Below are 57671 nucleotides of genomic sequence, written 5' to 3' on the forward strand. Positions count from 1 at the left end.
TCAGTAAGAGCCCTGAGAGAAGAACAGGTAGATAGGTTAGGAGTGGAAGTGTAGCGATACATGAAGCGGACTAATACTAATAGCTCGAGGACTTATCCGAAAAAAGTTATTGACAATAGAAGAGGATTCTTGTTAGAATATAGGTATTCAATTTTGAGTGGAGAGCCCTTATGTGAGAGTAGGGGGGAATGATAGTTAAGTGACGATAGCCTAGGAGATACACCTGTACCCATGCCGAACACAGTAGTTAAGCCCTAGAACGCCTGAAGTAGTTGGGGGTTGCCCCTTGTGAGATACGGTAGTCGCTTAGCTTTAATCCGCCATAGCTCAGTTGGTAGTAGCGCATGACTGTTAATCATGATGTCGTAGGTTCGAGTCCTACTGGCGGAGTTGTTAAAGGTAGGAGTTTTTCCTATCTTTTTTGCATTTTTGAGCAAATTATGGTAGGATGGGTATAGTAATAGAGCACCCTTAGCTCAACTGGATAGAGTACCTGACTACGAATCAGGCGGTTAGAGGTTCGACTCCTCTAGGGTGCATAATAATAGGAGTAGCAATAGGACAGAAATGTCCTGTTGCTTTTTTGAAGTTCTCTTTATAATAAGACTACCATGAAGAAAAGGAGAACAGAAATGACACTAGAGAGAGGAAAGGCATTTGAAAAGGTAAAACCAATTATTTTGAAATTGAAACGTCATTATTTTATACAGTTATGGGATAGAGACGATTGGCTGCAAGAAGGGCATCTGATCTTGGTCAAGTTGTTGGCGCAGTACCCGGAATTGTTAGAGGATGAGGAACGTTTGTATCGCTATTTCAAAACCAAATTTTCCTCTTACTTGAAAGATGTTTTGCGTCAGCAGGAAAGTCAGAAACGGCAGTTTCATAAGTTGGCATATGAAGAGATTGGTGATGTGGCCCATGCGATTCCTTCAGCTGGTTTGTGGTTGGATGATTATGTGGCTTATCGAGAGATGATAGAAGGTATAGAAATGGAGTTGGATGATGGGGAGCGGACCCAGTTTCAAGCGTTGGTGAGGGGAGAACGGTTTAAGGGGCGTCGGTCTTTGCTTAGGAAGATTCGTCCGTACTTTAAGGATTTTCTGGAGGGGTGATAGAGGAAATTGTGAACAGTCCTTTTTGGTTTTTGATGTTAGTATTGTTCGGTATATATTTGAATGGTCCAAGGTTTTATGTGTAACTTCTGTAATTCTTTTTGATAGGACTTAACTTGTGAGTTATGATGAAGTATCACACTTGAAAATAGTTGTTTCACTTAGGAACTGTAAGACCTACACAATGTGATGATTTTAATAATTTTTATGGTTGATGATGTTTTTTATTGGATAGTAGAATAGGTATTTTAGATGGTTTCTAGAAGTCATAGAGATTTAATATTTGTTTAATTCCCAATAGTTCTTGGGCATTGTTTAGGTTCTCAATTTTTATAAGTTTAGTAAAAATATCTCAGATTATAAGTCAAGATATTCTGCTCTAACGTTTAACCCAGTGCCTTTAAGTGATCTTGCAAGAGACTTTTCAATATCAAATAAAGCACATAGGGAAAAATCGTGTTTTGATAGTACCTCATAGCTATAATTCTCCAATGATTATGCTCCTGTGCGTCAAACATATTATCTGGCATAACTGCGTCCAGATAATCCCAATTTTAAGTCTTTGCTAATATGACCTAGGTCTGCTAAAATAGCAGAAATTAGACAATCTTCTATTAAGTCATGAATCACTTGACTATCATGCTCTAGAAGATAGAAAAGCCGTCTTTATATCTGATACTATCTATAGCAAACAGGGCTATATTAGACTGTTAAAGAAAATAAATGCCTTTTAAAGGTGTTTTTTTAGTATATACATACAAGTAGTACAATAGCGTTATAGAGCAAAAGGAAGCTTATAACGGCACTTTAAGACGTTTTAAACATTAGTATGGGGTGTGGGGATAGCAATAAAACATAATATGGACGATTTTAGACGTAATAAGACCATTTGAGGGGAGTGAAAAATATTTTTATACAAAAAAGATTGCAATTTTATAGTAACGTGAAAAGAGATGAGAATATGGCTGCTAGAGACCGTGGAAAACCTACATATAAAAAGATTATACGTAAGACTAAAGCTAAACAGCAATTAGCATGCCTTGAAAAAATGCAGTTAACTAAGTTTGAAATCATCAGAAAAAGCTTAGCTACTTTAGATAACAAAAGATAGCATATAGTCTCCAACATCGCCAATTCACAGATGAATTTTAATAACAAATTATTGACCGTCACAGTGCTGAAAAAAGCGAAGCGAGAATATTAAAAAATATGATTTACTCGCAGTGCTAGTTACTCTCAAAATATAAGAAAAAGCCCAAATAGACTATACTGTAAGTGACGAAACAAACAGGAGGTTAGTCAAAATGAACCACTTACAGTATACCCGCTAAATCACGTCACTTACAATGGAATATGCAACAATTATCAACCATTTGTCACAGGATATACCAAGGCTATTGCCCAACTACCTTAAAGCATCGCCACAATATCACCTTATCTAAGGTATCAGATGAATCAATTCTTGCTTTGCTAGTGTTTCAAGCTGAACTAGGAATCAAATCACAATGCCATTTTTATAGAATTTGCCGACTCTTTCCTTGCGGAAGGTTACTGGAAAGAAGCCGCTTTAACCGACATTCTAGACAATTAATTTGGCTAGTGCAACTGATTCGCCAAGCCATGAACAAAGCTGATATCTTCTGATACCACCGTCATCATGGCTAGTTTTCCTTTAGCGCTCTTCCACCCTGTCAGCAACCATAGAGCAACAATTTTTAAAGAGTCGTCAGATATTGGTTATAACACTTCTAAACACTCATGGTTTTATGACATCAAAGTTCATATGTTAGTCACTTTGTCGGGCTATATTCTGAACTATATTGTCACGCCAGCGTCTGTTCATGATATCAAGTCGATGAGTTGCTGGAAGGCTGTAAGCTTTAGCAGACTTGGGTTATCTTAGCGATGAATTCAAGGAGAAATTAGCACAGAAAGGCTATCATCTATGGACACCTCTTCGTCAAAACATGGTTGGCTCTGAACAACATAACCATTGGCAATTCTGGCGATGAGACAAACGATTGAGACACGGTTTTCTGAATTTTGGAGACTCTTTACCATTGAACAAACACTGGCTAGAGGACTGACTGGGTTGCAATTAAGGATTGAGCAATTCATCTTAGATTATAATTTAACCTATTTTGTGATTATTTAGGACCATGCTCCCATTTAATAAGTGAGACAAACAAGAAAGAACTACAGGAACATCTAAGGATGTTGATAGTCTCACGGATGAATCGCGTAAGCTGATTGCACTCAAAAAGTGTAAAACCAGACTTTTGGAAAGTTATCCCATAAAATCAATGACAGCAAATAACGGGAGTGAGTGTTCTTTATTAAGTGTGTTATAAGGTATAGATGTCTATTTTGCGAGTGCTTCTTCCTCACATGAAAATTTCAACAGCTTACTTAGAGAGTTTGTCACTAAAGAAAAATGACTAAAAGAACTGACCTTATCTGATCTGGATGCTCATTAATGCTATCAATCTGCTAAAAAATAGTTTGAACTAATTCAGATCAGGCTGCATGAAAACTATTGACTAAATCAGCTGAATGTTTTGTTGTACTTGGCTTTATAATTGGGGAGATAAAATTATTGATAGCCTACAAAAACATATTCATAAATGCGAAAACATATTTTTATTTAAAAGAATGTGATTGAAAAAAAAAGCAATACAGATAATAATATAAATGTGGAATTTATATCTTTATTTTCGTAAAATAAACACTCATGAGTATTTCAAATAAATTTAGAATATTTCCATAAAATAACTGAGGATAACAATTTTGGAAGGAATATGAGGAAAAAGTGTCGGTCGAAATTGTAAACGGTACCATTTTGGATATCGTAGAATCGGAACTTCCTACAAAAGCGATTATTTCAATATTATGTTGTTGTGCCCTTTTTATAAGATCAATTAGATATTTAGTTTCTCCTGAATTTGAAACAAGAACTATTACATTTGTATCATTTTCATCAATTCTAAAAGACTCTAAAAATGCATTAGAGGTAGCTCTAAATCCATGTATATTAAAATAGTCCGCCATATAATTAGAGATATTGTTAGACATTCCTAGACCGATAAAATTGAAAAAATTCTTTTTATTACTATCTAACAAATATTTAAAATCTGAACCATAAGTTTTTATAACATCATAATCATGTAATTTAAATGTTAGGTTTTTTGCACCATACATATAATAAATCAATTCACTATATCCAGAAAAACCAATTTTTTTACACATTGAAACTATAAATCCTGGAGAACTATACGTTTTTTGTGATAGTTGTCTAATGGTTGGAGATTTTAAACCTTTCAATCGATTTTCTTCTAAATAATTTAAAATGCTATATTCATTTGAAGACAGTTGAAATTTTTCCATAATTGCTTTTATATCCATAAATATATCCTCACATATTCTAGACAAGTTAAGGAGATTATATCATGAATAATAACTATATCAAAGACCCTTGGGGAAGGATAACTACGCGAAATAACTTTTCGGGTGATGAAATAATTTCTTCATTACAAAAAAGTATCCGACGTGGAAAAGAACGTGATGCTTGTGAATTTGCATATGAAATGTATATTACTTCACCAGAATTTGAAGAAAAACTTTGGAGACGTCTATTAGCGATATCTGTAGAAGATATTGGAATGGGAAATAGTCACGCAGCTGTTTTAATAAATTCACTCAATAATATGAGAAAAGAATTTTTATATGGTGAATCAGATAGAGCAATGTTTTTTATTCATGCAATTAGATATTTGTGTGCATCTGAAAAAGATAGGTCTTCTGATTTATTAAAAAATATTATTATTAAAAAATTTGCAATGGGTTATGTGCCAAATATACCTGATGTGGCATTAGATAAACATACTACAAGGGGACAAAATTTAGGCAGAGGATCCGAACATTTTTTAAACGAAGCGAGTAAGGTCTTTCCTCAAGCTATGGTTGATAATAACTATAAGCAAGAATATGCTGAAATTTTAAAACAATACAACCCAGATAATGTTGTGGAAACTGCATTTAAATTTAATGAGTGGCAAAGCTAATGGAAGAGGATAGAATATGTTAGATAAAAATATAATTGAACGTCTAAATGATAAATTAAGTCCGTTTGCATTTAAAATAGGTAATCAAAGGCATTTAAAATCAATATCCTCAGGAATGTTTTTCTCTTTGCCTTTTATGGTAATAGGTGCATTCTTTCTAATTATTGCTAATCCTCCTGTTAATTTGGATATCTATAATCCAAATACTGCTAATATATTTCTAAAAATATTAGCGAGTTGGAAGGAATGGGCTGTTACCAATTATGATGCTATAACTACTCCTTATATGTTAACATTCGGTTTGATTGGTTTAATAACTGTATTTGGAATTGCATATTCTTTGTCAAAAGAATATAAACTGGATGCCTCATCAAATGGTTTAATCGCTTTAGTGTGTTTTCTACTAGTTTGTACCAAGATTACAAAAGGTAGCATCAATTTAGAATATCTTGGGTCAAATGGACTTTTTATAGCAATATTAATTGGGTTATTAGAAGTTGAAGTTGCAAAAATATTTGAGGATAGAAATATAAAAATAAAGTTACCAGATTCAGTACCAACGATGGTTACGAATTTCATGAATTCTCTACTACCTCTTTTAGCAAATATTACTATTTTTTATACACTTAACTTAATTTTTGTTTCGACGTTACATAATAATTTTCCAAAAGTTATAATGGATATTTTAACCCCAGGCATTAGTATAGCAGGTAGTATTTGGGGATTTATAATAATAATTACAACAGGTCAAATATTGTGGTTATTTGGAATAAATGGAACTTCAATAATATTTCCTCTAGTATTCACTTTAGGAATCACTCAAACGGGTTTGAATGCGGGACAATTTGCAAATGGAAATGCAATGACACACGCAATGAACTTACAAATGTTTAGGATAGCTGTTTTAGGAGGAGCGGGAAATACTTTAGGGTTGGTAATATTAATGATAAACAGTAAAATACCTCAATATAAAACCATTGGGAAATTATCCCTTATTCCTGGTATTTGCTCTATAAATGAACCAATTATTTTTGGTTTACCAATTGTATTCAATCCAATTTTAGGAATTCCTTTTGTGATAACTCCAATTATATGTCTATTACTTACATATTATGCTGAAATTTTCCATATTATATCTAACGGATATATTGTGGATCCATCATTTACTCCATTCTTTGCTCAAGCATATTTGTCTAGTTTAGATTGGAGAAATGTTGTATTTACGCTATTTTTAGTAGTAATTAGCACAATAATTTACTATCCATTTTTTAAAGTTCAAGAAAAAAATCAACTAAGATTAGAAAAGCAAATGAAAGGTGAAAATTCATGAATAAGATAATGCTTGTTTGCTCTGCTGGTATGAGTACTAGTATGTTAGTCTCACGAATGTTAAAAGCTGCCAAAGAAGAAAATATTAATGTTGCTATTTTTGCAAAGCCTGCTGCAGAGGCTGATGAAATATTAGAATCTGAAAAAATTACTTTAGTTTTATTAGGTCCTCAAGTTAAATTTTTAGAAAATAAGTATAAAGATAATTATTTAAAAAAAGGAATTAAGATTGCAGTTATCAACATGCAAGATTATGGGATGATGGATGGCAAAAAAGTACTAAAGGATGCTATGTTGATGATTAAAGGAGAATAATTAAATGGATGAAAAACAACTTCAAGTAGTCATGTCTATTATTATAAAAGCAGGAGAGGTTAGAAGTAAATCTTTAGAAGCAGTGGAATATTCACTTTCTGGAGATTATAAAATGAGTGATAAATGTTTTCAAGAAGCACAACAACTATTATTAGAGGCGCATCATGCACAAACAGACTTGTTAAGTAAGGAAGCTAATAAGGAGAAAATTGATTTAAATTTACTTACTATTCACAGTCAAGATCATCTTATGACCAGTATAACTGTTAATGATTTAGCAAAGAAAATGGTTAAATTAAGTAAAAAATTACAAATTTAGAAAATAGTCTATAATATTTTTTTGAAAAAACAAATAAAAAATAATCACACTTATGCTGAAAGAACTGAACGATGGTTCTGGATTTCTACTGGTATTGCAGTTGTTTTTTCTGTCAAACAATAGCGAAGTGATCAGACGAGTATCCTTTTGTTAAAGGGTGCTTTTTTGCTACCTGAAAATAGAAAGTCACATCATGTTACAAACATTTCAAAAACTTAGAAATTCCTTAAAGTCATACAAGACACGTAACGACTTAATATGAACACAATTAGCAATTTTACTAGACGTCCCGGCAGACAGTGCTGAAATTAATGAGCATAAAAACGTTACCGAAACGTTAAGAGGTATTGCTAAAAGTTATTCTAAAGGACATTAGACAAAAAGGCTACCATTTGGCAAGGGCTATAATAGCTTTACGGTAAACTGTGGGGCAGTCTAGGTTATCTAAAAATTGTACAAGAAAAAACAGATAGAGTAAAGATATAAGAAACAGGCAATCAGGTATAAAAAGGGTGTTATATTAACTTAACTGCCAGAGTCTCTATTATACTCGAAAAAAGCTACTGTGGATTAATTTACTGTTTCTAGTTGTTAGATCATTTCAGAGAGGCTTCAACCACTGCTTTTTGTTTTCATTGGTAATGAATTGATAGCATTAACAGTTGCTCTTTCTTCAAGGTTATGCGATAGAAGATATGTGGATAGTAAATGGGTTCGGGAAGTGTTCTGATACTATGTTTTAAAGCATTTATTAAGTAAAAAAAGCATCACATGTTCACTTATGAACCATTTCAGGTGATCGTTTAAATGAGTTGAGTTTTGAATTTTTATACTGGTTAGGTTTAGATTAAGGGGAGCTGGCAAGTCTTTTGGGCTGAAGGAACTTTTCTGGATGTAGTGAAGTTGTTTAAATTAAGACTGTAAGACTTGCCGATTTTTTTATCTTATATTACTATTACAATAAAGTCTTGTTTATTGCTTTATGATTATTTGGAGGTTGGTGATGGCTGAATTTTGGGATGTTTACACTGTTGATAGGGAAAAGACGGGGCAAATGATGAAACGTGGTGATGAGTTTGAGGTTGGTGCTTATCATTTGGTAGTGCATATTTGCTTGTTTAATGATAAGGGAGAGATGTTAATCCAGCAACGTCAGAAGGATAAAGAGGGCTGGCCAAGTTTTTGGGATGTGACGGTTGGAGGTAGTGCTCTCGCAGGTGAAACGGCTCAAGAAGCAGCTATGCGAGAACTTGAGGAAGAATTGGGATTATCCTTGGATTTAACGGGTATGAGACCACATTTCACGATTAATTTTAATAAGGGGTTTGATGATACTTTTTTGGTGAGAAAGCCTGTTGATTTAGAGACTTTGATCCTTCAGAAAGAAGAGGTCCAAGCGGTGCGTTGGGCGAGTTGTGCTGAAATTTTGGCAATGATTGATGAGGGAAGTTTTATACCTTATTATAAAAGCATGATTACTTTGCTTTTTGATTGGTGTGTAGGTTATGGTGCCTATCAAAAAATATCTGAGAAATAACTTCTTTCAATTTTTGAGAGCAGCGGGTTTGGGTCATATTTAGTTAATTGTTATTGGAATCGTATTTAATCCATTTGACTTGCAAATGCTCACTTTTCCCCTATAATGGTACTATTAACTTGTGTGTTAAAAGGAGGGGGATAATGTCAATTTCTATTTTTTTGGAATTAATTGAAGTTAAGGCAAAGGCAGCTAGTGTCTTTCCTTTTCTTATTGGACTTTGTTTTAGTTATTATTACTATGGTTCAATGCGTCTATTTTTGGTGAGTTTATTTTTTGTTTCTATGCTTTTTTTCAATATGTTTGGAATAACTATAATGATTTCTGTCATGTTCATGATAGGAATTATCAGTGTGACACCAACATTATTGGCAGAGAGACTTTCTTTGAAAATGGTGAAGAGGAAGTCACCGCTATAAACAGCAATATCTTCCCAAATTGACTTTGGGCGGTTTGATGACCACACCTTAAAGGCGAATCATCTATGATGTCATCGTGAATCAGGGTTGCTAGGTGCAATATTTAAGAGAGGTGGCAATAGTGAGTAGTTTGCTTTGATTAGTGGTTTTGGGTTACCCAAATTCAGAGAAGAGGAAAAAGAGGGCTGGGTGCAGGTGTTTGCCATCGGCTGTGCTTAAATCAACAATATCTTTTTTGATAATAGGATTTTTGAATGATTACTCGTTTTTCTATCAGGGTACAGACTTGCTTGATCTTAGTTTGCACATGAGGATTTGCTCCAAAGTGCAGACATGATGATACTCCTTGGTGATGTTATTTTTTATTTTACTGTATTTAGAATGGTATTGCTAGGATAAGTGTTGAGAACGATAGTTTCTTATCCATTAGTAAGGAAATTTTAAAGTCAAACATTTTGATAGAAAAGGCATAGATAATTAGAAGAGATATTTGAAAATTGGAATAACTATAATTATTTGAATTTTTTAGAAGGTTTGTGTATATTGATAATGTATTGATATTAAAATAAGGAGTATTATGGTGACAATCATTGAGAGAGCTCCTGCAAAGATAAATCTAGGGTTAGATGTTCAGGGGAAGCGACCGGACGGGTATCATGAGTTGTCAATGGTCATGGTTAGTGTTGACCTTTGTGATTATGTGACAGTTGATCATCTAGACGAGGACAAGATTGATTTTTCGTCAAATTGTTCTAAGATGCCTGTGAATCAACAAAATGATGCCTATAAGGTAGCACAATTAATGAAAGAAAAATTTCAGATTAAAACAGGGGTTTCTATTTTTTTGGAGAAACGTATCCCGGTTTGTGCTGGTATGGGAGGTGGATCTAGTGATGCAGCTGCCACCATAAGGGCTTTGAATCAATTATGGCAACTGCGGCTCAGTCAAGAAGAAATGATTGAAATTGGGATGCAGATTGGTAGCGATGTTCCTTATTGTTTGTTTGCAGGATGTGCCCAAGTGACTGGTAAGGGAGAGGTGGTCAATCACATTGATGGTCATTTGTCGTCTTGGGTTGTTTTAGTTAAACCGGAGTTTGGAATTTCAACACGAACGGTTTTTCTAGATATTGACTGTGAAACGATTTCGCGGGTTCCTATTGATGATTTGGTTTGCGCTATTGAAGCGGGTGATTCTGCTGCTTTATTTGCTAAAATGGGAAATTCCTTGGAAGATATTTCCATTGCTAAGCGTCCTTTTATCCAAAAAATAAAGGATAAGATGCTAGAATCTGGTGCTGATGCGGCTTTGATGACAGGTAGTGGACCAACGGTTTTTGCCCTTTGCAAGACAGAAAAACAAGCAAATCGCGTAGTCAATAGTTTAAGAGGTTTTTGTAAAGAAGTTTATAAGGTGAGAACCCTTTGAATCTGTGATAGATTTGCGTCTTTGGGGGGCTTCGTGTTATAATTAACTGGTTAATGAAAGAGGGAAGTTATGGGGAGTTTAGAAAAGAAACTTGATCGTTTAGTTAATCAAATTTTGTTGAAAGCTGAAAATCAACATGAGTTATTATTTGGCGCGTGCCAAAGTGATGTAAAGTTGACCAATACACAAGAACACATTTTAATGTTGCTTTCGCAAGATCGTCTAACCAATACGGATCTAGCTAGAAAATTAAATATTAGTCAAGCAGCTGTCACTAAGGCGATTAAGAGTCTGGTTAAGCAAGAGATGTTGGCAGGGACAAAAGATACTGTCGATGCTAGAGTGACTTATTTTGAATTGACAGATTTAGCCAAACCGATTGCTAAAGAACATACTCATCATCATGACGAGACCTTGAACGTTTACAGCCGTTTATTGAAAAAATTCTCCGCAGAAGAGCAAATGGTTGTTGACAAATTTTTAACAGTTTTCGCGGAGGAATTAGAAGGGTAGTTAATGAGATATATTACAGTGGAAAACCTGTCCTTTCAATATGATAGTGAGCCTGTTTTAGAAGGAATCAATTATCATTTGAATAGTGGGGAGTTTGTCACAATGACCGGCGAGAACGGTGCTGCAAAGTCAACGTTGATTAAGGCGACCTTGGGCATTTTAAAACCAAAAGTTGGTCACGTTATTATCGCCAGACAGAATAGTGAAGGTAAAAAGTTAAGAATTGCTTACTTGCCACAACAAGTAGCTAGTTTTAATGCTGGTTTTCCATCGACAGTCTATGAATTTGTAAAATCGGGGAGATACCCACGACGTGGTTGGTTTAGAAAGCTGAATCAACACGACGAAGAGCATGTGCAAGCAAGTCTAGAGGCTGTTGGCATGTGGGAAAATCGTCATAAGGGAATTGGTAGTTTGTCAGGCGGTCAAAAACAGCGTGTTGTGATTGCACGGATGTTTGCTTCTGATCCTGATATTTTTGTGTTAGATGAACCGACAACGGGTATGGATAGTGGCACAACAGATACATTTTATGATTTGATGCATCATAGCGCTCATAAGCATGGAAAAGCTGTTCTGATGATTACACATGACCCTGAAGAGGTTAAAGATTATGCAGATCGTAATATTCATCTGATCCGGAATCAAAATCTTCCTTGGCGTTGTTTTAACATTCACGATGCTGAGTCAGATGATGAGATTGGAGGGCATAACCATGCTTGATATATTATCTTATGACTTTATGCAGCGTGCTGTGATGGCGGTGATTGCTATCAGTATTTTTGCCCCTATTTTAGGGATTTTCTTAATTTTACGCCGCCAAAGTTTGATGAGCGATACACTCAGTCACGTTTCTTTGGCTGGTGTTGCCTTTGGGGTGGTGCTTGGTATCTCTCCAACGCTTACGACTATTATTGTAGTTGTTTTGGCAGCTATTTTACTGGAATATCTTCGTGTGGTTTATAAACACTATATGGAAATTTCAACGGCCATTTTGATGTCACTGGGTTTGGCACTTTCTCTCATTATCATGAGCAAATCCAACACTTCATCAAATATGAGTTTGGAGCAGTACCTTTTTGGGTCAATTATTACGATTAGCGGGGAACAAGTGATTGCCTTGTTTGCGATTGCGATGATTATTTTGGTCTTAACCGGTCTCTTTATTCGACCCATGTATATTTTGACCTTTGATGAGGACACTGCTTTTGTAGATGGCTTGCCAGTTCGCCTTATGTCTGTCCTCTTTAATATTGTTACCGGAGTTGCGATTGCTTTAACGATTCCAGCAGCAGGGGCACTATTGGTTTCAACTATTATGGTCTTGCCAGCAAGTATCGCTATGCGATTAGGGAAAAATTTTAAAGCTGTTATCTTTATTGGGATTCTTATTGGGTTTATTGGCATGTTTTCTGGTATTTTCCTTTCTTATTATTGGGAAACACCAGCCAGTGCAACCATTACCATGATTTTTATCAGTATTTTCCTCGTGGTTAATCTGCTGTCATTGATTCGTAAAAAGTTGTAAAAATACGGGCTTAGAACAGATGTTCTGGGCTTTTATTGATTGGTAGGTTTGTCATTTTAGTCAGTTGCAATTAGGTAGATAGGGACTGAGTAAGTTGAGTAATATAGATCAGAAATTGTGATTCGTTCTGGCTTTTTATAAGCTTATGCCAGTTGTAAATGGCGGTCGGTCATGTCGCAAATATCAATATGGAATGGCAATAGGATAATAGTGAAAGTAGATTGCGATAGCTAAAGCAATTAGTGATACTCCAAGAGCAAGCCAGGAAAATATTTTCCTGTTTTTTCGATTGTAAAAAATGCTTAAAATACTTGTGACACTAGCGATTAAAGAAAGTTGAACGTATTCATAAGGGATGAAAATTAAAAAGCTATCTAATATGGAAACCATACTTAATATTAAGCTAATAGCTGGGAGTAATTTCTTTTCTGTCATCGTAAAATCCTTTCTTGAGTGACTCGTTGTAGATACGGTGCTTCAAAATGCTACCAATTCTTTTTATGTTAACTATTCTAATTATTTTAATACTTTTGCAATGATCGTTATTTTTAAGCTGAATTATAACATGTTTGTCTCAAGAAGAACAGAAAAAAACTATTTTAATCAATAAAGGCAAAAAAGTGTATGTTAAAAAAGTACGGTTTAACACTTCTTCCCTTTGGAGAGGTGCATTAGCAGTAATATATTAACAGAATATTTGGGAAATATAGCGACATTTAACGGTGCTTATTGATCTGCTTACTAACTGGAATAGATATTGTCTATTGATTGAAACTGGTATATACTAATGAAGCTAAGAATAAATAGGAGAGAGTTCAATGAAAAAGAGTTTTATTTTAGTGCTAATAGGGATGGTATTTTTAGGCGGTAGCTATAGCATACAAGCTGATAGTGCTTATGGCAGTTATAGCCCGTTAGGGAAGGGGTATTATGGTTATGATGATTATACCAATCCCCCAAAACCGACAGGTGATCAGTCCAAAATAGGTTTTAGAAATGATTGGAAAGATGCTAGAGATTTTGGTGTTAAACCTATTAGAAAGGGAGATACTAAAATTGAAGTGAAAACAAATCCGGGAGCGGTAGTGAGGGTTTATAAAAAAAATCAAAGTGGAAACTGGGAAACTATCAACGAGAGTATAAAAGGAACTCCAGAAAGAAGTGGGACAAGTGGGGTTGTAGAGGAAAAAAATATTGATCAAAAACCCAAGTATGCGGTTGCTAATGAATCTGGTTGTGTGGCTTTTCCTCTGAATACTGAAGCACAGTTAGGGGATAAATATAGGCTTACAGTAACCATAGACGGTTTTTATCTTGCAGAGGGGGAATGGACTGTCGGTGAATCATTGCCAAAAGATGAGGAAGAAAGGGATGAGGTGGAGATTCAGAAGTTTATTAAGGAATTGGAAAGAAAAGAGCAGGAATACGACGCTTTAAATTCATTTAAAAAATGGCAGCAAGAAAAGGAAAATAAACCATGGTACCGTGGCATTCAAGATGCTTTGTGGAATTTCACAGATTGGGTAAGCTCTCCTTAAAATAAGATAACTGCTCTCAATCCCAAAAGAATGATTATCTTTATTCTATCTAAATTGAGGTTGGCGAAACCAACCAAAAAATCTTTGTCCACAATGATGTAAAGAATCCTAAAAATCAATTTGAGGATGTTTGGGAAGCTCGTAGTTTTGTAACCGGTGGAGTATCATAGCTCCCTTCGCATAGCAGACTCCTACAGTGTGATTGCTATCTGTATACGTACAATACTACAGCAAACACTGTGCATCTCTCAGTGTCCCGAGACAAAAAGCAAGTGTTACAGTTGCAATAGCGAATAAAAATAATCTTTTTTCAGTTTCACTCTCCTAATGATTAAAATACTTAAGCAGTATAGCAAAATTAAGATTGGATGATTCGGTCATTTTTGGATTGATACTCATTAATGATTTGAACTGATTCTGTAACAACAATAAAACAGGCATCTCCCCATGTTTTGCTTGAGTTTAGTTGTTAAAAGCATGAGACGGTTAATCACTATCAGCAATTAAAAAGCACCTTGAGAAGGTGCCATTCGTTTTTTTAAAATTTCTGTCACAAGGTGTCACATTTTAGAGTTTTGTAAAGAAAAGCTGTTTAATGATTACCAAAGAGGAGAACAGCGTATTTTTTCTTACCGCGGCGAACGACGGTTAATTGGTTGTCGATTTTGTCGGTTTCAGATAAGGTGTAATCTAAATCTTGGATACGCTCACCATTGATATAAATAGCACCATTTTGGACATCTTCACGTGCTTGTCGTTTTGATGAGGAAATACCAGCAGTGACTAAAATGTCTATGATGTTTAGATTATCGTTTGTTTGAACGTGATAATTTGGTACGTTGCTCAAGCCTTGTTTTAATTCCTTGGCAGAAAGGTTCTTGATATTCCCGGCGAATAACTGTTCGGTGATGTTGAGGGCTTGCTTGTAAGCTTCTTCGCCATGTACAAGAGTAACAACTTCACGTGCTAAAGTTTTTTGGGCTAAACGTTCATGACGTGCGGTATCAAATTGTGCTTCAATCTCTGCAATCTTATCTAGGGACAAGAAGGTGAAAATCTTTAAGAAACGCACTGCATCCTCATCCATAACGTTTAACCAAAATTGGTACATTTCATATGGCGAGGTCTTGTCAGCGTCAAGCCAAATGGCATTTCCTTCTGATTTGCCGAATTTTTTTCCAGTTGAATCAGTAATTAATGGTACCGTCATGACATGACCAATCTTATCGGCTTTTCTGCGGAGTAATTCTGTTCCTGCTGTCATATTTCCCCATTGATCCGAACCACCAATTTGGAGAGTCACATTATGCTTGGTGTTTAATTCATAGAAGTCATAGCCTTGCATGATCTGGTAAGCAAATTCAGTGTAAGAAATGCCTGTTTCAATTCGTTTTTTAACGGAGTCTTTGCTCATCATGTAGTTGACAGTGAAGTATTTTCCGACATCGCGGAGAAAATCAATAAAGCTAATTTGTGAGAACCAGTCATAGTTGTTAACAAGTTCAGCCTTATTAGCCCCATTTTCAAAATCAAGGAAATTGGATAGCTGGTTCTTGATTTTATCACTCCATTTGATAACGGTTTCTTTTGTTTGAAGGCTACGTTCAGCATCTTTAAAAGATGGGTCACCCACTAAACCAGTTGCTCCTCCAACGAGAGCATAAGGTTTATGACCTGCTAATTGCAAACGGCGTGAAGTCAGAATTGCCACTAGGTGACCAAGGTGAAGGCTGTCAGCTGTTGGATCATAACCAGTGTAATAGGATACTTGCCCTTCTGTTAGTGCTTTGACAAGGGCTTTTTCATCGGTCGTTTGAAAGACCAAGCCACGCGCTTTGAGTTCTTCAAAAATATTCATAGGCTTTCTCCATTCTCCTCTATAGTTTTCGAATCATTATACCAAAAACTGTTATGGCTATGCAAGCTTTATCAAAGTTTGGTATAATGGACACTGAGGTATTTTATGTTGAAATGGAACAAAATTCAAAAAGGCAAAAATAATCAGGGGTTGGATCCCTTCGACTTGGGACCGGTTTTTTTGCGTACGCTAAAACTAATGTCTAACTTTTTTTACGTTGTCATCTTCCTTTTTGGGATGATGGGAGTTGGGATGGCTTTGGGCTATTTAGCTAGTCAAGTTGACTCGGTTAAGGTACCAAGTAAGGAAAGTTTAATCAAACAGGTTGAGTCATTAACTATGATTTCTCAAATGACCTACTCCGATAATAGTTTAATTTCAAGCCTTGATACCGATTTGCTTAGAAAGCCCATCGCGAATGATGCCATTTCAGAGAATGTCAAAAAAGCCATTGTGTCAACAGAAGATGAACATTTTCAAGAACATAAGGGAGTTGTTCCTAAAGCTATTTTTCGTGCAACCTTAGCTTCTGTTTTAGGTTTTGGAGAGTCAAGTGGTGGATCGACTCTAACTCAACAGCTAGTTAAGCAACAGGTTTTAGGTGATGATCCAACTTTCAGACGAAAATCTAAGGAAATCATTTATGCGCTTGCCTTGGAGCGATACATGACCAAAGATGATATTCTTTCAAATTACCTGAATGTCTCTCCCTTTGGTCGTAATAATAAGGGACAAAATATCGCTGGGATAGAAGAAGCTGCACGTGGTATCTTTGGAGTTTCTGCTAAGGATTTAACGATTCCTCAGGCGGCATTCTTGGCAGGGCTTCCACAGAGTCCAATCGTTTATTCTCCTTACCTATCAACTGGACAATTAAAGTCTGAGAAGGACTTGGCTTTTGGGATCAAGCGTCAGCAAAATGTCCTTTACAATATGTACCGAACAGGTGTGCTCACCAAAAAAGAATACGATGCTTATAAGGCATATCCCATCAGAAAAGATTTTATTCAACCCGAAAGTGTTACAGTAAATACGCACGATTATCTCTATTATACGGTTTTGGCAGATGCTAAAAAAGCCATGTATAGTTATCTGATTAAAAGGGATAAGGTATCTAGTCGTGACTTAAAAAATGATGAAACAAAAGCTGCTTATGAGGAAAGAGCTTTAACAGAACTCCAGCAAGGGGGTTACACCATTACAACAACTATCAATAAACCGATTTATAATGCGATGCAAAATGCGGCTGCTCAATTTGGTGGCTTATTAGACGATGGCACCGGTACTGTGCAAATGGGAAATGTGCTGACTGATAATGCAACAGGAGCTGTCTTGGGATTTGTTGGTGGAAGAGATTATAACCTTAATCAAAATAACCATGCTTTTAATACCGTACGTTCCCCAGGGTCTAGTATTAAACCTATCATTGCTTACGGACCTGCCATTGATCAAGGATTAATGGGAAGTGCTAGTGTTCTTTCAAATTATCCGACAACCTATTCTAGTGGACAAAAAATCATGCATGTTGATAGTGAGGGAACAGCGATGATGTCTTTGCAAGAAGCTCTCAATGTGTCTTGGAATATTCCTGCTTTTTGGACACAAAAATTGCTTCGTGAAAAAGGGGTTAATGTTGAAAACTATATGACTAAAATGGGTTATCGTATTGCTGATTATTCTATTGAAAGTCTACCACTTGGCGGAGGAATTGAAACATCTGTTGGGCAACAAACTAATGCTTATCAGATGATAGCTAACAATGGTCTCTATCAAAAACAGTACATTGTAGACAAAATTACTGCTAGCGACGGAACAGTAATCTATAAGCATGAAAGCAAACCTGTTCGTGTTTTTTCAGCACCAACGGCCACAATCATGCAAGAGTTATTAAGAGGTCCAATCACATCTGGGGCTACAACAACATTCAAAAGTCGTTTGGCGGCTATTAATCCGAGCTTAGCAAATGCGGATTGGATTGGAAAAACAGGGACGGCTGAAAATTATTCAGATGTTTGGCTCATGCTCGCCACACCAAAAGTAACTCTAGGTGGCTGGGCAGGGCATGATAACAATGCTTCGCTAGCACCGTTAACAGGCTATAATAACAATTCCAATTATCTAGCACATCTTGCCAACGCCATTAATCAAGCAGCTCCAAATATTTTTGGAACGGGTCAACGATTTGGACTTGATCCTGCTGTTGTTAAAGCCTCGGTTCTGAAATCGACCGGTTTACAGCCAGGTGCAGTTTCTATAAATGGGCAATCTTTCATGGTAAATGGTGAAATGACAACTAGTCTTTGGGCTCAAAAAGGACCAGGGACCATGACTTACAAATTTGCGATTGGCGGGACAGATGCAGATTATCAAAAAGCTTGGGCAGGTTTTGGAATCAAGAAAAATTAACTTGTCTTTAACGAAAAAATAGTGTACAATGTTTATTAACTATTTGTCGTCTAATCTAGTTGAAATATTGTCCAACTAGGGAGAACAGCAGTTAAATCACACTGATGAAGTCAGATTTAGCTGCTCTTTTTGTGCCTATTTTTAGGAGGGAAAGAATTCTTAATCCATATTTAAAGATTCTAAAAATTCACATCGAGGACAAATGATAACATAGTTGCAATTTGCTCAAAAAGCAAAGCTTAAAAAGAAGAAGGAGTTAAAAACTTGGCAGGACATGAAGTTCGATACGGGAAACACCGTACACGTCGTAGCTTTTCAAGAATCAAAGAAGTTCTTGATTTACCAAATTTGATTGAAATTCAAACTGACTCATTCCAAGATTTCCTAGATACAGGTTTGAAAGAAGTCTTTGAAGATGTACTTCCAATTTCAAACTTTACAGATACTATGGAACTTGAATTTGTTGGTTATGAATTCAAAGAGCCTAAATATACCCTTGAAGAAGCGCGTATCCATGATGCAAGTTACTCTGCACCAATTTTTGTAACATTCCGCTTGGTGAATAAAGAAACGGGTGAGATCAAAACACAAGAAGTCTTTTTTGGTGATTTTCCAATCATGACTGAAATGGGAACCTTCATTATCAACGGTGGGGAACGGATCATTGTTTCCCAGTTGGTTCGCTCTCCCGGAGTTTATTTCAATGATAAGGTTGATAAAAATGGTAAGGTAGGTTATGGATCAACTGTTATTCCTAACCGAGGTGCTTGGCTAGAGCTTGAAACGGATTCAAAGGATATTGCCTACACTCGTATTGACCGTACACGTAAAATTCCATTCACAACCCTGGTTCGTGCTCTTGGATTCTCAGGTGACGATGAAATTGTAGATATTTTTGGAGATAGTGATCTTGTTCGTAATACCATCGAAAAAGATATTCACAAAAATCCAAGCGATTCTCGTACAGACGAAGCGCTTAAAGAGATTTATGAGCGTTTAAGACCAGGTGAACCTAAAACGGCTGATAGTTCGCGTAGTCTTTTGGTTGCTCGTTTCTTTGATGCACGTCGCTACGACCTAGCTGCTGTAGGGCGCTACAAAGTTAATAAAAAATTAAACATCAAGACGCGTCTCTTAAACCAAATTATTGCCGAAAACCTTGTCGATGCTGAGACAGGCGAGATCTTGGTTGAAGCAGGAACTGAGATGACACGTAGTGTGATCGAATCTATTGAAGAACACCTTGACGGTGATTTGAATAAATTTGTGTACACGCCAAATGATTATGCAGTGCTTACAGAACCAGTTGTTCTTCAAAAATTCAAGGTTGTGTCTCCAATTGATCCTGATCGCGTGGTAACCATTGTTGGTAATGCGAATCCAGATGATAAAGTTCGTGCGTTGACACCGGCAGATATTTTAGCAGAGATGTCATACTTCCTTAACCTTTCAGAAGGTCTTGGAAAAGTTGATGATATTGATCACTTAGGTAATCGTCGTATTCGTGCTGTTGGTGAATTGCTTGCCAATCAATTCCGTATTGGTCTTGCGCGTATGGAACGTAATGTGCGTGAGCGGATGTCTGTTCAAGATAATGACGTCTTGACACCACAACAAATCATTAATATTCGTCCTGTAACAGCAGCTGTTAAAGAATTCTTTGGGTCATCACAGTTGTCACAGTTCATGGATCAACATAACCCATTGTCTGAGCTTTCTCACAAACGTCGTTTATCAGCCTTAGGACCTGGCGGTTTGACGCGTGACCGTGCTGGATATGAAGTTCGTGACGTGCATTATACTCACTACGGTCGCATGTGTCCGATTGAAACACCTGAAGGTCCAAATATCGGTTTGATTAACAACTTGTCTTCATTTGGGCATCTTAATAAATATGGTTTTATCCAGACACCATATCGTAGAGTTGATCGTGTAATTGGTAGAGTTACAAACGAGATTGTTTGGTTGACCGCTGATGAGGAAGACGAGTACACTGTTGCACAAGCAAATTCTAAACTGAATAAAGACGGCACATTTGCCGAAGAAATCGTTATGGGGCGTCATCAGGGGAATAACCAAGAATTCTCTTCAAGTATTGTTGATTTTGTTGATGTTTCTCCAAAGCAGGTAGTTGCTGTGGCGACAGCATGTATTCCTTTCTTAGAAAACGATGACTCCAACCGTGCTCTTATGGGTGCCAACATGCAACGCCAAGCCGTGCCATTGATTGATCCTAAAGCACCATTTGTTGGTACTGGTATGGAATACCAAGCTGCTCACGATTCTGGTGCCGCAGTTATTGCTAAGCACGATGGTAAAGTCGTCTTTTCAGATGCTGAAAAAGTTGAAGTACGTTGTAAAAATGGTTCGCTTGATGTTTACCACATCACAAAATTCCGCCGTTCAAACTCAGGAACTGCTTATAATCAACGAACTCTTGTTAAAGTGGGTGACCTTGTTGAAAAAGGGGACTTTATTGCTGATGGTCCATCTATGGAAAGCGGTGAAATGGCACTTGGACAAAACCCAGTCGTTGCCTACATGACTTGGGAAGGTTATAACTTCGAGGATGCTGTTATCATGAGTGAACGTCTTGTGAAAGAAGATGTTTATACTTCTGTTCACTTGGAAGAATTTGAATCAGAGACACGTGATACAAAGCTTGGACCTGAGGAAATTACGCGTGAGGTGCCAAACGTTGGTGAAGAAGCCCTCAAAGACCTTGATGGTATGGGAATTATCCGTATTGGTGCGGAGGTTAAGGAAGGCGATATTCTTGTTGGGAAAGTGACTCCTAAAGGGGAAAAAGATCTCTCTGCTGAAGAACGTCTTTTGCATGCTATTTTTGGCGATAAATCACGTGAAGTGCGTGATACCTCACTTCGTGTACCTCATGGTGGTGATGGTATCGTTCGTGATGTGAAAATCTTTACCCGTGCTAATGGAGATGAATTACAATCAGGCGTTAACATGCTTGTGCGAGTATATATTGCTCAAAAACGTAAAATCAAGGTCGGAGATAAAATGGCGGGTCGTCACGGGAACAAGGGTGTCGTTTCGCGTATTGTTCCTGTGGAAGACATGCCATACTTACCAGACGGAACTCCTGTTGACATTATGTTGAATCCTCTTGGGGTGCCCTCACGGATGAATATCGGTCAGGTTATGGAACTTCACTTGGGTATGGCTGCTCGTAACTTGGGCATCCATATTGCGACACCAGTCTTTGACGGGGCGAGTTCTGAAGATCTTTGGGAAACTGTTCGTGAAGCTGGCATGGACTCAGATGCCAAAACAGTTCTTTACGACGGTCGTACTGGTGAACCATTTGACAACCGTGTGTCGGTTGGTGTTATGTATATGATTAAACTCCACCACATGGTTGATGATAAACTCCATGCCCGTTCAGTAGGACCATATTCACTCGTTACTCAACAACCACTTGGTGGTAAAGCACAATTTGGTGGGCAACGTTTCGGTGAGATGGAGGTTTGGGCACTTGAGGCATATGGTGCATCAAATGTTCTCCAAGAAATCTTGACTTATAAGTCAGATGATGTCACTGGACGTTTGAAAGCTTATGAAGCGATTACCAAAGGGAAGCCAATTCCAAAACCAGGTGTTCCAGAATCCTTCCGCGTTCTTGTCAAAGAATTGCAATCACTTGGTCTTGACATGCGTGTCCTTGACGAAGATGACAATGAAGTCGAACTTCGTGACCTTGATGAGGGTGAGGACGATGATGTGATGCACGTTGACGATCTTGAAAAAGCGCGTGAAAAACAAGTTCAAGAAACTCAAGAGGTTTTTGAATTAACTGAAGAAAAATAAGTAATCAATTCTTATTAAATCATTATTTACTGGTTTAGGGCAGGGTGAACCTGCTCTAATATTAGTAAAGTCATCAAAGGCAGAAAGGTAAAACTAGTGGTTGACGTAAATCGTTTTAAAAGTATGCAAATCACATTAGCCTCGCCAAGTAAAGTCCGCTCATGGTCTTATGGTGAAGTTAAAAAACCTGAAACAATCAACTACCGTACATTAAAGCCAGAACGTGAAGGGCTTTTTGACGAAGTTATTTTTGGTCCGACAAAAGATTGGGAATGTGCGTGTGGGAAATACAAACGTATCCGTTATAAAGGTATCGTGTGTGACCGTTGTGGTGTTGAAGTCACTCGTGCTAAAGTTCGTCGTGAACGTATGGGTCACATTGAATTGAAAGCTCCGGTATCACATATCTGGTACTTCAAAGGCATTCCATCTCGTATGGGATTGACACTTGATATGAGCCCACGCTCTCTGGAAGAAGTCATTTATTTTGCGGCTTATGTGGTCATTGACCCAATGGATACACCGCTTGAACCAAAATCATTATTAACGGAACGCGAATACCGTGAAAAAATCCAAGAATATGGTTATGGCTCATTTGTTGCGAAAATGGGTGCTGAAGCGATTCAGGATCTCTTGAAACGCGTTGATTTGGTTGCTGAAATTGCTGAATTGAAAGAGGAATTGAAATCTGCTTCAGGGCAAAAACGGATTAAAGCAGTTCGTCGTTTGGACGTGCTAGATGCTTTTCATAAATCGGGTAATAAACCAGAATGGATGGTCCTAAATATCTTGCCAGTTATTCCACCGGATCTTCGTCCGATGGTTCAATTAGATGGTGGTCGTTTTGCAGCATCAGATTTGAATGACTTGTATCGTCGTGTGATTAATCGTAACAATCGCTTGGCTCGTTTGTTGGAACTAAATGCACCAGGCATCATCGTTCAAAACGAAAAACGGATGCTTCAAGAAGCGGTTGATGCACTGATTGATAATGGTCGTCGTGGTCGTCCCATTACTGGACCGGGTAGCCGTCCGTTGAAATCTTTGAGCCACATGCTTAAAGGGAAACAAGGACGTTTCCGCCAAAACTTGCTTGGTAAACGTGTTGATTTCTCAGGTCGTTCCGTTATCGCTGTTGGTCCAACCCTTAAAATGTACCAATGTGGTGTACCACGTGAAATGGCAATTGAACTCTTTAAACCATTTGTGATGCGTGAAATTGTTGCACGTGAGTTTGCTGGTAACGTGAAAGCCGCTAAACGTATGGTTGAACGTGGTGATGAACGTATCTGGGATATTCTAGAAGATGTGATCAAAGAACACCCAGTTCTCCTTAACCGTGCACCTACCCTTCACCGACTTGGTATTCAAGCTTTTGAGCCAGTTCTTATTGACGGTAAGGCTCTTCGCTTGCACCCGCTTGTGTGTGAAGCTTATAATGCCGATTTTGACGGGGACCAAATGGCCATCCACGTGCCACTTTCCGAAGAAGCACAAGCTGAAGCTCGTCTTTTGATGCTTGCGGCAGAACATATCCTTAACCCTAAAGATGGTAAACCTGTGGTTACCCCATCTCAGGATATGGTTTTGGGTAACTATTATCTCACTATGGAAGATGCTGGTCGTGAAGGTGAAGGCATGATCTTCAAGGATAAAGATGAAGCTGTGATGGCTTACCGTAATGGGTATGCTCACCTTCATAGCCGTGTTGGTATCGCTGTTGACAGCATGCCAAATAAACCTTGGAAAGATAGCCAAAAACATAAAATCATGGTGACAACTGTTGGTAAGATTTTGTTTAACGACATCATGCCAGAGGACCTTCCTTACCTCCAAGAGCCAAATAATGCAAATTTGACAGAAGGAACACCAGATAAATATTTCCTTGAACCTGGACAGAAAATCCAAGAGGTAATTGATCGTTTGGAGATTAACGTGCCCTTCAAGAAGAAAAATCTTGGGAGTATCATTGCTGAAACTTTCAAACGTTTCCGAACGACTGAAACCTCAGCCTTCCTTGACCGTCTGAAAGATCTTGGTTATTATCATTCAACTCTTGCGGGGTTGACAGTAGGTATCGCTGATATTCCAGTTATTGATAACAAGGCAGAAATCATTGATGCTGCTCACCATCGTGTTGAAGAAATTAACAAGGCTTTCCGTCGTGGTTTGATGACTGATGACGATCGTTATGTTGCCGTTACAACGACATGGCGTGAAGCTAAGGAAGCTCTTGAAAAACGTCTGATTGAAACACAAGATCCTAAGAACCCAATCGTTATGATGATGGACTCGGGAGCCCGTGGTAATATCTCTAACTTCTCACAGCTTGCCGGTATGCGTGGGTTGATGGCTGCTCCTAATGGACGTATCATGGAACTTCCTATCTTGTCAAACTTCCGTGAAGGTTTGAGCGTTTTGGAAATGTTCTTCTCAACCCACGGTGCACGTAAAGGGATGACCGATACGGCCCTTAAAACAGCTGACTCAGGTTATCTGACTCGTCGTTTGGTTGACGTTGCCCAAGATGTGATTATTCGTGAAGATGATTGTGGTACTGACCGTGGGCTTCTTATTCGTGCAATCACAGATGGAAAAGAAGTGACAGAAACACTTGAAGAACGTCTTCAAGGTCGTTATACTCGCAAATCAGTCAAACACCCTGAAACTGGTGAAGTCTTGATTGGTGCTGATCAATTAATCACTGAAGACATGGCTCGTAAGATTGTTGATGCAGGTGTTGAAGAAGTTACCATCCGTTCAGTATTTACCTGTGCGACTCGTCATGGTGTCTGCCGTCACTGTTATGGTATCAACCTTGCAACTGGTGATGCCGTTGAAGTTGGTGAAGCAGTTGGTACCATCGCTGCCCAATCTATCGGTGAACCTGGAACACAGCTTACCATGCGTACTTTCCACACGGGTGGTGTAGCCTCAAATACCGACATTACACAAGGTCTTCCTCGTATCCAAGAAATTTTTGAAGCGCGTAATCCTAAAGGAGAAGCGGTCATTACTGAGGTGAAAGGTAATGTTGTTGAGATCGAAGAAGATGCGTCAACACGTACTAAGAAAGTTTACGTTCAAGGGAAAACTGGTAAAGGTGAATATGTGGTGCCATTTACAGCACGTATGAAGGTTGAAGTTGGTGATGAAGTAAACCGTGGAGCTGCTCTTACAGAAGGGTCGATCCAACCTAAACATCTCCTTGAAGTTCGTGATACCTTGTCTGTAGAAACTTACTTGCTTGCAGAAGTGCAAAAGGTTTACCGTAGTCAAGGGGTAGAAATCGGAGATAAACACGTTGAGGTAATGGTTCGCCAAATGCTTCGTAAAGTCCGTGTGATGGATCCAGGAGATACGGATCTTCTTCCAGGAACGCTTCTTGATATTGCAGACTTTACAGATGCTAACAAAGATATTGTTATCTCTGGTGGGATTCCTGCGACATCACGTCCAGTCCTTATGGGTATCACTAAGGCTTCTCTTGAGACCAATTCATTCTTGTCAGCTGCATCCTTCCAAGAAACGACGCGTGTCCTTACAGATGCTGCGATCCGTGGTAAGAAAGACCATCTTCTTGGTCTTAAAGAAAATGTTATCATTGGTAAGATCATTCCAGCTGGTACTGGTATGGCACGTTACCGTAATATTGAACCACAAGCCATTAATGAAATTGAAGTCATTGACAATGCAGATGTGTCAGAAGAAATAGCTCCTGTCACTGAAGCAGAAATAACAATTTAAATACTAAAAGGAGCCTGTATGGCTCCCTTTTTTCATGAAAAAGGGACTGTAGTCTAACTAGTATGAGCAGATATTTTTCAAAATCCCTATTATTTAGCTATAATAGGCATAAGAGGAATAGGTGTTATGTATCAAGTGATAAAAATGTATGGCGATTGGGAGCCTTGGTGGTTTCTAGACGGGTGGCAAGATGACATTGTAGAAGAAAAACAATTCGATAATTGGCAGGAAGCTCTTGCTTATTTTGAGCAAGAATGGCAGTGCATGAAACGACAATTTCCAAGCTACCACAGTCAGAAGAGTTTATTAGCAACTTTTTGGGAGAAAAAGGATACGAGATGGTGCGAGGATTGTGATGATATGTTACAACAATACCATTCCATTTTATTGCTGAAAAACAGGGACATTATCCCTAGTACGCACTATGTTTCTGATTTTGAACAGCGAAATGACTTGTCTCAAACCACTTATATCTGTCAATTGAACTTATAACCTTTTCCAAAACGAAAAAAGAAGAGAGAATGTCACAAAAGTGAGATTCTCTTTTTTGATTTACGAATAATTAATTGAGGAGGTCATTATGGTACAAACATTAGCAAAAACAATTCTTAAACAGGCAGAGCAACTTCAGGCTCAAGACATTTATATTTTACCGAAAACAAACCAGTATGACCTTTTTATGAGAATAGGTGATGAAAGGAGATTGATAGGTGTTTATAGGAGTGATCGGATGGCTCATCTTATTAGTCACTTTAAATTTGTTGCAGGAATGACTGTTGGAGAAAGACGGCGCTGTCAGCTTGGCTCTTGCGATTATGAACTTGATGAAGATATGTGCCTATCTCTACGTTTATCTAGCGTTGGAGACTACCGAGGGCAAGAAAGCTTGGTGATTCGCTTGCTCCATCATCAGAAAAAAGAATTGCATTATTGGTTTGATGGCATGACAAAAGTAGCAAAACAGGTTGGTGGTCGAGGATTATACTTATTTGCGGGACCTGTTGGTTCGGGGAAAACGACCTTGATGCATCAACTGATTGACAATCAGTTTAGAGAGGCTCAAGTCATTAGTATTGAAGATCCAGTAGAGATAAAAAATGAACAGGCTTTGCAGTTACAGGTCAACAATAGCATTGACATGACCTACGATAATCTGATTAAGCTATCTCTACGCCATAGACCAGATGTTTTGGTCATTGGTGAAATTCGAGATAGCCAAACAGCGAGGGCGGTGATTAGAGCCAGTTTGACGGGTGCTATTGTCTTTTCAACCGTCCATGCTAAAAGTATTGCCGGTGTTTATGCCAGATTGTTAGAGTTGGGAGTTACTAGAGCAGAATTGGCAAATTGCTTGGCAATGATTGCTTATCAACGATTTATTAGTGGAGGAGCTTTAATTGACTATACTAAAAAAGGGTTTGAAACGTATTCGCCAGACCAGTGGAATTGCCAAATTGATCAGCTTCTTGCAGCAGGACATATCAGTCCGAAACAAGCAAGGCTTGAAAAAATTATCTCGTAAAGACCAGCAAAAGATGATTCAATTATTGTTTAATCTTTTATCAAATGGCTTTAATCTGTCAGAAATCATTGCATTTTTAATGAAAAGCCAGCTTCTGCGTCAATCTTATATCCTTAGTATGCAAGAGGCACTGTTAAAGGGTCAGGGCTTGGCGGACATGTTAGCAGGTTTTGGTTTTTCAGATGCCATCCTTACACAGATTAGCTTGGCAGACAATCACGGAGATATTAAGACAACGTTAGCAAAACTCCAAATTTACCTTAAACAGATGAGTCACATACAAAGAAAAACCATTGAAGTTATCACCTATCCTATTATTCTTTTGCTTTTTCTCTTTGTCATCATGTTGGGGCTCAGACATTATTTGGTGCCACAGTTAGATGTTCAAAACAGCCTAACCTATTTTCTAAACAATTTCCCCCTTTTTTTCTTTGGGGGAAGTTTGTTAATACCATTGCTTTGGGGAATCTATTACTTGAAATGGCATTCTCAAAGCCGCTTAAAATTTTTTAGTCATTTGAGTGCTTATCCTTTTTTAGGGAAATTTTTGCGGCAATATTTGACAGCCTACTATGCCAGAGAGTGGGGAACTTTGATGGGTCAGGGGCTTGAGTTAAATACTATTTTGGCTATTATGGCAACTGAAAAATCCTTGTTAATGCAAGAACTTGCTGAGGATATTAAAAAGAGTCTCCTTGCAGGAGAAGCTTTTCACACCAAAATAGCTACCTATCCTTTCTTTAAGAAAGAATTAAGTTTAATGATCGAATACGGCGAAATTAAATCAAAACTTGGCAGTGAGTTAGAAATTTATGCGCAAGAAAGTTGGACTAGCTTTTTTAGTCAACTTAACCAAGTGACCCAATTTATTCAACCAGCAATCTTTTTAGTTGTTGCACTTATTATTGTTGTGATTTATGCAGCAATCTTATTACCAATTTATCAAAATATGGGAGGCATTTTTTAATGATACGGAAATGGAATAATTTGCAGAAATATCATCTAAAAGGTTTCACACTTCTGGAAATGTTATTAGTGATTCTTGTGATTAGTGTATTGATGCTGTTATTTGTACCGAATTTAAGCAAGCAAAAAGATAGAGTTACCGAGACAAGCAACGCAGCAGTTGTCAAATTAGTGGAGAATCAGGCAGAGCTTTATGAATTGTCTCAAGGAGAAAAACCGAGTTTGAGCCAGCTAAAAAATGATGGTAGCATCACAGACAAACAGGAAAAAGCCTATCAGGAATATTATGCGAAACATAAAAATGAAAAATCAAAACTTAAACGTTGAAGCATTTACTTTGCTTGAAACTCTGTTTAGCCTATTTGTGATGTCATTTGTTTTAATCGGGTTATCCCTACCAGTCACGAGTAGTTACAAGATGATTCAAGAAAATCTCTTTTTCACGCGTTTTGAATACCTTTATCGTCATCAACAAAAATTAGCTATTTTACATCAAGAGAAGCGAATTTTGACAGTATCTTTAAAGCAAGTTGAAGCAAAAGATGCCCTTTTAAGGATACCAGAGTCTATTAAGGTAAAAACAAGTCAACGTTTGGTGCTTGATCAGAGAGGAGGGAATCATTCGTTGGCAAAAATTTATTTTGAAAAGGGGGATCAACAAATCACTTATCAATTTTATCTAGGGAGTGGAAATTATCAAAAAACGAGTCGAAGCGTACATAGTTCTTGAAAGTTTGGTGGCGACAGGAATTCTTTTTTCAATTGTTATTCTAGTTTTAACCAGTTTGCATCAAAGCCAAATGCGTCTGAATCATTGCCGTAAACAACAAGAAAGACTGACTGTGGCTCTAATGGCTGTGCAGACAAGGCAAAAAGAATTGCATCTTAATGGGTGTCATATCACTGTTTCAGCCACAGAAAACCAGTTAAGCATTCGAGATAATGAAGGAGAGATAATTCGGATTGATAAAAAATAAGTGGATGATAAAAGCTTTTACTTTGTTAGAATCTTTAGTTGCTTTAATCGTTGTTTCAGGGTCGCTTTTGGTTTATCAGGGGTTAACGAAAAATATGATAAGACATAGTCATTACCTTGCTAATAATGATCAGGACAACTGGCTCTTATTTTCACAACAATTACGGGAAGAATTAAGCGAAGCAAGATTTTATAAGGTTGAGAAAAATAAACTTTATATTGAGAAAGGAAAGAAAATTTTGGTGTTTGGTCAGTTCAAAAGCCATGATTTTCGTAAGACAGCCAGTAATGGGCAGGGCTATCAACCGATGTTGTTTGGTCTATCTAGTAGTCAAATTAAGGCAGATCAATCACAAATTAGCATAAGCTTAACATGGAAAAGTGGTTTGGAAAGGACCTTCTATTATGCATTTCAAAACTAATCTTAAAGCTGGTATCCTCTTGTATGCGATGTTTATGGCTTCTGTTTTTCTGCTGGTTTTGCAGCTTTATCTTTACCAAACAACTCATCTCCATAAGGAATACCAAGCTCAAAGGGCTTATGTGAAGGCTAGATTAATGGCAGAAATGATTCATCAAAGTCGTGTTCAAGGTTCAGGACACCTATTTTTTAAAGAGGGGCAGGCTACCTATCGCTGTCAAAAAGATCAACTTGTTATTACGGTCGCACTTGATCAAACGAGCCATCATCAATTTAATTATTCCCCTCTCTATCCTGAAAGTCAGCAAGCAAATGTAACGATTGACAAGAAATATCAAAAAGAAAATTGATCATGCTAGCCTTGTAGCCGTTAGGATTGCGGTTCTTTTCATTTCAAGGGGAATTTGATATGATAGGGGTATGAATTTTGAAAAAATTGAAGAAGCCTATCAGTTACTTTTAGAGAATAGCCAGTTGATAGAAAATGATCTAAAAACACATATTTACGATGCGATTATTGAGCAGAATGCTTTCTATCTAGGTGCGGAAGGAGCAAGTCCTCAAGTTGCTAAAAATAATGAAAAGTTAAAAGCGTTACACTTAACAAAAGAAGAGTGGCGTAGAGTCTATCAGTTTGTTTTTATCAAGGTAGGTCAGACCGAAAAACTTCAAGCTAATCATCAATTTACACCGGATACGATTGGTTTTATTATCCTCTACATTTTAGAAAGTTTGAGTGACAACGATTATTTAGAAGTGCTTGAAATTGGTAGTGGTACAGGAAATCTCGCTCAAACGCTTTTAAATAATTCTAGAAAAACTATTGACTATGTAGGTATTGAAATTGATGATCTCTTAATTGATTTATCGGCCAGTATTGCAGAGCTTATGGGTTCCTCAGCTCATTTTATTCAAGAGGATGCAGTGAGACCCCAATTGTTGAAAGAAAGTGATTTTGTTATTAGTGATTTACCAGTAGGCTATTATCCAAATGATGATATTGCTAAGCGTTACAAGGTCTCTAGTCCAGATGAACACACCTATGCCCATCATTTACTGATGGAACAGTCTTTGAAATATTTGAAAAAAAATGGCTTTGCTATTTTTCTGGCACCAGTTAACCTTTTGACTAGTTCACAAAGTCAGTTATTGAAAAATTGGCTCAAAGGCTACGCCCAAGTTGCTGCTTTGATCACTTTGCCAGATGCTATTTTTGGAAGTCTTACCAATGCCAAATCCATTATTGTGTTGCAAAAACAGACAGACAATCCATCTGAAACCTTTGTTTATCCGATTCGTGATTTGAAACTTGCAGAGAATATTCAAGATTTCATGGAAAAATTCAAAAGATGGAAAGAGGATAATGTCAATTAAATTATTTTTTGATATAATAAAATAGCATTACAGAAAACGATTTCAAGAGAGGTTAAAAATGTCAAAGACAATTGCAATTAATGCAGGCAGTTCTAGTTTAAAATGGCAACTTTACCAAATGCCAGAAGAAAAAGTGTTAGCACAAGGGATTATTGAGCGGATTGGTCTTAAGGACTCCATTTCAACAGTTAAGTATGATGGAAAAAAAGAAGAGCAAATTCTTGATATTCCAGACCATACAGAAGCTGTTAAGCTCTTGTTGAATGATTTAATTCATTTGGGCATCATTGCAGCTTATGATGAAATTACAGGTGTTGGCCACCGTATCGTTGCGGGTGGTGAATACTTTAAAGAATCTGTTGTCGTGGATGACACAGTTGTTGAGCAGGTTGAAGAATTGTCAGCTTTAGCACCGCTTCACAATCCTGGAGCAGCAGCAGGTATTCGTGCTTTCCGTGATATTTTGCCAGATATTACCAGTGTTTGTGTGTTTGACACGTCATTCCACACAAGCATGCAAAAACATACTTACCTTTACCCAATTCCTCAAAAATATTACACTGACTACAAGGTTCGTAAATATGGAGCACACGGAACCAGTCATCAGTATGTAGCACAAGAAGCTGCTAAAATGCTAGGTCGTCCATTAGAAGAGTTGAAACTAATCACTGCCCACATCGGAAATGGTGTTTCAATTACAGCTAACTACCATGGGCAATCTGTTGATACTTCTATGGGCTTTACACCACTTGCTGGTCCTATGATGGGAACACGTTCTGGTGATATTGACCCAGCTATTATTCCTTATTTGATTGCTCAGGATCCAGAGTTGAAGGATGCTACTGATGTTGTGAATATGCTGAATAAACAATCAGGTCTTGGTGGGGTGTCAGGCATTTCTAGCGATATGCGTGATATTGAAGCTGGTTTGCAGGAGAAAAATCCAGATGCTGTTTTGGCCTACAATATTTTCATTGACCGTATCAAGAAATTTATCGGTCAATACTTTGCTGTTTTGAATGGGGCAGATGCTTTGGTTTTCACTGCTGGTATGGGAGAAAATGCACCATTGATGCGTCAAGATGTTATCAGTGGCATGTCATGGTTTGGTATGGAAATTGACCCTGAGAAAAATGTGTTCGGTTACCGTGGCGATATTTCAACTCCTGAATCAAAAGTGAAGGTTCTTGTTATTTCAACAGATGAAGAATTGTGTATTGCGCGTGACGTTGAACGTCTGAAAAAGACAACATAGAAGGAAACGACGGTTGAATGGATAACGAAGTAGAGGATAAAGTAGCTGCTTTATCCCACTTGGTTTTTAATAACCCATAATGTGCATGTTCGGGACCTGAAGTGCCTATTTGTTTAGGATTAAGGTAACAAATGAGGCGGTTAGACAATTCAATTAGACGATCATCAAGCTTTGGTTTCTTTTCTTGTTTCCTTGATTTTTAAATGAAATAGTAAACATTTAAAAAGAGGTAACAGTAGTATTGATGAAAAATATACCGAAACGATGCAACAGATGTCATGTTAACTTGATATACTGTGAGGATAAATGGCCAATCAAATTTAAGAACTCTACAAAGTCCTCTTGTTGATGCGATGGTGGATATGACCAAACGGACCATTATTTCACTAGAAGAGAGACATTATAGTGGCACATAAGTTAGCTACCTTTTTTAATTAACGGTTGAAGAGATTTTTTATTGGCTGGCAAACCTATGCTTTAGGTAAGAGCATGTTCAGTCTGTAGGGAGCCTGAAAGATAGAAATGGCAAATTGCCAGATTAAATGATGGCATTTTAGACAATTGAAACATTTTTCTTAACGTTGCTTATTGCTTGTCTCTGATAATCGCTCTATTATTTTTATTTCTCTTTATTTTTGATTAATTTGGGTCACTAAAAAATAGTGCAGATAAGAAGCATCTGTGCTAAAAAGCTTGTAGAATTGCCTACAAGCTTTTTACTTTTGCGAAGGTTTTGCCAATAGCAGAGTTGTTGGAATGTGTTAGACCGGTTCTTTCATAAATGATGCTTCTACCAACATCTAAGCAGTTGCGGGAGTTTTGAGAACTGACTAATAAGTTGTTGACACTGCTTTTTACTATGGTTTTGGTAATGAAATAAAGACAGGCAGCGTTTGAACTTGTTAAGGAAGTAAAGGTACTAAAAGTCTTTTCAACAACCTCAAAGGTAGTTTCAAAACTATCCATTGACGTTGTTATCAATGACTATTTAGAAGTTATTTGTAGTTAACGCTGTTATGTAGACGTTAAACTCTCATGTTTGGTATTATTTGTAATAAGTGGAGATTTTCATGAGTTAATGATCCAATCCTTAAGGAGAAATACTTGCTACCACAGGCTTGGTTATTTGAGTTTAATGCGCTTTCAAATCTATGACTTAACGTTGATAAAGACAAGGTCAGCTTGGTCGATCAGGTGTTGATATGATTGGGCATAAGCTAATTTAAACTGTTCTGCGATTTTTGGAATGTTGAGGGTTAAAGCAGCAGTCATAATCTCATTCGATGTTTAAGACCTTTTTTGATAATCCCGGTAGTTATTTTTCAAACATTAATAATGCTAATTGATAGTTGTTTTCTAGCCAGCTGCCTAATATTGTTTAATCAAGTCAACGGTTGAGCGATCAAGTCTTTTCACGATGGCTTGTAGGAAAGCTTGTGCCTCCATAAAATCATCTATAGCGTAAAGGCTTTGATGTGAGTGAATGTAGCGAGCGCAAACGCCAATCGTTGTTGATGGGACACCGCCATTTTTAAGGTGGGCGGCACCGGCATCTGTACCCCCTTTGCCGCAATAATATTGGAAGTTGACACCAGCTTCTTCGGCAGTTGTTATTAGGAAGTCACGCATGTCTTTTAGCATAACATGACCGGGATCGTAGAAGCGTAGTAAGGTACCATCTCCGATTTTTCCAGGATTACCATAAATATCTCCGGCAGGTGAGCAATCAACGGCAAAAAAGAGTTCTGGGTCAAATTTGGTGGTTGAGACGTGGGCTCCGCGCAGACCAACTTCTTCTTGAACGTTAGCACCTGCAATTAGGGTGTTGTTAAGGTCTTGTCCTTTTAGAGCTTCAAGCATTTCCGTTACCATGAGAACGCCATAGCGATTATCCCAAGCTTTTGAAATGATATTTTTTTGATTGGCTGTTAGGATAGTTTCAGATTGAGGGACAATAATATCTCCCGGTGTAATGCCAAAGCTTTCAGCTTCTGCCTTATCCGTAAAACCACCATCAAACACAATATCTTCGATATTTGGTAGACTAGCAGAGCCATTTACCCCACGTAAAAAATGGGGAGGTACTGATCCTGAGATAAGAGGAATAGCTTGACCAGCGCGTGTGTAAAGGGTAAACCGTTGTGAACTAACAACAAGTGGGTTCCAGCCACCGATTTCAACAACGCGTAGAGTGCCATCTGCCTTGATTTCTTTAACCATAAAGCCAACTTCGTCCATGTGGGCGGCCACTAGAATGCGTGGTGCCTGATTAGCTTTACTATCTTTAACCCCAAAAATTCCACCAAGTCCGTCTGTTTCCACCCGGTCAACAAGTGGGGTGATTTTCGCACGTAAGTAATCACGGACACTGTGTTCATAGCCAGCAATACCATCCAGTTCAGTTACTTCTTTGATTTTTGAAAATAAATTGGTCATTTTTTACTCCATCTTATAAGTCTAAGGAACAGTACGAAACTGTGATCTAACCTATATTTTACCATTTTTTAGAAGGAATGAGTTAGGGATTTTAAAGAGCAAGTAAAAATCCTAAAGACTGTTGATCTTTAGGACTTTTGGAACAAGCCATTACTTTCTAGGATAGATAATTTTTTTAGGAAGTAAATTGAGCATTAAGATGACAAAGCCAAGGCTTATCAATAAGAATAGTAGGGCACTAATTGCCCGAAAAGTCGTTTCGTTGGTAAAAAGTAAGGATAACGGGATCATAGAGAGAAACCTTCCATTTTTTAAAAGCAATTAATTCGCATTGGTTAATTTAAAAATAAACGCACCTTAATTGATGTAATTTTATTTTAGTTAATTTTAACTTTATTGTCAAGTTTTTAGTGATAAAATCATAAGGCTTGTCTGATTTCTTGCAGGCTTAGTTGATTTTACGCTAGCCTATTGTTACCTTTTTATGATAGAATGAAAGACATGGATAAAAAGAAAATAGGTATTATTTCAGGACTTCTTGGAATGGGGGTTGTTCTTGGTCTTGGGTTAATATTCAGTGAGCAGTATCATGAAAAAGAGCGCCAACAACTAACAAGGGATTTGCGTATCTTTTTTTCAAAAATGGGGCAAATTGAGGTCTTATACATTGATGCTACTACTGCTAGCCGAGATAAAGTTTTTGGGGGTGTCATTATGGCAGATGGTAGGCAGTATCGCTACACTTATCAAAAGGGACAAATTAGCTTTAAGGAGAATAACACATGATTACGCCAACATCTTATGAAGCACTTGCCAAGTTGATTGAAACAGAGGATAAGCTAGTCTTATTTTTCACAGCAGACTGGTGTCCAGACTGTCAATTTATTTATCCTGTCATGCCAGAACTTGAAGCAGAAAATACGGGGATGACTTTTGTACGTGTTAATCGTGACCAATTTATTGAAGTGGCTCAAGAGTGGCATATTTTGGGAATTCCTAGTTTTGTAGTTGTCGAAAAAGGTAAAGAAGTCGGACGTTTGGTTAATAAATTAAGAAAAACCAAGGCTGAAATCAATGCCTTTTTAGCGGTCTATCATTAAAAGAGAAGGAAAAGAAAATGATTTTTGCATATAATAAAGGGCAAGTTGGAGATGTGTTGATGGTAATCTTACAGGATACAAAAGCCATCAATCGTCAAGTGGAACGTAAAGGAAAAGTTGCTCGTATCTTTGAAGAAACAACTGGAAAGACCTTAGCTTGGAACATTTTTGAAGTTTCTAGTCTGATTGATATTGAAGGAAAGGGGCAAGTTTTCTTATCGGATGAGGCTGTGTCGACTTTAAATGTTGAGTTGACTAAGGAAGGTTTTGAAGAACAGTTGGAAAGTACGGTAGGTCCTGTTTTTGTTGTGGCTGAGATTAAGGAGATGGTTGATCATCCAGACAGTGACCACTTGCGTATTTGCAAAGTTGAAATTAATGATGGTCAGATGGTTCAAATTGTTTGTGGTGCCCCTAATGCGGTTGTCGGTCTTAAAACAGTAGCAGCTCTTCCAGGAGCCATGATGCCAAGTGGTAGCCTTATTTTCCCAGGAAAACTTCGTGGTGAAGATAGTTTTGGAATGCTTTGTAGTGCACGTGAATTGGAACTTCCTAATGCACCACAAGTACGTGGTATCATTGAGTTAGCAACTGATGTAACTGTTGGAGAAGCTTTTGATGCAGTAAAACACTGGACAGCTTAAATGGTTACTTAAATAACACATAAAAAACACGGGATCTCCGTGTTTTTTATGGTTTACTAATTTCAATGTTCATTTTTTTCCTTATGATTTGCTAAATTGAGTATAAGATTTTCCGAAAAATATTTTTCCATTTTATCAAATTTTGAATCTTTTTTCGAATAGTAAAAGTAAGGAGGTAATCAATGTATAATAAAGTGATTATGATTGGAAGATTAGTTTCAACGCCAGAACTGGTAAAGACACCAAATAGCAAATCGGTGACCAAAGTGAGTGTCGCTGTTAATCGACGTTTTAAAAATCAAAATAGTGAGCGTGAGACGGACTTTATCAACGTAGTTGTCTGGGGGCGCTTGGCGGAAACCTTAGTTAGCTATGGAACCAAAGGGAGTCTTCTTTCCATTGATGGCGAGCTTCGTACGCGAAAATATGAAAAAGAAGGACAAGTTCACTATATTTCAGAGGTTGTTGCTTCGTCTTTTCAACTACTTGAAAGTCGTGCTCAGCGCGCTATGAGAGAAAATAATGGATCCAATGATTTGGTGGATTTGGTTCTAGAAGAGGATGATCTACCATTTTGAGATAAATCACTTATTTCTAACTCTAGATGTTGTTTTTGAGGATGAAAAATAGCTGATATTTTAAACGTTTAGGAAATAGTTACCATTTATCTATCAGACTGTTTCTAATAAACTGAAAATACAAATAATAAAAATGATTAAAAAGTCTTGACACCCCTTAGAAAAAGGATTAAAATAATAAACAATTAAAAATGAGAGAAAACAGGAGGTGCTGGTATGGTGTCTAATAGCACAACTCATATGATGACTAATCGTTATTACTATAGCTTCTTTAGATAGTGTTTGTAGACATGGAAGTCATGGATACAAACACGATAAACATCACGTTTGTATCTATGAGGCTATGGCTATTTGAGTTGTTTGTCCACATAGATAATAGATCTAAGTGGGCACCATACAGCGCGTATTTGTTATACCATTGTACTTGTATAAGACCATTTAGATAATTCTAGATGGTCTTATTTTTGTGTCATTGTGTCAAAAGAAAGAGGAAATCAGATGGGTTTTAAAAAAATAGTATTAGTTGCCTTTATGAGCTTTGTCACCTTGTCTTTAGTAGCTTGTCGTCAGCAAATGAATCGGGGACATGAGTCGGCTAAGATTGGCATCATTCAGTATGCGGAACACTCTGCTTTAGATGCTGCACGTGAAGGCTTTATTGAAGCCTTATCAGAAGGCGGTTTTAAGGTAGGCAAGAATGTTACAATCACGAAACGAAATGCACAAGGCGACCAAGCCAATCTTCAAACGATGGTAGAGCAGCTATCAGGCAAGAATGATTTGAATTTTGCTATTGCGACACCGGCAGCACAAGCTTTATTAAATAGTGATCAACACACACCAGCTGTCTTTACGGCAGTTACAGATCCTGTTTCAGCAGGGCTAGTTGATTCATTGGATAAACCGGGTGGTAATATGACGGGTTCTACGGATGCAATAGATGTTAAGGACCAGATTGACTTGTTGACGAAAGTTTTACCACAAGCTAAAACGGTTGGGATTTTTTACAATTCTAGCGAAGTAAATTCAGAAATACAAGCCAAGGCAGCCAAGAAAGCATTGGAGAAAAAGGGAGTGACCGTTCTTATTAAGACAGTGACTGTCTCTAATGATGTGCAGCAAGTGATGACGAGTTTAGCTGGTCAAGTGGATGCTGTTTACCTGCCAACAGATAATACTGTCGCCTCTACGGCAAATACCATCGGAGATATTTTGAAAGAAGCTAAAATTCCATCGATGGGGAGTGATGATGCCTACTTGTCAGCAGTGCTTTTCACCTCAGGTGTGGACTACAAAGCGATTGGGAAACAAGCTGGAAAACAAGCGGTAGCTATTCTTAAAGGTAAAAAAGCTGCGACTATTAAAGTAGTTAAGCCGCAAAAAGCTAAAATTGCAGTTAATGAGGAAATGGCAAAAAGCCTAGGAATTGATGCCGAAAGGATTAAGGATTTTAGGAAGTAGCAGAGCTGCTCGTGATTTTAGGAGAAAGAAATGAAAAAATTAAGTCAAATAATGATTTTAGTGTTGGCTGGTTTGGTTCTTGTGAGCTGTCGGTCAACCAAAGATCAACTAGCTAACTCAAAAGGGGTTCACGTTGGCATTTTGCAATATATGGAGCATGATTCTTTGTCTGCTGCTCGTAAGGGCTTTGAGATGGCATTAGAAGATGAGGGTTACATCAAGGGAAAAAATCTAACCTTAGATTATCAAAATGCTCAAGGAGACCAAGCTAATCTTCAAACCATTTCAGAACAGTTAGTGTCAAAAAATGATTTGGTTTTAGCCATTGCAACGCCAGCCGCTCAGTCTCTAGCAGTTGCTTCAACACAAACCCCAATTGTGTTTACAGCCGTTACAGATCCCTTATCAGCGAATTTGGTTAATAGTATCAAAAAACCTGGTGGTTTGATAACAGGAACAAGTGATCAAGCACCGATTACGAAGCAGATTGACTTGCTTGGACAAGTTTTGCCACAAGCAAAGACCATTGGTATTTTATACACAACTAGCGAGCGCAATTCGGAAGTTCAGGTCATAGAAGCTGAAAAATTAATGACTAAGGCGGGTTACAAGGTATTAAAAAAAGGTATTTCCAGTTCAAATGATGTGCAGGATGCCGCAAGCAGCTTGATGAGGGATGTTGATGCCCTCTTTGTGCCAACAGATAATACTGTCGCCTCAACCATGACCATGTTGGGGGAATTGTCAGTAACTCATCAGGTACCAATTATTGGTGGGTCAACCGATATGGTTGATGCAGGTGGTTTATTGACTTATGGCACTAACTATAAAAGTCTTGGAAAACAAGTTGGGAAAATGGCTGTTAAGATTTTAAAAGGTCAAAAGCCAGCTAACTTGGCAGTTGAATACCCAAAAACAGTGGAATTACACATCAATAAGAAAATGGCAAAAGCACTCAATATTGATGTTTCAAAGGTGTCAGCCGATTAAGACTGACAGCAAGATTAAATGAATTAAGGAGAAAAGATGTCACTTATTTTATCAAGCCTATCTCAAGGGGTATTATGGTCTATTATGGCTATTGGTGTTTACCTAACTTTTCGGATTTTAGATATTGCCGATTTGACCGCTGAAGGGTCTTATCCTCTAGGCGCAGCGATTTGTGCCACAAGTATTGTATCCGGATTAAATCCATTTTTAGCTACTCTCTTAGCTTTCGTAGGTGGCTCATTGGCAGGGCTTATCTCAGGACTTGTTCACACCAAGTTAAAGATTCCCGCTTTGCTGACAGGGATAGTCACTTTGACGGGACTTTATTCCATCAACTTAAAAATATTAGGAAAAGCTAATGTTGCACTTCTTCGTCAAAAAACTTTGGTCACACAGTTTTTTGATATGGGCTTTACCAAAATTGCTGCGGTGCTGGTGATTGGTATTCTTTTTGCGGTGGTAGTGATTGTGCTTTTGACCCTTTTGATGAAAACACAAATTGGTTTGGCATTAAGGTCAACTGGAGATAATATTCCGATGAGTGAGTCCAATGGGATTAAAACGGATCACATGAAAATTTTGGGCTACATGTTATCCAATGGCTTAATTGCTCTATGTGGTGCTTTGCTTTGTCAAAATAATGGTTACGCTGATTTAAATGCAGGTGTTGGTACTATTGTTATTGGTTTGGCATCCATTATTATTGCCGAAGTTATGATTCGTAATTTGAGTATTGGCTGGCGTTTGGCATCAATTGTGTTGGGATCAATCGTTTACCGCTTAATTATCTTGGCTATTCTAGCTATTCCGGGAATGGATGCGGATCTTGTGAAACTTTTTTCAGCTATTCTTCTTGCGACGGTTCTGTTTGTACCAGAATTGCAAAAGAAACTGAACAGTCGTAAACCCCAACTAGGATAGGAGCAAATTATGTCAATCATATTATCAATTCAAACGATTCATAAAACCTTTGAAACCGGAACCGTTAATGAAAATCATGTTTTAAGAGGCTTATCTTTAGATGTGGCAGAAGGTGATTTTATTTCCATTATCGGCGGGAATGGAGCTGGTAAATCAACGCTCATGAATACCTTAGCGGGGACACTGCCAATTGATAAAGGGGATATTTTACTAGAAGGTCAATCCATCGCAAAATTACCTGCTTCAAAACGTGCGAAAACTATTAGCCGAGTTTTTCAAGATCCCCAAATGGGTACCGCTTCACGGTTGACAATTGAAGAAAATATGGCGATTGCTTATCATCGTGGTAAATCAAGAGGATTAAGTTGGGGTGTTAAAGATAGTGAACGTCAGATTTTCAAGAAAGCTTTGAAAGAATTGGGATTGAACTTGGAAAGTCGGATGAACGTTGACACGCAATTTTTATCAGGAGGGCAAAGACAGGCTTTAACCTTATTGATGGCATCTCTAGAGAAGCCCAAAGTTTTGCTTTTGGACGAACACACCGCTGCTCTTGATCCAAAAACCAGCACAATGGTTATGGAACTGACGCAAAAAATTGTTGAGAGTCACGGATTAACCACCTTAATGATTACCCATAACATGGAAAATGCTATTACTTATGGCAACCGATTGGTCATGCTCCATCAAGGTAAAATTGTTGTTGATGTCAAAGGGGAGGACAAGAAAAATCTAACCGTTTCACAATTAATGTCGCTATTCCATAAAAATAGTGGTCAAGAGTTGACCGATGATGCTCTTGTTTTAAGTTAAATGATAAGATGATCTTTGGTAAACAGGGCAGGTCAAAATTGACATGGGATTGGTCCTCGCGGTTAATCACTTATTGAATCGCAACAAAATTAAGGTAATATTAAAACCCAGGGGCTCACGAGAAAGTGATCTTCTGGGTTTTATTAGTTGAGAAATCTTTTTATATCAGACTCTTTTGGTTTACCGCAACTCTAATTCTTTTAATTTGTCATCAACCATCTGCAAGACTGTTGCCAAATCATCTGGGTTTTGGACGAAATCAAGGGAGTTACCATCAATTTTCATCTTTGGAGAGACCTCATAGGCATCATACCAAGTTGGATATTCTCCATGGACTTGGAGGTAATACTCATAAAGATCTGGATTCCCGTCGATTTGTTCAAAATGCCGCCCACGTTTGCCAATACGTTCTAGCATTTTTTCAAAGCTGACGTCAATATAGACCAGTAAGTCGGGTGCTTTTTTTGGCATACCCTCCAGTTCCTCTAGCATGTTTGCCAGCAGTTCTTGGTAAATTTCCAGTTCTGTCTTGGTCACATTGCCATTTTTGTAATTGAGTTTTAAAAAGAGTTCATCCTCAAAAATCGAACGATCAAGAATATTATTATCTGCCTGATAGGCTTCTTTGATGGATTTAAACCGCTTGTTTAAAAAGAAAATTTGAAGCAAAAAGGCGTATTTTTTAGGGTCTTGGTAGTAGAGGTCAAGGACGGGATTGTTATCAACTGCTTCGTAAAAGACCTCCGTTCCCAAATAATCTCCAAGTGCAGCAGCAAGAGAACTCTTGCCAGCACCGATTGTTCCAGCTAGTACAATCAACATGTGTCTCCTTCTAATGGTTTTAGCGTACTTGTGCGAAAATTGTTTCAACCTCAGCTAGGGTTGAAGCGCGTGAAACAGCACCGCGAACCTTGGCAGCACCAGCTGTTCCGCGAAGGTAATGTGGCGCTAAACCACGAAATTCCCGAACAGCAATGGTTTCACCTTTAAGGCTAATCAGGCGCTTGAGATGTTCTTCGGCGATGCCTAGTTTTTTGGCAAAGGGAAGATCAGGCAATTCTTGCCCAGTCTCAAAGAAATGATTGATCTGAGTAAAAAGGTAAGGATTGTTCATGGCTGCGCGACCAATCATCACGGCATCCACACCGATTTCTTCAATCATAAATTTAGCATCCTGAATGGTGCGCACATCTCCATTCCCGATAAATGGAATTTTGGTAATGGCTCTTGCAACCTTAGCTAAGGTGGCGTGGTCACAAGTCCCAGTGTACATTTGTTCACGGGTACGACCATGCATGGCAAGTGCAGAAACACCAGCTGATTCAGCTGCAAGTGCATTTTCAACCGCAAGAGCACTATCTGTCCAGCCTGTGCGCATTTTAACCGTGAGGGGAATATCCAAAATAGAAGTGACCTCTTTAACAATGTGGTAAATCTTATCTGGGTCACGAAGCCATTTGGCACCTGCTTCATTTTTAACCACCTTGTTCACAGGACAACCCATGTTAATGTCGACAATATCAGCTTTGGTATTGGCTTGGATGAAATCCGCTGCCCGTTTTAACCCTTCAGCGTCTCCCCCAAATAATTGAATGGACATGGGGTGTTCAGTCTCATCAATGTGGAGCATATGGAGGGTTTTTTCATTGTTGTAGAGCAGTCCTTTTTCAGAAATCATTTCCATAACAACAAGTCCAGCACCAAATTCTTTAGCAATGGTGCGAAAGGCAGAATTGGTTACCCCAGCCATAGGCGCAAGCACTGTGCGGTGAGGGATTTCCACATGACCAATTGTGAAAGAAGAATTAAGCTTTGTCATTGATGATCCCCTCCAAATCAGTTTGGTTAAAATGATATTTAGTGCCACAGAATTGGCAAATAATTTCAGCTCCTCTATCTTCATTAATCATGATTTGTAAGTCAGCTGTTGGCAAGGTCATCAGTGCGGCTTCAAAGCGCTCTGTTGAACAGTCGCACTGGAAACTTAAGGCATCTTCTGACAACCGCTTATAGGGTTCATCACCATAGATAGCATCCAAAAGAGCATCAATGTGGTCATCCGATTCTAAGAGGGCTGAAATGGCAGGCATTTTTTGCAGACGCTTTTCATAGCGTGCAATTTCTTCTTCAGAAGCTCCCGGTAAGACTTGTAGCATGAAGCCACCTGCAACCTTGACCTTATCTTGCTCATCTAAAAGGACATTAAGCCCTACAGCAGAAGGAGTTTGTTCTGATTCAGTCAAATAGTAGGCAAAGTCCTCGCCGATTTCTCCCGTAATGAGTGGTGTGGTTGAAGTATAAGGATTTCCCGTTCCGTAATCAATAATGGTGACAAAATGCCCATTGCCCATAAAAGGACCAACTAAAACTTCACCTGTTGCTGTTTTTTTAATATCAACTCCAGCGTTTTGAATATACCCTTTAACATGTCCCTTAGTATCAGCCACTGAAATGATATGCCCAAATGAGCTGTTACCAATAACTTTGACAGTAATTTTACTGTCTCCTTTTTGATTTGCTGCTAAGATTTGGTTGGCAATTAAGGTTCTACCAAGCGCAACAGTTGATGAGGACAGAGTATTGTGTTTTTCTTGAGCCAATTTAACGGTTTCAGTGCTATCAAGGACATAGGCCCTAAAAGCACCTGAATGGGAAATTGATTTTATAATTTTATCCATAAGCAATATTATAGCATAATGAATGAGGGTTGTGCCGTTCAATATGCTTGAAAATTTTGCAGAGGAACATTAAAAAATCTCCCCACCATGCTTGGGGAAATCTGTTAATGAATAGTGAAGGGTAGGTTTTATTTCTTAAAATGATTATGAATATAGTGTTGATAATTCTTTTCTTCAAGAGATAGGATGATATTTTGGATTTTATGAATATGTGTCCGAGTTTCAATGTAGTCAAAGTCAGTGACAACCGCATCTTGAGCCAGTTCTTCCTTGACAAAGGGAATTAGTTTTTTATGGGTAATGATGATATCAGCATTAAGATCTCTAATATTATAAATATTATCAGCTAATAGATAATAGGAATAAAAAACAATATTTTGGGAAGAAAGGTGTTTATAGATATAATCCGTTAATAGTTGCGCATTGACAAAATCAGTGGTCAGTAACACGACAGTTATCTTTGGAAGATTATTTCTGATTAATTGTTCGATATGGCGGCAAAATAGGAAAAAATATTGCTGATTAAGTGATGTTCCTTTTATTTCTTGTAACCAATTCATGACAATCGGTTTGAGTTTTTCTAACACAACGAGATCTCCGGGATAATGATCTAAAGAAAAATAATTTTTTTCCGGAATAAACTGTTGCAGATTCAAGATAAAATGGTGTGCAAAATAAACGACAATTCTAAGAAGGGAATCATGATTTTCAGCAGACAAGGGAATTAAATCTGAAATCGGTTGAAAAAGGGATTGAAAAGAAGTGTTTGAACTTATAATGACTACTATTTGCTCAGTAAGTTCATCAGACCATTTTTGAGCAGCAAAGGAATTAACTGCAGTAAGATAGACTAGAAAAAGATAGTCTAGGTCATTGGAATCAAGGCGAATCTGTTGTCTGGGTTCTATAATCTGTCCTGCACAGTCAGAAAGATAATCGTAGACAGCTATTTCTTTAAGACTGGTTAGCATTTCAGACGATGGAACGTGAACGTGTTTATCATGGCGTTTCCACAATAGAGTTAGTAAAATGTCGAAAAAAAGAAATGATTCTGACAATGCGTTAGATGCCCTTAAATTAGTCGCCCCCATAAATAAAAATTCACGAATAACCATTTTGTCTTTAGCAGATACGTGATAAATCTCAATGCCAAATTTAGATTGTAGCAACGCAATAAAATACCTAAGACGATATTCTTCCCCCAAAATAGTATTTTTTGAAAGTCTAAGGTTAAATTCTTCTAACAGTGGCATAATGGACTCGCGGATACGATAAGCCGCGGAACTTGATAGGAACTGTTGTTTTGCAAAAGAGCTTAGTGGTTTGTGTTGTGTATCGTTTTGAATTAAAAATTTTAATAATTGCAGGACGTTTGATTTTTGATATAACTCATGTAAATAAAATTCTTTCAGTGAATCCTTTAAGTGACAGTGTATTTCTCTTTTATCATTGGTTATAGAAAGCTGTTCTTTAAAAATCGTGTTAAGTTCTCGACAATGTTTCATCAATTTTGATGCCGACAAGTTTGTTTTCAGACTGGCTTCTGTCAAGGTTAGCGTTGGTGTTCTAAAAAACAGATTAATGAGATTAATTTTATCATTAATTGTTTTTTCAAGGTATTTTTCAATCAAAAGAGCTCTCTCCTCTCTTTAGTACCGGTAAAAAAGAGTATTTTTGGTAAATATACTCTTTACCATTTTAATGGAAGCAGAAATGATAAAGCAACTAAACTAGGCAATGGTAGTTTTTTTCAGAATCAAAGGAAAAAACGCGAGAAAAGAAGTTTTAGAGATTAATTTCCCAAAAAAAGAGGAAATCTTTTGCTATTTTGAGAAAAATTTTGAAGTAAGATATATCTAAATATTATAATTTGGATGCTAAAATGATACGGCTGTGTAAGAAAGGAGAGAGGTTTAAGATCAATTCATGAATAAAAAACTTAAAAGAATACTTAGCTCTAGTGACGATTGTAGGGCTTCTTTTTACGCCAATTTCAGTGTCAATAAGCTGTGTGTGGTCATCGGTGAGTTATGCTGATACGACCCCTGTCAACGAAAGCCAAAATCAAATGTCAACTAAAGCAGATCAGATAGACTTAGTTAACCCTAAGAGTGTAAAAAAAACTCATTTCAGAGGATAGTCACTTGAAGATGTCGGTAAAAAGTGATAAAGGATTTGCGTCAGAAGCCTCTATGGCAGCTTTGCTAGTAGATCCTAAAAAAGAGAAAGACCTTGAAACTTATCGCCAAGACATCATTGGGAAATTGCTTGTTGATGGTGCTATTGGAAGGCATCAAAAAAATGAAACAGCTAGTCGTTACCACAAACCGATAACGGTAAATATTCTCACCTCTAAACAATCAGCTATTGAAAACTCCTTAAATTCTAACGATTTTGACATCGTTAAAACGATTGACAATCCTACTTGGGATGACCATTTTTATCTCTCAAATTTTATCTCTAATAACTATGAGATTTTAAAAAGCGAGTAGCAATCAGCAACAGTCAGTAAGCCAAAAGAGTTAGACTTTTTATTTGGTGAATATACGGCAGAGTGTTCTCCAACAGATGAAAAACCTGGTAGCAACACGATGAACGTTTATATTCGCTCAACAAAACCGCTTGGTCTAAAGCCAATGTCACTCGTATTGACAAAAATTCAACCATGATCTTTTAAAAGTAGGGTAAAACGAGCCATTCAAACGAATAACTCCAAAGGAGAATTAGAACACAAGAAACGCATTGATTGTTTAGGTGATGGGCAAAATCACAGTGGATGATTCAGGAAGTCAACACGACACCTCAGACCTTTATCATCTTTATCTCGTAAAATCAATTTACCCATATACCACTACACAACAGATGATATGCTGTCTAGAGGTGCCGGTCATCTATTTAGAAGTGCGTCGCCTGTTGGAGGAGAAGGGACACATGCAGTTGTCTCAGCACATAGAGGGCTTCCGTCAGCGGAGATGTTCACTAACTTAAATTTAGTGAAAAAAGGGGATATTTTTCACTTTCGTGTGTTAAACAAAGTGTTGGCTTACAAAGTCGATCAAGTACTAATCGTTGAACCGAATCAAGTAGCTTCACTTTCTGGAGAAATGGGGAAAGATTATGCCACATTGGTCATTTGTATGCCTTATGGTGTCAATACTAAGCGTCTTTTAATAAGAGGTCACAGGATTGTTTAGCATCATAAAAGGTATCAAAAGAATAAGCAGTCCGCCAAGCTTATTGATAAAACAAGAATGTGGACAGAATTATTATGTGCTGCTACTGGTGTGATTATCGCCACTATCCTCGTTATGGTATATTCTCGACTCACAAAAAGAACAGCTAGTAGATAATTAGCTGCTTGTTTTTAGGATGTTTAATCATTTTAAACGATTTTATTTTTCAAAAAAACAATGTGTAAAATGGGAAATAGGAGTTAAAACTATTTCTAACAAAGTCAATGAGGTTGAAAAATCAAAACAGGTTTTCCAGAAAAATTATGAATACAAGAAACTGCCACCTAAATCACAGCAAAATCATTCACAAAAAATTCAAAATCCAATTCCAAGCACAGAAGAATCGTTGAGTAAATTGGCTTGGTTTGTATTGTCATTTTGATCATGACTGCTTTAAGAGATAAACTAATAGTTGATTCTTTGGGAATCGAATCTGGATTAAAAAACGTTGACTTTCTGATAATGGCTTATGCAAATGAAAGTTGACATCTAAAAAGAATCGAGCGGTTCTTTATTATTTCCTTGAATCCATTTTCTATAAGCTTTGGCTGGATAGTCATTGAAATAAATAGGGAAGTGAGATCAACTAAAAACCGATAAGTCTTAATCAAGGCATTATCGGTTTTTTGATAGACCGAAACACGTTTTTTGTACGTTATTTTCATTATGGCTTCAAGCCAGTTTTTCTCGAAGAGGAAAACAAGAAAACCACCAGCTAGGCTGGTGGCTAACAAGGCTTCTAGCTTCCAACTATTATATTATAGGATTCATGTGCAGTAGCTTTTTATGAATTTTCTTTTTTCTAATGGCACAATGTCATGATGATTATAAAGTCTTGTAACATGTCATTTATTGACATGTTTTTCTTGCTTATTCAAAAATTCTTTTGAGGACATGCCGGTATATTTTTTGAAGGTTTTGAGGAAATGCGTCATATCGTAAAAATGTAAAACTTTTGCGACCTCTCCTACAGGCATGCCTCTTTTTAAGAGTAACTTAGCCTCTTGGATTTTTGCTTTTAGGATATGACTTTGTAAGGAAATATCCGAGTATTTTTTGAAAACTAAGCGCAAATGGGATTCAGATATATAAAGATGATTTGCAATATCAGATACTCTTAATTTGGAATACAAATGATTATTCACGTAATGAAGTATGCTATTGTACATCTGTCGTTTATCTGAAATACTCTTGTTAGCTAACGACTCGGAAAAACTGAGAATAGCTGCTGCTCTAATTCGGAGAACTTCAACGGGATTAGTTGCTTCTTCGGTCATTTTTAGGAACTGTTTCACTTGTGCGTCATTTTTTGCGACATCTGTATTTTCAGTGAAACTTAGTTCAAGTAGTTTGGTAAGGTATATGACAGAAAGATTTTTTTCAGCCCTTAAAATGGAAATGGAGGAATTGCTGATACCAAATAGGGGAATACGGTTGATTTCTTCTTTGAGCAAACTCGTATTACCTAATTTAACGAGGTTAATAATGTGATTTAAATGGTTTAGAGCATTTGGAAGATGAAAAGAAGGGACGTTTTCCAATTCTAAATTAGCAATGAATTGAGGTTCGGCTAAGATAACCTGTGCTTTTTGCATCATGTTGCGGATGGTTTGCTGACAGTTCTGCTCAAATGTTGTTTGGAAAAAGGCATCAATAGTGATCATAAGGCTACGAATTTGGTTGATAGAAAAACAAGGAACGGTTGACATATAATTTAAAAGTTCTTCTTTTTCTTTAAACGAATAGCGTTCTAAAAAACGCTCAACAATCTTTTCACGATAGTCTTCATCAAGAAGGTAAAGGTAAAATGGACCAATTGAGATAAAATGATGACTTGCTGGGAAAATTAAAAAAGATTCCTCAAAGAGCCCTTCGTAAAAGGTTAGATCAGCATCAAGGGGAATTTTTAAATTTTTAATGAGTTGATAGTAAGGCAATAAATATTCCGTATTTCCGTAAGATTGGATGAGTTCGTACTTGTCAGAAATTACTAAAATGGGTAATTGGGATAAGGCATGCAAGGCATGAACGTATTTTAAGTCAAATGAAACCAATTAGATAGCTCGCTTTCGTTGATGGTAATTAGCCAGAGAGACGGTTATCTATTTATTTTTAGTGACCTATTTTGACTTTTATTGCATTAACGGTTTAAATAAAAAGCCATAAAATAACAAATAATGATAAAAATTCTCTCTCCACTCGATCATTATACTAATCATGCTTTGCGGAAAAAATCTGATAAACCGACTTATAATTGTAAAATTCAATAAAAATAAGTAAAAAACAGCTATATCTAAATAAGTCGGTATTTTTAATAAACAATTCTGTATAATTGGGAGTTGTCAATAGCACCTAACACAGCAAAAGTTTATGGAGAGAGATTTTGTTTAAGCTGAAAACAGCTACCCTATAGACACGCTAAAAGTTATAACATTAGCAGAATCTCTCTCCATCATCTTCTAATATTAGTTAGACCACTAGTCACTTAGGAAATAAAATTAGGTGATTTTACCAAATAATCACCACAAGAAAGTTAATGTTTATCTCAAATACAATAAAAAGTGATACAAAAAGGTAGAAATCGATTCATTGAAGGGTGCTATAAATTTTACTGATAGGAAGATGGTAGAATATCAATAATAATCAAATACATCAAAAATCTATCGAGGAGAAGGTGGATTTTTATTACGGATGTAGGGCATTTTCCTAGGGAAGGAAAATTAAGCAGGAGAGAATATTGGAACATAATATTGATGACGAGAATGAATAAAAACGTAATACAAAAGCTATGTCGAATAGTCGCCGTTTCAGGACTAATTCTAAGCCAATTAGGAGGTATTGGTTTACCACTCAGTTACGCTGAAATTAATGAAAATATAAGCACTTCTATAAGTAGCGAGACTGGAAAACTGACTGATAGTGAACAGCATAAGAGCAAGGAGACTTCTCTAAAAGAGCTTGTTTCGGAAGACAGTCACTTGAAAATGACTATAAAAAGCGAGGCAGGGTTTCAGTCAGGAGATATCATCATGGCTTCATTAGCAGCCTCTAAGGAGGATAAGGCGCTGAATCAGTATCGTCACGATATCGCAAAGGTCTCCCGACATTTAAGAGGACAAGGTAAAGTCATTGTTGATGCTCGTGTTGTTACGCTTAACCATCAAACAAAGCAGGAAGGTGCCATAACGGCAACACTAACATTCAAGAAAGGCTTGTTTTTAAACGGCATATCAGCTAGTAATAAGAACTTAAGAGTAGGTTTGGTGTCATCTAGTGACAAGGTTCAACTGGCTGAAGTTACTGCCGATACCAGAGAAGACAGTCTTATTAAAACAATAACCTATACAGGCAGTCTGAGCCAGCGTATTGTCGTTGTCACGACACGTGATCTTAAGGAAGAAGAGACACTTGATTTGGGGCAATACGGTCGCTTATTGATTGATGGAGCAGTTAGCAAACGTGATGAGAAAGATTCCGTTGGTTTACTTAGTAAAGCCATGACCATTAATATTCTGACTCCCAAAAAATCAGCCATTGAAAGTTCTCTCAATCCTGATGATTTTGAGACTGTTAAGACGATTGATAATCTCTACACTTGGAATGACCAGTTCTATCTCTTAGATTTTATTTCTAAACAATATGAGGTCTTAAAAACTGACTACCAATCAGCCAAGGACAGTAACCCACAAACACGAGACGTTTTGTTTGGCGAATATGCTGTTGAGTCTCTAGTAACGGATAAAGGTCGTAACAACACGATTAACATTTATATTCGTTCAACAAAACCGCTTGGCTTAAAACCAATGGGAGCAGCACCGGCAGCACTCCAGCCCCGTGCTTTTCGCTCCTTGACCCCCAGATCAACTAGAATGAGGAGGTCTGCCCCAGTCGAGAAACCCAAAGGTGAATTGGAGCACCATAAACGGATTGACTATTTAGGAGATAACCAAAATAATCCTGATACCACCGTTGATGATTCAGGGAGTCAGCATGACACTTCAGACCTTTATCGCCTCTATCTTGATATGACAGGTAAGAAAAATCCCCTGGATATTCTTGTTGTTGTGGATAAGTCAGGAAGTATGCAAGATGGGATAGGTGTAACTGAGAAGTATAGATACGTTGCCCAGAGATGGGATCCCTATGATGGAGGGTGGCATTATGAAACTTTTGACTATGATACGTATCAAGGAAATAGTTTTAGTAAAGGCAATATTAATTATTCATATCGGGGTAAAGTTCAAGTATCTTCTGGTACGAGACGTGACCAAGCTGTTAAAGAAGCGTTACTAGGGGATAGTGGTCTATTAAAAAAATTTACTGAGATTAATTCGAAAAATAACGTAGGAGTTATTGGATTTCAAGGAAGTATCGATTATTTATCTGGTAAACAATATCAAAAACCAAATGGAACGATAGGATACCAACCAAGTGAAGAAACTAGTAAAGATGCAGATGTTTTACAACAGTGGACTCACACTCCAAACTTAGATTCAAATCAATTAACAGCAATGAATAATAACGGGACAAACTATCATGCTGCTCTGTTAAAAGCTGAGGAAATGCTTAATCAAGTTGCAGGTAATGGTCATCGAAAGATTATGGTTTTTATCAGTGATGGGGTACCAACCTTTTATTTTGAGAAAGATGGATATCGAAATGGAAATGGAACAACACAACCACAAAATGTATTGGACTCACAACAAGGAACAAAGCTAGCTATTGATCAGTTTAAAGAAAGAAATCCTGATTTATCTCTTTATACTTTAGGTGTTTCTAAAGACATCAATAGTGACACAGCAAGTTCTAGTCCTGTTGTCCTAAAATACTTATCAGGTGAAGGGTATTACTACGGTATTACGGATACGGCAGAACTAGAAAAAACTGCAAATAAAATCGTTGAAGACAGTAAAATTTCTAACTTAAATATTTCAGATACGTTAAGTCAGTATGTGGATTACTATGAGCAACAACCTGACTTGCTTGTTACTAGAACCTCAAAGTCTACAAAAGAGGTTCAAACGCTATTTAAAGATAATCGGATAACTAATGAGGGGAAAGACATTATTGATAAAGTCTTGTTCACTCCAAAAACTGATAGTCAACCAAAAGGCAAAGTCACTCTAACCTTTAAACCTGATTATAAGGTTGATGATGAATATACCTATACGCTTTCTTTTAATGTGAAAGCTTCAGATGAAGCCTATGAAAAGTATAAGGACAAACAAGGACAGTATGAAGAAAAAGGTGATTCAGATACGGACTATAAGGAAAATCAAACCAGTTCTGGAAAAGGTGGTTTGCCTTCTAATTCAGATGCTTCGGTTAATTACATGGCAGACGGTCGTTCACAAAAATTAGCTTATAAGCAACCCGTGATTCAGGTGAAAACAATACCAATTAGGTTTACCAAAGTGGATGCTGATGACAGTCAGAAAAAACTTGACGGTGTTAATTTTGAACTCCGTAAAGCGGACAAGAAAACCATCTGGGAGAAGGGGACAACGGCTTCAAATGGCCAACTAGAGTTTAAATACCTCCAAAAAGGTAAAACCTATTATCTATATGAAACGAAGGCAAAAGGAGGCTATGGCCTACCTAGGGATCCTTGGGAAGTAAAGGTTGATCCTAAGGGAAATATCACTGTTACTGGACAAGATAATAAAGTCATTTCATCTGATAATGAGAAAACTTATGTCCTTAAAAATCACAGAGTGGCTTACCCAGAAACAGGAGGATTAGGAACGATTATCTTTACACAAGTTGGTCTAATCTTAATCGGTATATCGGGTATCTTATACTATCAAAGAAGCCGAAAATGATTCGATAGTGGTGAGTCTTATGATTAAAAAGTTTAAGAATAGCGAGTAGGAGAGTTTAGAAACGGTAACCTTTAAGGGCGTATTGGGAGGAAAGTTGAACTAGCCTTTCATAAAATGGAGAGAAAATAATCAAGGAGAGAGTATTGAAAACGAAATTAGTAACTCTGGTAATGACTTGTTTGCTGGTATTAGGCACCTTGGCACAGTCAATAGCCGTCTTAGCAGAAGACACTGCTAAAAGAACCACCAATGTCACCATCCATAAAATCAAAATGACAAGCCTAAAAGGCTGGCCAAAAGAAAAAAATCCTGATGGGACTTATACGGGAGAGAATAGTAAAATCTATAATGGTGAAAAAATCAATGATATTAGTCAATACTTCGGGACGCAATCAGGTGCCGAAGAGCTTGATGGTGTTAGCTTTACTTACTGGAAAGTAGATAAAGAAAAATATAAGAAGTTAACTAAGGAACCTCAAAACTATGATACAGTACTAAAAGTGCAAGCATTTTTGAAAGATGCGGAGAAAAACAAAGCTTCGGAGGATTCTTCGGGAACGTCTACTGAAAAGACTACTGGTAATACTGCTAATAAAAATGGTGTCAAAGTTGAGAATCTTGCAGATGGTTACTATTGGTTTGTCGAAAACACAGGTTCAAAGATCGCTGATGGGGAAACCTTGTCTTCTAGTGCAGCAGTTCCATTTGGTTTGGAGTTGCCGGTTTACAAGGCTGATGGCTCAACGATTAAAGACCTGCATGTCTATCCTAAAAATACCACAACCAAACCAAAAATTGATAAGAACTTTGCAAAATCAGAAGTTGGTGCTAAGCAGTACGATGGCTATAGCGGCTACGACAAGCCTAAAGAGCAACTTTCACGTACAATCGGTTCAGAAGTATCTTATCAAATCAAAACAGAGATTCCAGCAGGTACACAGTATCAAACCCTTCGCTGGGAAGATACGATGACTAAAGGTTTGACTTATAAAGTCGGGAGTTTAGAGCTAACTATCACAACAAAGGGTGATGGGAAAACTGCCCCGAACTTTGAATTTCAAAAAGACTATAAAGTAACGGAAACTCAAAGTGGGTTTACTTTGAGTTTTACAGCTGAGGGTCTAGACAAAGTTAAACAAGCTGTTCAAGCAACTAAGGACGCTAAGGGTCAAGTTACAGCTGATGGTTACCCAATGACAGTGGATATGAGTTATAAAGCTACTGTCAATAGTGATGCCGTTGTTGACAAACCAGACAAGAATACGGTTATCTTTGATTATGGTAATAATCCTAAAGAGCATAAAGAGCCAAGAGAAAAGTCCACAAAACCAGAAAATAAAGAAATCACTGTTGAAAAAACATGGTCTAGTCAACCAGCACCATCAGGGGTTGCAGTAACCTACTACCTTTACCAAAAAGGTGATAAGTTCAGTGACGATAAGGTTGTGGATTCTATCACATTGACTAAAGATTATAATCACACCTTTAAAAACTTAGATGATACTAAGACCTACTATGTCAAAGAAAGTGTTATTGGCTACACACCAGAGTATACTAAGGGTGAGAATGGAACAATTTCCATTAAGAACACCAAAGATGATCAAAATCCAGACCCTCTGAAACCAACTAGCCCAACAGTGGTGACACATGGTAAAAAATTCGTAAAAACAGGTCAAGAAGAAGATGAGCGTTTACAAGGTGCAGCTTTTGTTGTCACAAATAAAAAAACGGATGGTCAGTACTTAGCTCTTAAAACTGACGAGAAGCAGTCTGCTGAGGATAAAGCATACCAGGACGCAGAGAAAACATATCAAGACGAAGTTAAAAAAGCTACTACTGACAAACCTAATTTCCAAGCAATTGAGAAAGCTAAAAAAGCGCGAGATGATGCTTTCTTGAAAGCAAGGACTGCCTATGAGTGGGTAGAAGATAAAGAAAAAGCAATCAAGTTCACGTCAAATAGTAAAGGGCAGTTTGAGGTAACAGGGCTTGCGGCAGGTACCTACTATCTCGAAGAGCTTACAGCTCCTATTGGGTTCGCCAAACTTCAGGATAGAATTGCATTTACACTGGGCTTGAATTCCTACAATGGTCATAAAGATTCATCTGGTCAAAGTTTGAAAGACCATCTTCAATATGAAAAAGGAACACCTGATTTTGGTTACGGACAACGGGTGATCAACAAAAAAATCACTATTCCTCAAACTGGTGGTATTGGTACAGTTATCTTTACTGTAGTTGGTTTGGCAATTATGGGCATTACTGGATTGATAATGGTTCGTCGTAATAAGAATGATAAATCTGAATAGTTTGTTAGAAAAACGGGAGGTGCACAATTGAAAATAGGACCATTGATTCGCTTGATGCTACCAATCTGCACTTGTTTGTGCTTTTTGACTCCTCCTATTTTTGCTTCACAAAACACATCATCCGTGACGATTCATTTTGAAAAGTCTGATAAGGATACACAACTATCGTTGTGGCAACTGCCCGAGGAACAAACTTTGCCCGAGTTGGAAACACTATTTGAGAAGACAGATGCTGAGTTGACACGTCAGTATCCTCAGGTTTTGTCAGTAGTATTACCAAAAGGTGAGACACAACTTGTGTTAGATTTACCTTTAGGAAGGATTTACTACGTTAGAGAAGCGAGAGGTAGCTTAAAAACTCGTTCACTAGTCCCTTTCATATTAAAGGTTTCGGAGGCTTCTCAAACTATCTATACAAAAGAGACCACTCCTCAAAAACGTGGTTCGTATCCTTTTGTTAAAGTTTCTGCGCAAGGTGGTAGTCTAGAAGGAGCAACTTTTGAGGTTTGGAAACAAACCAAAAAACAGCTGCAACCTGTCATTAAAGGTGGCAGTCGGTATCTCTTAACTTCCTCGAAAGATGGTTCTTTTATGGCACAAGATTTGCCATTTGGGTCATATGTTTTAAAAGAAATCAGTGCTCCCAAAGGCTATCTTTTGTCAAAAAAGGCTATACCATTTGAAGTAACAGATTATTCAGAAAAGCAAGCCCCTGTGAAAGTTGTCAACCAGCCTAAGCCCCCTCCTAAAATTGAAATTCCCTATACAGGTAATGTAATAATGATTTTGGTGGTTTTACTTGGTTTTGTACTATTTACCCTAGGTGTCTATCTGGTACGTCAGAATGATTAACTCAGATACCAGGTACTAAGATTACTAGAGGTCCCGTGAGGTGCCTCTAGTTTTTTAAATAAAAGGAATAAAGGTGATAGCATGAAAAAGCAATCCAAACGGCAGCGTTTAAACCAAAATATTGCTCTGATAGTAGTGTTTTTGATAGGCTTGACAATTTTGTTATATCCTCAGATTTCTCGGCTTTATTACACGATTGATGCTAATCACCAGTCAAAGCAATTCGACCGAGAAAAATCAACATTGAATCAAGCAGACATTAACCATAGAATAGCTCTTGCAAAGGCATTTAATGCCAGTTTGCACAATGTCAATCTCAAAGATCCTTATTCTGAAGAGCAAAAAAAAGCGGGGCGTTTAGAATATGCGAGAATGTTGGAACTTCATGAGCAAATGGGACATGTTGACATCCCTGAGATACGGGTTGATTTACCAATTTATGCTGGAACAACAGAAGAAACCCTATCGAAAGGTTCAGGACATCTAGAAGGAACATCCCTACCAGTAGGTGGGAAAAATACACATACTGTGTTGACCTCTCACTCAGGATTACCATCTGCTAAGCTTTTTTCTGATTTGGTGAAGCTTAAGAAGGGAGATGTTTTTTATATTCATAACCTCAAAGAAATCCTTGCTTACCAAATCGATCAGATTAAAACAATCGAACCAGATGATTTTTCAGATTTACTGATTGTTCCAAATAAGGATTATGCCACTTTATTAACGTGCACCCCAATTGGGATTAATACGCATCGCTTGATTGTTCGTGGGCATCGTATTCCCTATGTTCCTAATGAGTATAAAAATAATAAACGAAAAGCAGCATCAAGATCCCTATGCTACCTATTTGGACTTCTTGCTATAGTTGTGCTACTTATTGGCTATCTGTGTTATCGTTACAAGAAAAAGAACAACAAAAACGCTAAAAGGAAGGAGTATCATGCCTCGAAATAAGCAACCCTTATCTGTAAAAGAACGATTCATTCAAATCATGATGCCTTTATTATTTCTGATGGGATGCCTGACCATGTTGTACCCTTTTGCTTCAAACTATTACTATCGTGTGAAACAAAACCAAGTGGTAACGTCATTTGAATCAGCTAAAGCTGCCGTTAATAAAGACGACATCAAACGACGAATGGCTCTAGCTAGAGCTTACAATGCTACCTTAGATCCAGGAAGGATCAATGATCCTTATACAGACTTGGAAAAAAAGGGCGTTGCAGAATACGCGAGAATGCTAGAATTGAATGAACAAATTGGCTATGTTGAAGTACCACGTTTTGATATTAACCTCCCAATTTACGCTGGGACAAGTGAAGATGTTCTCCAAAAAGCTGCAGGACATCTAGAAGGCACCTCTTTGCCAATTGGA

General features: G+C 37.6%; 52 protein-coding genes, 2 tRNA genes, 2 rRNA genes and 4 pseudogenes (1 of these 60 running past the window's edge). 48 read left to right on the forward strand and 12 right to left on the reverse strand.

Annotated features, from left to right (window positions below):
- The 8 genes and pseudogenes from H346_RS0100005 to H346_RS10750 all read left to right on the forward strand — a co-directional run.
- A 23S ribosomal RNA gene (locus tag H346_RS0100005) occupies positions 1-100 on the forward strand; the annotation flags it as partial.
- Between the two features lie 95 nt (positions 101-195).
- Positions 196-311, forward strand: a 5S ribosomal RNA gene (gene rrf / locus H346_RS0100010).
- A gap of 5 nt (positions 312-316) precedes the next feature.
- Positions 317-390: transfer RNA gene (locus H346_RS0100015), tRNA-Asn, on the forward strand.
- A gap of 75 nt (positions 391-465) precedes the next feature.
- Positions 466-539, forward strand: a tRNA-Arg gene (locus tag H346_RS0100020).
- Positions 540-632: 93 nt separating this feature from the next.
- Entirely contained in the window at positions 633-1115 is a 483-nt protein-coding gene (locus tag H346_RS0100025) for a hypothetical protein (RefSeq protein ID WP_027969251.1), read from the forward strand.
- A gap of 961 nt (positions 1116-2076) precedes the next feature.
- Positions 2077-2226 carry a hypothetical protein gene (locus H346_RS10410; protein ID WP_156888817.1) on the forward strand — a complete coding sequence of 50 codons (150 nt, stop codon included), beginning with the start codon at positions 2077-2079 and terminating at the stop codon, positions 2224-2226.
- A gap of 193 nt (positions 2227-2419) precedes the next feature.
- Positions 2420-3270 (forward strand): annotated as a pseudogene (locus tag H346_RS10105) (IS982 family transposase).
- A 121-nt stretch (positions 3271-3391) separates the two neighbouring features.
- Positions 3392-3544, forward strand: a pseudogene (locus tag H346_RS10750) (IS30 family transposase); the annotation flags it as partial.
- 271 nt (positions 3545-3815) lie between these two features.
- Here the strand turns inward: H346_RS10750 and H346_RS0100035 are convergent.
- Positions 3816-4517, reverse strand: a complete 702-nt coding sequence (locus H346_RS0100035) for a MurR/RpiR family transcriptional regulator (protein WP_027969252.1) — start codon at positions 4515-4517, stop codon at positions 3816-3818.
- Between the two features lie 44 nt (positions 4518-4561).
- On the opposite strand from H346_RS0100035, the gene H346_RS0100040 reads away from it, so the two are divergent.
- From H346_RS0100040 to H346_RS10755, 6 genes and pseudogenes are all read left to right on the forward strand, one after another.
- Entirely contained in the window at positions 4562-5176 is a 615-nt protein-coding gene (locus tag H346_RS0100040; RefSeq protein ID WP_037562386.1) for an AAA family ATPase, read from the forward strand.
- Positions 5177-5192: 16 nt separating this feature from the next.
- Entirely contained in the window at positions 5193-6506 is a 1314-nt protein-coding gene (locus H346_RS0100045) for a PTS sugar transporter subunit IIC (RefSeq protein ID WP_027969254.1), read from the forward strand.
- Entirely contained in the window at positions 6503-6820 is a 318-nt protein-coding gene (locus tag H346_RS0100050) for a PTS sugar transporter subunit IIB (RefSeq protein ID WP_027969255.1), read from the forward strand. Before H346_RS0100045 ends, H346_RS0100050 begins: the two co-directional genes overlap by 4 nt.
- A gap of 4 nt (positions 6821-6824) precedes the next feature.
- Entirely contained in the window at positions 6825-7139 is a 315-nt protein-coding gene (locus H346_RS0100055) for a PTS sugar transporter subunit IIA (protein WP_027969256.1), read from the forward strand.
- Between the two features lie 1003 nt (positions 7140-8142).
- Positions 8143-8676 carry an NUDIX hydrolase gene (locus H346_RS0100060; RefSeq protein ID WP_027969257.1) on the forward strand — a complete coding sequence of 178 codons (534 nt, stop codon included), beginning with the start codon at positions 8143-8145 and terminating at the stop codon, positions 8674-8676.
- A gap of 143 nt (positions 8677-8819) precedes the next feature.
- Positions 8820-9055: pseudogene (locus H346_RS10755) on the forward strand (1,4-dihydroxy-2-naphthoate polyprenyltransferase); the annotation flags it as partial.
- Here H346_RS10755 and H346_RS10975 read toward each other — a convergent pair.
- A complete protein-coding gene (locus H346_RS10975; RefSeq protein ID WP_341830599.1) occupies positions 9025-9195 on the reverse strand; it encodes a polyprenyl synthetase family protein in 171 nt (56 codons plus the stop codon). The pseudogene H346_RS10755 and the gene H346_RS10975 overlap by 31 nt on opposite strands.
- A gap of 477 nt (positions 9196-9672) precedes the next feature.
- On the opposite strand from H346_RS10975, the gene ispE reads away from it, so the two are divergent.
- The 4 genes from ispE to H346_RS0100085 all read left to right on the forward strand — a co-directional run bounded on the left by ispE (position 9673) and on the right by H346_RS0100085 (position 12565).
- Positions 9673-10524, forward strand: a complete 852-nt coding sequence (gene ispE, locus H346_RS0100070; protein WP_027969259.1) for a 4-(cytidine 5'-diphospho)-2-C-methyl-D-erythritol kinase — start codon at positions 9673-9675, stop codon at positions 10522-10524.
- Between the two features lie 69 nt (positions 10525-10593).
- Complete coding sequence (locus tag H346_RS0100075; protein WP_027969260.1) at positions 10594-11037, forward strand: zinc-dependent MarR family transcriptional regulator; 444 nt, start codon at positions 10594-10596, stop codon at positions 11035-11037.
- A gap of 3 nt (positions 11038-11040) precedes the next feature.
- Positions 11041-11760, forward strand: coding sequence for a metal ABC transporter ATP-binding protein (locus H346_RS0100080; RefSeq protein ID WP_027969261.1), 720 nt, complete (start codon positions 11041-11043; stop codon positions 11758-11760).
- Positions 11753-12565, forward strand: a complete 813-nt coding sequence (locus H346_RS0100085; protein ID WP_027969262.1) for a metal ABC transporter permease — start codon at positions 11753-11755, stop codon at positions 12563-12565. Before H346_RS0100080 ends, H346_RS0100085 begins: the two co-directional genes overlap by 8 nt.
- A 183-nt stretch (positions 12566-12748) precedes the next feature.
- Here the strand turns inward: H346_RS0100085 and H346_RS0100090 are convergent, their stop codons facing one another.
- On the reverse strand, positions 12749-13000 hold the full coding sequence (locus H346_RS0100090; RefSeq protein WP_027969263.1) for a hypothetical protein: 252 nt from the start codon (positions 12998-13000) through the stop codon (positions 12749-12751).
- A 383-nt stretch (positions 13001-13383) separates the two neighbouring features.
- Between H346_RS0100090 and H346_RS09480 the strand changes: the two genes are divergently transcribed.
- On the forward strand, positions 13384-14103 hold the full coding sequence (locus tag H346_RS09480) for a hypothetical protein (protein WP_051188335.1): 720 nt from the start codon (positions 13384-13386) through the stop codon (positions 14101-14103).
- Between the two features lie 592 nt (positions 14104-14695).
- Here the strand turns inward: H346_RS09480 and tyrS are convergent.
- The gene (gene tyrS / locus H346_RS0100105) at positions 14696-15961 is read right to left on the reverse strand and encodes a tyrosine--tRNA ligase (protein WP_027969264.1); all 1266 of its coding nucleotides are present in this window, start codon (positions 15959-15961) and stop codon (positions 14696-14698) included.
- 105 nt (positions 15962-16066) lie between these two features.
- On the opposite strand from tyrS, the gene pbp1b reads away from it, so the two are divergent.
- From pbp1b to H346_RS0100170, 13 genes are all read left to right on the forward strand, one after another.
- Positions 16067-18367, forward strand: coding sequence for a penicillin-binding protein PBP1B (gene pbp1b / locus H346_RS0100110; RefSeq protein ID WP_027969265.1), 2301 nt, complete (start codon positions 16067-16069; stop codon positions 18365-18367).
- A gap of 264 nt (positions 18368-18631) precedes the next feature.
- Positions 18632-22198: a DNA-directed RNA polymerase subunit beta gene (gene rpoB / locus H346_RS0100115; protein WP_027969266.1), complete on the forward strand. Its 3567-nt coding sequence runs from the start codon at positions 18632-18634 to the stop codon at positions 22196-22198.
- A 96-nt stretch (positions 22199-22294) separates the two neighbouring features.
- Positions 22295-25945: a DNA-directed RNA polymerase subunit beta' gene (gene rpoC, locus H346_RS0100120; RefSeq protein ID WP_027969267.1), complete on the forward strand. Its 3651-nt coding sequence runs from the start codon at positions 22295-22297 to the stop codon at positions 25943-25945.
- Positions 25946-26071: 126 nt separating this feature from the next.
- Positions 26072-26437 (forward strand): DUF1033 family protein, encoded by a 366-nt coding sequence (locus H346_RS0100125; RefSeq protein ID WP_027969268.1) that lies wholly within the window; start codon positions 26072-26074, stop codon positions 26435-26437.
- A gap of 88 nt (positions 26438-26525) precedes the next feature.
- The gene (comGA, locus tag H346_RS0100130; RefSeq protein ID WP_027969269.1) at positions 26526-27467 is read left to right on the forward strand and encodes a competence type IV pilus ATPase ComGA; all 942 of its coding nucleotides are present in this window, start codon (positions 26526-26528) and stop codon (positions 27465-27467) included.
- Positions 27400-28434, forward strand: coding sequence for a competence type IV pilus assembly protein ComGB (gene comGB / locus H346_RS0100135; protein WP_279614474.1), 1035 nt, complete (start codon positions 27400-27402; stop codon positions 28432-28434). The genes comGA and comGB overlap by 68 nt, the downstream gene beginning before the upstream one ends.
- On the forward strand, positions 28434-28760 hold the full coding sequence (gene comGC, locus H346_RS0100140; protein ID WP_027969271.1) for a competence type IV pilus major pilin ComGC: 327 nt from the start codon (positions 28434-28436) through the stop codon (positions 28758-28760). The genes comGB and comGC overlap by 1 nt, the downstream gene beginning before the upstream one ends.
- Positions 28735-29163 carry a competence type IV pilus minor pilin ComGD gene (gene comGD, locus H346_RS0100145; protein ID WP_027969272.1) on the forward strand — a complete coding sequence of 143 codons (429 nt, stop codon included), beginning with the start codon at positions 28735-28737 and terminating at the stop codon, positions 29161-29163. The genes comGC and comGD overlap by 26 nt, the downstream gene beginning before the upstream one ends.
- Before the next feature lie 7 nt (positions 29164-29170).
- On the forward strand, positions 29171-29410 hold the full coding sequence (comGE, locus tag H346_RS0100150; protein WP_244147237.1) for a competence type IV pilus minor pilin ComGE: 240 nt from the start codon (positions 29171-29173) through the stop codon (positions 29408-29410).
- A 4-nt stretch (positions 29411-29414) separates the two neighbouring features.
- A complete protein-coding gene (comGF, locus tag H346_RS0100155) occupies positions 29415-29831 on the forward strand; it encodes a competence type IV pilus minor pilin ComGF (RefSeq protein WP_037562404.1) in 417 nt (138 codons plus the stop codon).
- Complete coding sequence (comGG, locus tag H346_RS0100160) at positions 29815-30180, forward strand: competence type IV pilus minor pilin ComGG (protein ID WP_027969275.1); 366 nt, start codon at positions 29815-29817, stop codon at positions 30178-30180. The genes comGF and comGG overlap by 17 nt, the downstream gene beginning before the upstream one ends.
- A 70-nt stretch (positions 30181-30250) precedes the next feature.
- Positions 30251-31204: a class I SAM-dependent methyltransferase gene (locus H346_RS0100165; RefSeq protein ID WP_027969276.1), complete on the forward strand. Its 954-nt coding sequence runs from the start codon at positions 30251-30253 to the stop codon at positions 31202-31204.
- A 58-nt stretch (positions 31205-31262) separates the two neighbouring features.
- On the forward strand, positions 31263-32459 hold the full coding sequence (locus H346_RS0100170; RefSeq protein WP_027969277.1) for an acetate kinase: 1197 nt from the start codon (positions 31263-31265) through the stop codon (positions 32457-32459).
- 705 nt (positions 32460-33164) lie between these two features.
- Here H346_RS0100170 and H346_RS10580 read toward each other — a convergent pair.
- From H346_RS10580 to pepA, 3 genes are all read right to left on the reverse strand, one after another.
- A complete protein-coding gene (locus tag H346_RS10580) occupies positions 33165-33425 on the reverse strand; it encodes a hypothetical protein (protein ID WP_027969278.1) in 261 nt (86 codons plus the stop codon).
- Between the two features lie 183 nt (positions 33426-33608).
- Complete coding sequence (locus H346_RS10905; protein ID WP_279614472.1) at positions 33609-33731, reverse strand: hypothetical protein; 123 nt, start codon at positions 33729-33731, stop codon at positions 33609-33611.
- Positions 33732-33827: 96 nt separating this feature from the next.
- Positions 33828-34895 (reverse strand): glutamyl aminopeptidase, encoded by a 1068-nt coding sequence (gene pepA / locus H346_RS0100185; RefSeq protein WP_027969279.1) that lies wholly within the window; start codon positions 34893-34895, stop codon positions 33828-33830.
- Between the two features lie 501 nt (positions 34896-35396).
- Here pepA and H346_RS0100190 point away from each other — a divergent pair.
- From H346_RS0100190 to H346_RS0100225, 8 genes are all read left to right on the forward strand, one after another.
- Positions 35397-35681: a DUF4651 domain-containing protein gene (locus tag H346_RS0100190; protein ID WP_156888819.1), complete on the forward strand. Its 285-nt coding sequence runs from the start codon at positions 35397-35399 to the stop codon at positions 35679-35681.
- Positions 35678-35995, forward strand: a complete 318-nt coding sequence (locus H346_RS0100195; protein WP_027969281.1) for a thioredoxin family protein — start codon at positions 35678-35680, stop codon at positions 35993-35995. Before H346_RS0100190 ends, H346_RS0100195 begins: the two co-directional genes overlap by 4 nt.
- A gap of 17 nt (positions 35996-36012) precedes the next feature.
- Positions 36013-36639: a YtpR family tRNA-binding protein gene (ytpR, locus tag H346_RS0100200; protein WP_027969282.1), complete on the forward strand. Its 627-nt coding sequence runs from the start codon at positions 36013-36015 to the stop codon at positions 36637-36639.
- Between the two features lie 182 nt (positions 36640-36821).
- On the forward strand, positions 36822-37217 hold the full coding sequence (locus tag H346_RS0100205; protein ID WP_027969283.1) for a single-stranded DNA-binding protein: 396 nt from the start codon (positions 36822-36824) through the stop codon (positions 37215-37217).
- A gap of 498 nt (positions 37218-37715) precedes the next feature.
- Complete coding sequence (locus tag H346_RS0100210; protein WP_027969284.1) at positions 37716-38678, forward strand: ABC transporter substrate-binding protein; 963 nt, start codon at positions 37716-37718, stop codon at positions 38676-38678.
- 30 nt (positions 38679-38708) lie between these two features.
- Positions 38709-39668, forward strand: a complete 960-nt coding sequence (locus H346_RS0100215; protein WP_027969285.1) for an ABC transporter substrate-binding protein — start codon at positions 38709-38711, stop codon at positions 39666-39668.
- A gap of 36 nt (positions 39669-39704) precedes the next feature.
- Positions 39705-40589, forward strand: coding sequence for an ABC transporter permease (locus H346_RS0100220; protein ID WP_027969286.1), 885 nt, complete (start codon positions 39705-39707; stop codon positions 40587-40589).
- Positions 40590-40598: 9 nt separating this feature from the next.
- Positions 40599-41402 carry an ABC transporter ATP-binding protein gene (locus tag H346_RS0100225; protein ID WP_027969287.1) on the forward strand — a complete coding sequence of 268 codons (804 nt, stop codon included), beginning with the start codon at positions 40599-40601 and terminating at the stop codon, positions 41400-41402.
- A gap of 180 nt (positions 41403-41582) precedes the next feature.
- On the opposite strand, the gene H346_RS0100230 is transcribed toward H346_RS0100225, so the two are convergent.
- From H346_RS0100230 to H346_RS0100245, 4 genes are all read right to left on the reverse strand, one after another.
- A complete protein-coding gene (locus H346_RS0100230; protein ID WP_027969288.1) occupies positions 41583-42224 on the reverse strand; it encodes a deoxynucleoside kinase in 642 nt (213 codons plus the stop codon).
- Between the two features lie 19 nt (positions 42225-42243).
- A complete protein-coding gene (gene dusB / locus H346_RS0100235) occupies positions 42244-43221 on the reverse strand; it encodes a tRNA dihydrouridine synthase DusB (RefSeq protein ID WP_027969289.1) in 978 nt (325 codons plus the stop codon).
- On the reverse strand, positions 43208-44080 hold the full coding sequence (hslO, locus tag H346_RS0100240; protein ID WP_027969290.1) for an Hsp33 family molecular chaperone HslO: 873 nt from the start codon (positions 44078-44080) through the stop codon (positions 43208-43210). The genes dusB and hslO overlap by 14 nt, the downstream gene beginning before the upstream one ends.
- A 128-nt stretch (positions 44081-44208) precedes the next feature.
- Positions 44209-45711: a helix-turn-helix domain-containing protein gene (locus H346_RS0100245; RefSeq protein ID WP_027969291.1), complete on the reverse strand. Its 1503-nt coding sequence runs from the start codon at positions 45709-45711 to the stop codon at positions 44209-44211.
- Between the two features lie 519 nt (positions 45712-46230).
- Here H346_RS0100245 and H346_RS0100250 point away from each other — a divergent pair.
- The 3 genes and pseudogenes from H346_RS0100250 to H346_RS0100260 all read left to right on the forward strand — a co-directional run bounded on the left by H346_RS0100250 (position 46231) and on the right by H346_RS0100260 (position 47695).
- The gene (locus tag H346_RS0100250; RefSeq protein WP_027969292.1) at positions 46231-46572 is read left to right on the forward strand and encodes a hypothetical protein; all 342 of its coding nucleotides are present in this window, start codon (positions 46231-46233) and stop codon (positions 46570-46572) included.
- A 330-nt stretch (positions 46573-46902) separates the two neighbouring features.
- A pseudogene (locus H346_RS09485) lies at positions 46903-47430 on the forward strand (class C sortase); the annotation flags it as partial.
- 19 nt (positions 47431-47449) lie between these two features.
- Entirely contained in the window at positions 47450-47695 is a 246-nt protein-coding gene (locus H346_RS0100260; RefSeq protein WP_027969293.1) for a hypothetical protein, read from the forward strand.
- 463 nt (positions 47696-48158) lie between these two features.
- Here the strand turns inward: H346_RS0100260 and H346_RS0100270 are convergent, their stop codons facing one another.
- Positions 48159-49367 carry a YSIRK-targeted surface antigen transcriptional regulator gene (locus tag H346_RS0100270; RefSeq protein ID WP_027969294.1) on the reverse strand — a complete coding sequence of 403 codons (1209 nt, stop codon included), beginning with the start codon at positions 49365-49367 and terminating at the stop codon, positions 48159-48161.
- A gap of 975 nt (positions 49368-50342) precedes the next feature.
- Here H346_RS0100270 and H346_RS0100275 point away from each other — a divergent pair.
- From H346_RS0100275 to H346_RS0100295, 5 genes are all read left to right on the forward strand, one after another.
- Positions 50343-53135 carry a DUF7604 domain-containing protein gene (locus H346_RS0100275; RefSeq protein ID WP_279614473.1) on the forward strand — a complete coding sequence of 931 codons (2793 nt, stop codon included), beginning with the start codon at positions 50343-50345 and terminating at the stop codon, positions 53133-53135.
- Between the two features lie 143 nt (positions 53136-53278).
- Positions 53279-55444, forward strand: coding sequence for a pilin N-terminal domain-containing protein (locus tag H346_RS0100280; protein WP_027969296.1), 2166 nt, complete (start codon positions 53279-53281; stop codon positions 55442-55444).
- 27 nt (positions 55445-55471) lie between these two features.
- A complete protein-coding gene (locus H346_RS0100285) occupies positions 55472-56296 on the forward strand; it encodes an MSCRAMM family protein (RefSeq protein WP_027969297.1) in 825 nt (274 codons plus the stop codon).
- 81 nt (positions 56297-56377) lie between these two features.
- Complete coding sequence (locus tag H346_RS0100290; RefSeq protein ID WP_027969298.1) at positions 56378-57250, forward strand: class C sortase; 873 nt, start codon at positions 56378-56380, stop codon at positions 57248-57250.
- Positions 57237-57671, forward strand: partial view of a class C sortase gene (locus tag H346_RS0100295; protein WP_037562395.1) — the 5' portion only. Its footprint extends 414 nt past the window's final position; the window shows 435 of its 849 coding nt (coding positions 1-435); the start codon lies at positions 57237-57239; its stop codon lies beyond the right edge, outside the window. The genes H346_RS0100290 and H346_RS0100295 overlap by 14 nt, the downstream gene beginning before the upstream one ends.

The sequence above is a fragment of the Streptococcus castoreus DSM 17536 genome (assembly GCF_000425025.1).
GTDB lineage: Bacteria > Bacillota > Bacilli > Lactobacillales > Streptococcaceae > Streptococcus > Streptococcus castoreus.

Bases quoted from the DNA above. Each gene is read 5' to 3' on its own strand.
- H346_RS0100220 (WP_027969286.1), top strand. From the start codon at position 39,705: ATGTCACTTATTTTATCAAGCCTATCTCAAGGGGTATTATGGTCTATT.
- H346_RS0100050 (WP_027969255.1), top strand. From the start codon at position 6,503: ATGAATAAGATAATGCTTGTTTGCTCTGCTGGTATGAGTACTAGTATG.
- H346_RS0100190 (WP_156888819.1), top strand. From the start codon at position 35,397: ATGGATAAAAAGAAAATAGGTATTATTTCAGGACTTCTTGGAATGGGG.
- H346_RS0100225 (WP_027969287.1), top strand. From the start codon at position 40,599: ATGTCAATCATATTATCAATTCAAACGATTCATAAAACCTTTGAAACC.
- H346_RS10905 (WP_279614472.1), bottom strand. From the start codon at position 33,731: ATGACTGCTGCTTTAACCCTCAACATTCCAAAAATCGCAGAACAGTTT.
- comGA (WP_027969269.1), top strand. From the start codon at position 26,526: ATGGTACAAACATTAGCAAAAACAATTCTTAAACAGGCAGAGCAACTT.
- H346_RS0100290 (WP_027969298.1), top strand. From the start codon at position 56,378: ATGAAAAAGCAATCCAAACGGCAGCGTTTAAACCAAAATATTGCTCTG.
- dusB (WP_027969289.1), bottom strand. From the start codon at position 43,221: ATGACAAAGCTTAATTCTTCTTTCACAATTGGTCATGTGGAAATCCCT.
- H346_RS10410 (WP_156888817.1), top strand. From the start codon at position 2,077: ATGGCTGCTAGAGACCGTGGAAAACCTACATATAAAAAGATTATACGT.
- H346_RS0100035 (WP_027969252.1), bottom strand. From the start codon at position 4,517: ATGGATATAAAAGCAATTATGGAAAAATTTCAACTGTCTTCAAATGAA.
- H346_RS0100055 (WP_027969256.1), top strand. From the start codon at position 6,825: ATGGATGAAAAACAACTTCAAGTAGTCATGTCTATTATTATAAAAGCA.
- H346_RS0100090 (WP_027969263.1), bottom strand. From the start codon at position 13,000: ATGACAGAAAAGAAATTACTCCCAGCTATTAGCTTAATATTAAGTATG.
- H346_RS0100205 (WP_027969283.1), top strand. From the start codon at position 36,822: ATGTATAATAAAGTGATTATGATTGGAAGATTAGTTTCAACGCCAGAA.
- H346_RS0100210 (WP_027969284.1), top strand. From the start codon at position 37,716: ATGGGTTTTAAAAAAATAGTATTAGTTGCCTTTATGAGCTTTGTCACC.
- H346_RS0100045 (WP_027969254.1), top strand. From the start codon at position 5,193: ATGTTAGATAAAAATATAATTGAACGTCTAAATGATAAATTAAGTCCG.
- tyrS (WP_027969264.1), bottom strand. From the start codon at position 15,961: ATGAATATTTTTGAAGAACTCAAAGCGCGTGGCTTGGTCTTTCAAACG.
- H346_RS0100260 (WP_027969293.1), top strand. From the start codon at position 47,450: ATGTTTAATCATTTTAAACGATTTTATTTTTCAAAAAAACAATGTGTA.
- ispE (WP_027969259.1), top strand. From the start codon at position 9,673: ATGGTGACAATCATTGAGAGAGCTCCTGCAAAGATAAATCTAGGGTTA.
- H346_RS0100170 (WP_027969277.1), top strand. From the start codon at position 31,263: ATGTCAAAGACAATTGCAATTAATGCAGGCAGTTCTAGTTTAAAATGG.
- H346_RS0100080 (WP_027969261.1), top strand. From the start codon at position 11,041: ATGAGATATATTACAGTGGAAAACCTGTCCTTTCAATATGATAGTGAG.
- H346_RS0100085 (WP_027969262.1), top strand. From the start codon at position 11,753: ATGCTTGATATATTATCTTATGACTTTATGCAGCGTGCTGTGATGGCG.
- H346_RS0100125 (WP_027969268.1), top strand. From the start codon at position 26,072: ATGTATCAAGTGATAAAAATGTATGGCGATTGGGAGCCTTGGTGGTTT.
- H346_RS0100165 (WP_027969276.1), top strand. From the start codon at position 30,251: ATGAATTTTGAAAAAATTGAAGAAGCCTATCAGTTACTTTTAGAGAAT.
- comGG (WP_027969275.1), top strand. From the start codon at position 29,815: ATGCATTTCAAAACTAATCTTAAAGCTGGTATCCTCTTGTATGCGATG.
- H346_RS0100040 (WP_037562386.1), top strand. From the start codon at position 4,562: ATGAATAATAACTATATCAAAGACCCTTGGGGAAGGATAACTACGCGA.
- ytpR (WP_027969282.1), top strand. From the start codon at position 36,013: ATGATTTTTGCATATAATAAAGGGCAAGTTGGAGATGTGTTGATGGTA.
- comGF (WP_037562404.1), top strand. From the start codon at position 29,415: ATGATAAAAGCTTTTACTTTGTTAGAATCTTTAGTTGCTTTAATCGTT.
- H346_RS0100060 (WP_027969257.1), top strand. From the start codon at position 8,143: ATGGCTGAATTTTGGGATGTTTACACTGTTGATAGGGAAAAGACGGGG.
- H346_RS0100075 (WP_027969260.1), top strand. From the start codon at position 10,594: ATGGGGAGTTTAGAAAAGAAACTTGATCGTTTAGTTAATCAAATTTTG.
- pepA (WP_027969279.1), bottom strand. From the start codon at position 34,895: ATGACCAATTTATTTTCAAAAATCAAAGAAGTAACTGAACTGGATGGT.
- H346_RS0100275 (WP_279614473.1), top strand. From the start codon at position 50,343: ATGGCTTCATTAGCAGCCTCTAAGGAGGATAAGGCGCTGAATCAGTAT.
- comGC (WP_027969271.1), top strand. From the start codon at position 28,434: ATGATACGGAAATGGAATAATTTGCAGAAATATCATCTAAAAGGTTTC.
- H346_RS0100215 (WP_027969285.1), top strand. From the start codon at position 38,709: ATGAAAAAATTAAGTCAAATAATGATTTTAGTGTTGGCTGGTTTGGTT.
- H346_RS0100025 (WP_027969251.1), top strand. From the start codon at position 633: ATGACACTAGAGAGAGGAAAGGCATTTGAAAAGGTAAAACCAATTATT.
- hslO (WP_027969290.1), bottom strand. From the start codon at position 44,080: ATGGATAAAATTATAAAATCAATTTCCCATTCAGGTGCTTTTAGGGCC.
- H346_RS10580 (WP_027969278.1), bottom strand. From the start codon at position 33,425: ATGGATAGTTTTGAAACTACCTTTGAGGTTGTTGAAAAGACTTTTAGT.
- H346_RS09480 (WP_051188335.1), top strand. From the start codon at position 13,384: ATGAAAAAGAGTTTTATTTTAGTGCTAATAGGGATGGTATTTTTAGGC.
- H346_RS0100195 (WP_027969281.1), top strand. From the start codon at position 35,678: ATGATTACGCCAACATCTTATGAAGCACTTGCCAAGTTGATTGAAACA.
- H346_RS0100250 (WP_027969292.1), top strand. From the start codon at position 46,231: ATGTCGGTAAAAAGTGATAAAGGATTTGCGTCAGAAGCCTCTATGGCA.
- pbp1b (WP_027969265.1), top strand. From the start codon at position 16,067: ATGTTGAAATGGAACAAAATTCAAAAAGGCAAAAATAATCAGGGGTTG.
- H346_RS0100230 (WP_027969288.1), bottom strand. From the start codon at position 42,224: ATGTTGATTGTACTAGCTGGAACAATCGGTGCTGGCAAGAGTTCTCTT.
- comGD (WP_027969272.1), top strand. From the start codon at position 28,735: ATGAAAAATCAAAACTTAAACGTTGAAGCATTTACTTTGCTTGAAACT.